General features: G+C 73.7%; 36 protein-coding genes (1 of these 36 running past the window's edge). 23 read left to right on the forward strand and 13 right to left on the reverse strand.

Translation table 11 applies throughout. The features are described from left to right. Positions 1–12: 12 nt before the first annotated feature. From ACIBIW_RS36020 to ACIBIW_RS36060, 9 genes are all read left to right on the forward strand, one after another. Positions 13–7,815 (forward strand): amino acid adenylation domain-containing protein, encoded by a 7,803-nt coding sequence (locus tag ACIBIW_RS36020; RefSeq protein ID WP_399342640.1) that lies wholly within the window; start codon positions 13–15, stop codon positions 7,813–7,815. Between the two features lie 101 nt (positions 7,816–7,916). Further along, positions 7,917–9,245: an alpha/beta hydrolase-fold protein gene (locus ACIBIW_RS36025; protein ID WP_399342642.1), complete on the forward strand. Its 1,329-nt coding sequence runs from the start codon at positions 7,917–7,919 to the stop codon at positions 9,243–9,245. 87 nt (positions 9,246–9,332) lie between these two features. Next, positions 9,333–10,451 (forward strand): 3-isopropylmalate dehydrogenase, encoded by a 1,119-nt coding sequence (gene leuB / locus ACIBIW_RS36030; protein ID WP_399342643.1) that lies wholly within the window; start codon positions 9,333–9,335, stop codon positions 10,449–10,451. 108 nt (positions 10,452–10,559) lie between these two features. Next, positions 10,560–12,104 (forward strand): pyridoxal phosphate-dependent aminotransferase, encoded by a 1,545-nt coding sequence (locus ACIBIW_RS36035; protein ID WP_399342645.1) that lies wholly within the window; start codon positions 10,560–10,562, stop codon positions 12,102–12,104. Then, positions 12,052–13,407: a hypothetical protein gene (locus ACIBIW_RS36040; RefSeq protein WP_399342647.1), complete on the forward strand. Its 1,356-nt coding sequence runs from the start codon at positions 12,052–12,054 to the stop codon at positions 13,405–13,407. Before ACIBIW_RS36035 ends, ACIBIW_RS36040 begins: the two co-directional genes overlap by 53 nt. 53 nt (positions 13,408–13,460) lie before the next feature. Continuing rightward, positions 13,461–14,855: a 3-isopropylmalate dehydratase large subunit gene (gene leuC, locus ACIBIW_RS36045; protein ID WP_399342648.1), complete on the forward strand. Its 1,395-nt coding sequence runs from the start codon at positions 13,461–13,463 to the stop codon at positions 14,853–14,855. A 73-nt stretch (positions 14,856–14,928) separates the two neighbouring features. Further along, positions 14,929–15,552, forward strand: a complete 624-nt coding sequence (gene leuD, locus ACIBIW_RS36050) for a 3-isopropylmalate dehydratase small subunit (RefSeq protein ID WP_399342650.1) — start codon at positions 14,929–14,931, stop codon at positions 15,550–15,552. Between the two features lie 65 nt (positions 15,553–15,617). Beyond that, a complete protein-coding gene (locus ACIBIW_RS36055; RefSeq protein WP_399342715.1) occupies positions 15,618–15,803 on the forward strand; it encodes an MbtH family protein in 186 nt (61 codons plus the stop codon). Positions 15,804–15,862: 59 nt separating this feature from the next. Then, the gene (locus ACIBIW_RS36060) at positions 15,863–16,204 is read left to right on the forward strand and encodes a hypothetical protein (protein ID WP_399342651.1); all 342 of its coding nucleotides are present in this window, start codon (positions 15,863–15,865) and stop codon (positions 16,202–16,204) included. 67 nt (positions 16,205–16,271) lie between these two features. Here the strand turns inward: ACIBIW_RS36060 and ACIBIW_RS36065 are convergent, their stop codons facing one another. Genes ACIBIW_RS36065 through ACIBIW_RS36075 form a run of 3 tightly spaced genes read right to left on the reverse strand, consistent with a single transcriptional unit; the run spans position 16,272 to position 28,180 of the window. Next, positions 16,272–17,594 (reverse strand): MFS transporter, encoded by a 1,323-nt coding sequence (locus ACIBIW_RS36065; protein WP_399342653.1) that lies wholly within the window; start codon positions 17,592–17,594, stop codon positions 16,272–16,274. 1 nt (position 17,595) lies between these two features. Continuing rightward, on the reverse strand, positions 17,596–25,395 hold the full coding sequence (locus ACIBIW_RS36070; RefSeq protein ID WP_399342654.1) for an amino acid adenylation domain-containing protein: 7,800 nt from the start codon (positions 25,393–25,395) through the stop codon (positions 17,596–17,598). After that, positions 25,376–28,180, reverse strand: coding sequence for an amino acid adenylation domain-containing protein (locus tag ACIBIW_RS36075; protein ID WP_399342656.1), 2,805 nt, complete (start codon positions 28,178–28,180; stop codon positions 25,376–25,378). The genes ACIBIW_RS36070 and ACIBIW_RS36075 overlap by 20 nt, the downstream gene beginning before the upstream one ends. Positions 28,181–28,440: 260 nt before the next feature. On the opposite strand from ACIBIW_RS36075, the gene ACIBIW_RS36080 reads away from it, so the two are divergent. From ACIBIW_RS36080 to ACIBIW_RS36100, 5 genes are all read left to right on the forward strand, one after another. Next, positions 28,441–30,273: an amino acid adenylation domain-containing protein gene (locus tag ACIBIW_RS36080; RefSeq protein WP_399342658.1), complete on the forward strand. Its 1,833-nt coding sequence runs from the start codon at positions 28,441–28,443 to the stop codon at positions 30,271–30,273. A gap of 75 nt (positions 30,274–30,348) precedes the next feature. Beyond that, the gene (locus tag ACIBIW_RS36085) at positions 30,349–33,519 is read left to right on the forward strand and encodes an amino acid adenylation domain-containing protein (protein WP_399342660.1); all 3,171 of its coding nucleotides are present in this window, start codon (positions 30,349–30,351) and stop codon (positions 33,517–33,519) included. Further along, a complete protein-coding gene (locus ACIBIW_RS36090; protein ID WP_399342662.1) occupies positions 33,516–34,331 on the forward strand; it encodes a thioesterase II family protein in 816 nt (271 codons plus the stop codon). The genes ACIBIW_RS36085 and ACIBIW_RS36090 overlap by 4 nt, the downstream gene beginning before the upstream one ends. Then, on the forward strand, positions 34,328–35,563 hold the full coding sequence (locus ACIBIW_RS36095; RefSeq protein ID WP_399342664.1) for a cytochrome P450: 1,236 nt from the start codon (positions 34,328–34,330) through the stop codon (positions 35,561–35,563). The genes ACIBIW_RS36090 and ACIBIW_RS36095 overlap by 4 nt, the downstream gene beginning before the upstream one ends. A gap of 58 nt (positions 35,564–35,621) precedes the next feature. Further along, positions 35,622–37,079, forward strand: a complete 1,458-nt coding sequence (locus ACIBIW_RS36100; protein ID WP_399342666.1) for a condensation domain-containing protein — start codon at positions 35,622–35,624, stop codon at positions 37,077–37,079. Here ACIBIW_RS36100 and ACIBIW_RS36105 read toward each other — a convergent pair. Beyond that, positions 36,973–38,445: an MFS transporter gene (locus ACIBIW_RS36105; protein ID WP_399342668.1), complete on the reverse strand. Its 1,473-nt coding sequence runs from the start codon at positions 38,443–38,445 to the stop codon at positions 36,973–36,975. The genes ACIBIW_RS36100 and ACIBIW_RS36105 overlap by 107 nt on opposite strands. Positions 38,446–38,456: 11 nt before the next feature. Beyond that, positions 38,457–39,296: an SDR family oxidoreductase gene (locus ACIBIW_RS36110; RefSeq protein ID WP_399342669.1), complete on the reverse strand. Its 840-nt coding sequence runs from the start codon at positions 39,294–39,296 to the stop codon at positions 38,457–38,459. Between the two features lie 63 nt (positions 39,297–39,359). Between ACIBIW_RS36110 and ACIBIW_RS36115 the strand changes: the two genes are divergently transcribed. Beyond that, positions 39,360–39,758, forward strand: a complete 399-nt coding sequence (locus ACIBIW_RS36115) for a MerR family transcriptional regulator (RefSeq protein ID WP_399342671.1) — start codon at positions 39,360–39,362, stop codon at positions 39,756–39,758. 34 nt (positions 39,759–39,792) lie between these two features. On the opposite strand, the gene ACIBIW_RS36120 is transcribed toward ACIBIW_RS36115, so the two are convergent. From ACIBIW_RS36120 to ACIBIW_RS36140, 5 genes are all read right to left on the reverse strand, one after another. Continuing rightward, positions 39,793–42,930 (reverse strand): AfsR/SARP family transcriptional regulator, encoded by a 3,138-nt coding sequence (locus tag ACIBIW_RS36120; RefSeq protein ID WP_399342673.1) that lies wholly within the window; start codon positions 42,928–42,930, stop codon positions 39,793–39,795. Positions 42,931–42,941: 11 nt separating this feature from the next. Then, the gene (locus ACIBIW_RS36125) at positions 42,942–43,670 is read right to left on the reverse strand and encodes an aspartate/glutamate racemase family protein (protein WP_399342674.1); all 729 of its coding nucleotides are present in this window, start codon (positions 43,668–43,670) and stop codon (positions 42,942–42,944) included. 73 nt (positions 43,671–43,743) lie between these two features. Further along, positions 43,744–44,484 (reverse strand): PAS domain-containing protein, encoded by a 741-nt coding sequence (locus ACIBIW_RS36130; protein WP_399342676.1) that lies wholly within the window; start codon positions 44,482–44,484, stop codon positions 43,744–43,746. A gap of 617 nt (positions 44,485–45,101) precedes the next feature. Next, entirely contained in the window at positions 45,102–46,280 is a 1,179-nt protein-coding gene (locus ACIBIW_RS36135) for an amidohydrolase family protein (RefSeq protein WP_399342677.1), read from the reverse strand. Positions 46,281–46,360: 80 nt separating this feature from the next. Continuing rightward, a complete protein-coding gene (locus ACIBIW_RS36140) occupies positions 46,361–47,131 on the reverse strand; it encodes an SAM-dependent methyltransferase (RefSeq protein WP_399342679.1) in 771 nt (256 codons plus the stop codon). 272 nt (positions 47,132–47,403) lie between these two features. Between ACIBIW_RS36140 and ACIBIW_RS36145 the strand changes: the two genes are divergently transcribed. Next, positions 47,404–48,156, forward strand: a complete 753-nt coding sequence (locus tag ACIBIW_RS36145) for an NUDIX domain-containing protein (RefSeq protein ID WP_399342681.1) — start codon at positions 47,404–47,406, stop codon at positions 48,154–48,156. Between the two features lie 293 nt (positions 48,157–48,449). Here ACIBIW_RS36145 and ACIBIW_RS36150 read toward each other — a convergent pair whose 3' ends face one another. Continuing rightward, entirely contained in the window at positions 48,450–49,271 is an 822-nt protein-coding gene (locus tag ACIBIW_RS36150) for a DUF5324 family protein (protein WP_399342683.1), read from the reverse strand. A 277-nt stretch (positions 49,272–49,548) separates the two neighbouring features. Here ACIBIW_RS36150 and ACIBIW_RS36155 point away from each other — a divergent pair, with 277 nt between their 5' ends. Together ACIBIW_RS36155 and ACIBIW_RS36160 are read left to right on the forward strand one after the other, a co-directional pair. Next, complete coding sequence (locus ACIBIW_RS36155) at positions 49,549–50,076, forward strand: peptidylprolyl isomerase (RefSeq protein WP_399342684.1); 528 nt, start codon at positions 49,549–49,551, stop codon at positions 50,074–50,076. 157 nt (positions 50,077–50,233) lie between these two features. Then, positions 50,234–51,199, forward strand: coding sequence for a rhomboid family intramembrane serine protease (locus ACIBIW_RS36160; protein WP_399342717.1), 966 nt, complete (start codon positions 50,234–50,236; stop codon positions 51,197–51,199). A 442-nt stretch (positions 51,200–51,641) separates the two neighbouring features. Here the strand turns inward: ACIBIW_RS36160 and crgA are convergent, their stop codons facing one another. After that, positions 51,642–51,896: a cell division protein CrgA gene (gene crgA, locus ACIBIW_RS36165; protein WP_399342687.1), complete on the reverse strand. Its 255-nt coding sequence runs from the start codon at positions 51,894–51,896 to the stop codon at positions 51,642–51,644. 161 nt (positions 51,897–52,057) lie between these two features. On the opposite strand from crgA, the gene ACIBIW_RS36170 reads away from it, so the two are divergent. The 5 genes from ACIBIW_RS36170 to ACIBIW_RS36190 all read left to right on the forward strand — a co-directional run bounded on the left by ACIBIW_RS36170 (position 52,058) and on the right by ACIBIW_RS36190 (position 56,538). Continuing rightward, positions 52,058–52,852, forward strand: coding sequence for a DUF881 domain-containing protein (locus tag ACIBIW_RS36170; protein ID WP_399342689.1), 795 nt, complete (start codon positions 52,058–52,060; stop codon positions 52,850–52,852). Positions 52,853–52,967: 115 nt separating this feature from the next. Further along, on the forward strand, positions 52,968–53,165 hold the full coding sequence (locus ACIBIW_RS36175) for a hypothetical protein (RefSeq protein WP_399342691.1): 198 nt from the start codon (positions 52,968–52,970) through the stop codon (positions 53,163–53,165). After that, the gene (locus ACIBIW_RS36180; RefSeq protein WP_399342693.1) at positions 53,162–53,851 is read left to right on the forward strand and encodes an aminodeoxychorismate/anthranilate synthase component II; all 690 of its coding nucleotides are present in this window, start codon (positions 53,162–53,164) and stop codon (positions 53,849–53,851) included. Before ACIBIW_RS36175 ends, ACIBIW_RS36180 begins: the two co-directional genes overlap by 4 nt. Further along, the gene (locus ACIBIW_RS36185; protein WP_399342694.1) at positions 53,848–55,545 is read left to right on the forward strand and encodes a class E sortase; all 1,698 of its coding nucleotides are present in this window, start codon (positions 53,848–53,850) and stop codon (positions 55,543–55,545) included. Before ACIBIW_RS36180 ends, ACIBIW_RS36185 begins: the two co-directional genes overlap by 4 nt. 192 nt (positions 55,546–55,737) lie before the next feature. Then, positions 55,738–56,538 (forward strand): class E sortase, encoded by an 801-nt coding sequence (locus tag ACIBIW_RS36190; protein WP_399342719.1) that lies wholly within the window; start codon positions 55,738–55,740, stop codon positions 56,536–56,538. A 164-nt stretch (positions 56,539–56,702) separates the two neighbouring features. On the opposite strand, the gene pknB is transcribed toward ACIBIW_RS36190, so the two are convergent. After that, a protein-coding gene (gene pknB, locus ACIBIW_RS36195) for a Stk1 family PASTA domain-containing Ser/Thr kinase (RefSeq protein ID WP_399342696.1) crosses the window boundary here: on the reverse strand, positions 56,703–57,671 show its end. 1,038 nt of this gene lie beyond the right edge of the window; 969 of the gene's 2,007 nt are visible here — the last part of the coding sequence; the start codon falls outside the window, past its right edge; the stop codon is at positions 56,703–56,705.

Here is a 57,671-nt window from a genome sequence, read left to right on the forward strand (position 1 = left end):
GTCATGGGTCCGGTGGAGCTGACGCCTGTTCAGCGGTGGTTCTTCGCGCAGGACTTCGCGGTCCCCCAGCACTTCAACCAGTCGGTACTCGTGGAAGTCGACTCCGGTCTGGGAGACAGGGGATGGCAGCGGGTCATGGGGCGGGTGCTGGAGCAGCACGACGGATTGCGCGCCCGCTTTGTTCAGGGCGCCGATGGTGCCTGGTCCTCGGAACTCCTGGGTGTTCCGGAGGTGCTTCCGTGGGAGGTGTGCGACCTCTCCGAGTGCCCGGCGGATGAGCGTGAGGGGCGTTTGTCCGAGGTTGCGGGGCGGGTGCAGGCGGGGCTGAATCTCGCGAATGGTCTGGTGTTCCGTGGGGTGTTGTTCACGGGGTGGGGTGACGGGCGCGACCGGTTGTTGTTGGTGGCGCACCATCTGGTGGTCGATGTGGTGTCGTGGCGGGTTTTGCTGGAGGACGTCGAGACGCTGACGGGTCAGGTGCGGCGCGGTGAGGAACTGGCGCTGCCCGCGAAATCCAGCGCCTGGCAGGAATGGGCGCGGCGGCTGGCCGATGAGGCGTCGAGCGAGGAGACCACCGCCGAGGAGCCTTACTGGACGGAGCAGACCGAGGCCACCGCGCTGCTTCCGGTGGACGAGTCCGCCGACGCGGAAGGGACCCGTTTCCACGAGGCGGTGCTGGGGGTCACGGAAACGCGGCGGTTGTTGCGTGATGTGCCCGCGGTTTTCAACACCCGGGTGAACGACGTGCTGTTGACGGGTGTGGCACGTGCCCTGGGGGTGTGGTCCGGTTCCGCATTCGTGCGGGTGGATGTCGAGGGGCACGGCCGCGAGGACTTGTTCGGCGATGTCGATGTGGCGCGCACGACGGGGTGGTTCACCACGATCTCACCGTTGCGGCTGCCGGTTGCGAACGCGGACGGCCTTGGCGAGGGGTTGAAGCGGGTCAAGGAGGTGCTGCGGGGGCGGCCCAGGCAGGGGATCGGTTACGGGCTGCTGGCGCATGGTCCCGTCGAGACGTCCCTGAGCGGCGCCGCGCCCGCGCAGGTCAGCTTCAACTACCTCGGCCAGTTCGACGACAGCTTCGCCGGAGGCTTCGCGGGCTCGTCCGACCTCGCGGGGCCCGATACCGACCCCGGCAACGCGCGCCCGTACCTCCTCGACATCGTGTGCCATGTCCGGGACGGCGAACTGCACATGCGGTGGACCTACGACGGCGCGGTCCACGCGGAGGAAACCGTCCGGGGTGTCGCCACCGACGCCCTCGACGCGCTGCGGGGCATCGGCGCGCAGGCGGCGCGGCCTGGCGCGGTGGGCTACAGCCCCTCCGACTTCCCCCTCGCGGGACTGTCGCAGCGGCAGCTCAACACCCTCGTCGACGCCCTGCGCACGCACCCCGCGTGGGACGCGGGCACCTCGCCCCGCCCCCTGGAGGACTGCTACCCGCAGACCCCCACCCAGCAGGGCATGTGGTTCCAGAGCCAGTACGCCCGCGGCGAGGGCTTCTACCACGTACAGAACGTGCTGCGGATCGACCAGGAACTCGACGTGGACGCCTTCCGCCGGGGCTGGTCCGAGGTCATGCGGCGGCACCCGATCCTGCGCACCGGCTTCTGGACCACCCACGAGGACCAGGCCCTCCAACTGGTCTGGTCGGCGCCGCCGGTGCCGCTGGACGTCGTCGACTGGCGTGCGGAGGACGCCGAGGCGCGGCAGGGGCTGCTGGACACGTATCTCGCACAGGACCGGGCACGCGGGTTCGAGCCCCATGAGGCCCCGCAGTGGCGGATGCTGCTCGCCCGTACCGCCGACGACTCGTACCAGCTCGTGTGGAGCGCCCACCACTCCATCCTGGACGGCTGGAGCATCAGCCTGATCCTGGGAGAAGCCGCCGCGCAGTACGGCGCGCTCGTCCAGGGCCGTCCCCTCGACCGGACGCCTGGCCGCCCCTACCGCGACTACGTCTCCTGGCTCCAGCGGCAGGATCTCGCGCAGGCCGAGGAGTACTGGCGCGACACCCTCCAGGGCGTCGAGGAGGCCGCGGCGCCGAACCTGGCGTCGGGCAAGGACGCCGCGCACGGCGGACCCGCGACATACGACTGGACCGAGGCGTTCCTCGACGCGGACGAGACCGCGGGGCTGAAGCGGTTCGCACAGCGCCACAGGCTCACCCTCAACACCGTGATGCAGGGCTGCTGGGCGCTGCTGCTCGGCCGCTACACCCGCACCGACGACGTCGTCTTCGGCACCGTCGTGTCGGGCCGGCCCCCCGAGGTCGAGGGCGTCGAGCGCATGGTCGGCCTCTTCATCAACACACTCCCGATCCGCGTCGGGCTGCCCGACGACAGCAGCGCCCTGGACTGGCTCACCGACCTCCAGGAGCGGAACCTGCGGATGCGGCAGTACGAGCACACCCCGCTCGGCGACATCCAGCGCTGGGTCGGACTGCCCGCGGGCACCCCCCTCTTCGAGAGCCTCTTCGTCTTCGAGAACTACCCCGATAACGAGGGCGACGAGGGCGACGAGGGCGAGGAGGGCGCGCTGCGGCTGACGGAACTCGGGTCCAAGGAACAGACCCACTACCCCCTCAACGCCGTGATCACGGTCGGCGAGCGCATCGGGGTGAACATCCTCTGGGACAGGCGGCGCTTCGAGGCGCACGCCGTCGAGGCGATGCTCGCCCACCTGCGGCACATCCTCCACGAACTCGTGACCGCGCCGGAGCGCCCCCTCGGCCGGGTCACCGTACTCGACGACGCCGAACGCGCCAGGGCGCTCGACGAGTGGAGCACCGACACCACGGCGCCCGTCGAGCCCGTCCTCTGCCACGACCTCGTCGAGCGGCAGGCCCTCGCCACCCCCGACTCGGTCGCCGTGGTCCACGAGGAGGGACACCTCACCTACGAGCAGTTGAACAGCCGGGCCGACCAGCTCGCCCACTGGCTGCGCGGGCACGGCGTCGGACCCGAGGTCCTGGTCGGCCTCTGCCTCGACCGGTCGCTCGAAGGCATCGTCGGACTGCTCGGCATCCTCAAGGCGGGCGGGGCGTACGTCCCGATCGACCCCCGCTACCCCCTCGACCGCATGGCCTACGTCGTCGAGGACGCGCGCATCGACCTCATGCTCACCCAGTCGCACCTGCTGCCGAGGCTGCCAGAGGGCCTGAGCACCCTCTGCCTCGACACCCAGTGGCAGGACGTCGCCGCCGGGCCCGCCACCGCGCCCGAGACGGCCGTCACCCCCCGGAACCTGGCGTACATCATCTACACCTCGGGCTCCACCGGGCGGCCCAAGGGCGTCATGGTCGCCCACCGCTGCCTCCAGCACATCCTGCCGTGGATACGCCTCAACCCCTGCTTCGACCGGCGGCAGAACGTCCTCCAGGTCGCCTCCACCAGCTTCGACTTCTCCGTCTGGGAGATCCTGCTGCCGCTCGTCACCGGCGGCACCCTGCACATCCCGGGCGCCGACACCCGCATGGTCGGCACCGACCTCCAGCACATACTGGCCGAACGGGCCATCGCCAGCCTCAACTTCACCCCCGGCGCGCTGGCCACCCTGCCCACCGACGACCCGCTGCCGCACCTGAGGACCCTCGTCGTCGGCGGCGAGGCGTACTCGGCCGACCTCATCAGGACCTGGGCGCCAGGACGCACCTTCTTCAACGTCTACGGGCCGACCGAGAGCACCATCTTCGCCACCGGGACGCACACCGACGAGAACCTGGACGTCATCCACATCGGACGCCCCCTCACCAACGTCAGGCTGTACGTCCTCGACCCGCACCTCCAGCCCGTGCCCCCCGGGGTGCCAGGCGAGCTGTACATCGGCGGCGTCGGCGTCACCCGCGGCTACATGAACAGGCCCGGCCTCACCGCCGAGTACTTCGTCGCCGACCCCTTCGGCGAGCCGGGCGGCCGCCTCTACCGCAGCGGCGACCTCGTCCGCCATCTCCCCGACGGCAACGTCGAGTTCATCGAGCGCATCGACGGACAGGTGAAGATCCGCGGCTTCAGGATCGAACTCGGCGAGATCGAGTCGGTGCTCGAAGCACACCCGCGGGTACGCGGCTGCGCTGTCCTCGCCCAGCCGGACGGCACCGGCAAGCGCCTCGTCGGCTACGTGGTCCTCGACGGCGCGGGCGACGACCCCACCGAGGAGCTGCGGGCCCATCTGAAGCGGCAACTGCCCTCCTACATGGTGCCCTCGGCCTTCGTCCGCCTCGAAGAACTGCCCCTCAACGGCAACGGCAAGCTCAACCGCAGGGCGCTCCCGCTGCCCGACGAGGCCGCCCCCGCCCCCGCGCTCTCCGCGGGCGCGCTGCCCAGGACGGCCACCGAGGCACGCCTCGCCGACATCTGGGAAGAGGTCATCGGGCACGGACCCGTCGGCGTCCACGACGACTTCACCGCACTCGGCGGGCACTCCCTGCTCGCGGTGAAGGTGGCCGCGCGCATCCAGCACACCTTCGGCGCCGAACTGCCCGTACGCGTCCTCTTCGAGCAGCCCTCGCTCGCCCAGGTCGCCGCGGAACTCGACGACATCCTGCGGCGGCGGCAGCCGCACCCCCCGCTGCCCCTGGTCCCGGCCGGGCGCGACGAGCCCATCCCCGCCACCTTCGACCAGCAGCGGCTCTGGTACATGGACCGGCTGCACCCCGACAGCCCCCTCTACACCGTCGGCTGGCTGCTGCACAGGCCCACCGCCGTGGCACCCGGGCCGCTGCGCCGCGCCCTCGGCGCCCTCATCGCACGCCACGAGGTGCTGCGGACCACGTTCCGCGAGCACCAGGGGCGCCTCTGGCAGGAGATCGCCCCCACCGGCACCGTCGTACTCACCGAGGCCGACCTGTCGGCGACCGACCACGAGGCGCTGCCGGAAGCGGTCCGTGCGGCCACGGGCGAGCTGTGGAGACTGCCCTTCGACCTCGCCGCGGGCCCCCTGCTGCGCACCCTGCTGATCCACCTGCCGGGCGGCGAGTCACTGCTCGCGTTCAGCGCCCACCACGCCGTCTTCGACGGCTACTCGATCGGCCTGCTCGGCGACGAACTCACCCGGACCTACGAGATCCTGGTCCGCGACGGGCAGGACGAGTCCGCGCTGCCGCCGCCGCCCGCCGTCCAGTACGCCGACTACGCGGTGTGGCAGCAGCAGTGGCTCGACGAGGAACGGCTCAGGCCCCACCTGGACTACTGGCGCGAGCACCTGGCGGGCGCGCCCGCGCTGATCTCGCTGCCGACCGACCACCCGCGGCCCGCCGTGCAGACCTTCGAGGGCGCCAACCTCACCCGCACCCTGCCGCCCGGCCTCGTCAGCCGCCTCACCCGGGTCGGCGAGGAGCACCGCACCACACGCTTCGTGACTCTGCTGAGCGCGTTCGCGGTGCTGCTCTCCCGGTACAGCGGGCAGGACAAGGTGGTCATCGGGGTCCCCGTCGCGGGCCGCGCCCGCGTCGAGACCGAGCCGATGATCGGCTTCCTCGTCAACACGGTCGCCCTCTGCGTCGACCTGGAGGGCGGCCCCGACTTCGCGGCCGTCGTCGACCAGGTCCGCTGGAAGCTCCTTGAGGCGCAGAGCCACCAGGAGGTGCCGTTCGACCGGATCGTCGAGGAGCTGAAGCCCGAGCGCAGCCTCAGCTACAGCCCCGTCTTCCAGGTCATGTTCTCCGGCCTGGACAAGCTCTTCGAGGAGTTCCCCGAGCAGCAGCCCGCCTGGATGCACGACGTCACCGACGAGGGCGTCGGCGTCGCCAAGTTCGACCTCGGACTGAGCGTGCAGGGACGCGACGGCGGCCTCCAGTGCACCTTCGAGTACAGCACCGGCCTCTTCGAGCGCGACACCGTCGCCGCCATGGGCGCGCACCTGCTCACCCTCCTCGACGCCGCCCTCGACGAGCCGCGCACCCCCGTGACACGGCTCCCGCTGCTGACGGACACCGAGCGCGCCCGCATCCTCGACGACCGCAACGCCACCCGCGACGAGCGCCTGTCGGGCCCGCCCTGCCTGCACCGGCTCGTCGAGGAGCAGGCCCGGCTGACACCCGACCGCATCGCCCTCTCCTTCGAGGAGGAACAGCTCACCTACGCCCAGCTCGACCTGCGCGCGAACCGGCTCGCGCGCACCCTCGCGGCACATGGCGTCGGCCCCGAGTCCCACGTCGGCGTCTGCATGCACCGCTCCCCCGACCTGGTGACGGCGCTGCTCGCCGTCCTCAAGGCGGGCGGCGCCTACGTGCCGCTCGACCCCGACCACCCGCAGGACCGGCTCGCCTTCGTCGCCGGGGACGCCGGGGTACGCGTCGTGCTGACGGAGCCCGCGACCAGCGGCCTCGTCGGCTTCCTCACCGCCGCGGGCGGCCGCGTCGTCGAACTCGGCGGCGCCGACATCTCCTGGCTCACGGCGGACGGCGCACCGCTCGACGTGCCCGTGCACGAGGACAACCTCGCCTACGTGATCTACACCTCCGGCTCCACCGGCCGCCCCAAGGGCGCGATGCTGTCGCACCGCGGCATCCGCAACCGCCTGCTGTGGATGCAGGACGCCTACCGCCTCGGCGAGGACGACCGCGTTTTGCAGAAGACCCCGTACAGCTTCGACGTCTCCGTGTGGGAGTTCTTCTGGCCCCTCATCACCGGCGCGCGGCTGCACCTCGCGCGCCCCGACAGCCACCGCGACCCCGCCCACCTCGCCGACGCGATCGAGCAACACGCCATCGGGGTGCTCCACTTCGTGCCGTCCATGCTGGAGACGTTCCTGCGCAGGCCGGGCGCGGGCGAGCAGTGCCAGAGCGTGCGCCAGGTGATGTGCAGCGGCGAGGCGCTGTCGGTGGAGGTGCAGGACGAGTTCCTGCGCGCCCTCCCGCACGCCCGGCTGCACAACCTGTACGGACCCACCGAGGCATCGGTCGACGTCACCTCCTGGGAGTGCCGCAGCGCCCCCGGGGCGAGCGGCGTCCCGATCGGCCGCCCGGTGGCGAACACCAGGATCTACGTGCTCGACGACGCGATGGAGCCGGTACCCGACGGCGTCATCGGGGAGCTGTACATCGGCGGCGTCCAACTGGCCCGCGGCTACCTGGGGCGCCCCGGACTCACCGCGGAGCGCTTCGTCGCCGACCCCTTCGGGCCAGGACGGCTGTACGCGACCGGGGACCTGGCGCGGTTCAGGGCCGACGGCGTCGTCGAGTACGCGGGGCGCAAGGACCACCAGATCAAGATCCGCGGCTACCGCATCGAGGTCGAGGAGATCGAGGCCGTACTCGCCGAGCACCCCGCGGTGCGCGCCTGCCTCGTCGTGGTGCACGAGGCCACGCCCACCGACAAGCGCCTCACCGCGTTCTTCACGGCGGCAGGCGACGCGGAGCCCGACCGGGACGCCCTGCGGGCACACCTCCTCGAACGGCTCCCCGAGTACATGGTGCCCGCGCACCTCGTGCCGCTCGACGCGTTCCCGCTCACCGCCAACGGCAAGGTGGACAGGGCGGCCCTGCCGACACTGCCCGACGTGGTGCGCAGGGCCCAGGACGGCGAGAGCCACGTCGCGCCCAGGACCGGCACGGAGAAGGCGCTCGCCGCGCTCTGGGCGCGCCTGCTCGACCTGGAACGCGTCGGAATCCGGGACGACTTCTTCAACCTCGGCGGCCACTCGCTGCTCGTCGCCTCCATGGCGGCCGAGGTCCAGGAGCGCTGGGGCACCTCGCTCATGCTCACCACGGTCTTCCAGAACCGCACCGTCGAGGCGCTGGCCCGGTTCATCGACGAGGGCGAGGGCGAGGGCGAGGAGGAGCCGGACGCGGACGAGCTGTTCGACCTGCTCTGAGCCCGGCGGCCCGGCCGGGAGACAGCCGGGCCGCCACCACCGCCGTTCCACCCACCGCCGCCGACCGCACGCCAGGACCACGCCAGGACGAGGAGAGAAGCATGTTCGCCGCGCAGCCACCGCTGACGAGTCCGAGGATCGCCCGACTCGCGGCAGCCGTAGAGGCGGGGGAGCACGACGCCCCCGAGGCGTTCTGGAAGGAGGTCGCCGAGGCCGGCAGCCCCCTGATGGAGCCGTCGGGGGACGACGATTCCCGCACCCTGGTCACCTTCCTGTGGCGGGGCACGGAGACCGCCGAGGGCGCAGGGGCCGCCGAAGGCGCCGGGACCGCAGGGGCCGCCGAGCCCACGGAGAACGCGCTCGTGCTCTTCTGTAGCGCGCCGAGCGGTGACTTCGGCGAGTACCGGCTCGAACGGCTGCCGGGCACCGACGTCTGGTACCGGTCGTATCTGCTGCCGTCCGAGCTGCGCACCACGTACCTGCTCTCCGTCAACGACCCGATGGTGCCGTTCACCTCGTACGCGGAGGTGCTGGCCCGGCTGCCCGAGTACAGGACCGACCCGCTCAACCCCCGCGACTACACGCTCATGGGCAACCCGGCCCAGTTCAAGGTGTCGGTGCTCGAACTGCCCGGCGCCCCGCGCCAGCCCTGGAACATCGCGCGCCGCGGCGTGGCCAGGGGCGCCACCCGCATGCACACCGCCACCAGCTCCATCCTGGGCACCCGGCAGCACGTCACCGTCTACACCCCGCCCGGCTACACCGACACCGGCGACGACTACGACGTCTTCCTGCTCTTCGACGGCTGGTCGTACTACAACTTCGCCGGTATCACCACCGTGCTCGACAACCTCCTGCACACCGGCCGCATCCCCCCGTACGTCCTGGTGATGCACACCAACGAGGACCAGGAGATCCGGGCCCGCGAACTGCCGTGCCACGAGCCGTTCAGCGACTACCTGAACCAGGAGCTGATGCCCTGGGTCCACGAGAACTACCACATCACCCGCGACGGCTCCCGCACCGTCGTCGGCGGCTCCTGCTTCGGCGGACTCGGCGCGTCCTACGCGGCGTTCAAGTCGCCCGAGCGATTCGGGAACGTCATTTCCCAGTCCGGTTCCTACTGGTGGCCGGGAAAGGGCGACCAGGAAAGGGAAGAGGAGTGGCTGACCGAGCAGTTCAGGAATGCACCGAGGCTGCCCATCCGGTTCTCCATGGACATCGGGAGCCTTGAACGCGCCATCGTCGACTACGACCCGATGACGACGCACCAGAACATGCACCTGGTCCTGCGGGAAAAGGGCTACGAGGTCGACTACGACGAATACACCGGCGGCCACGACATGATCTGCTGGCGCGGCACGATCGTCGACCGGCTGCTCTCCTTCCACCCCAGGCAGAAAGACGCAAAGGCGCCGCGGAAGAAGTGAATTCCGGGCCGCACGCGCAGGCCCCCGGCGCCCGCCGCCACCACACCGCACACACGAACTTCGCCATGTTCCTCGAAAGGTGAGCCGATGAGCAACGCCACGATCACTGTGCTTCCGGGAGACGGGGTCGGTCCCGAGGTGACGGCACAGGCACTCGACGTGCTGCGCGCCGTGGAGGAGAAGTACGGCCACACCTTCACCGTCCACAGACGCCGGGTCGGACTCGACGCCATCACGGCCGAGGGGGTCGCGATATCGGACCGCACCTTCGACATCTGCGCCGCGAGCGACGCCATTCTCTTCGGCGCCATCGGAAGCCTTCCCGGCGGCCACACCGGCGGCGGGCCCCGGCCGGAACAGGCGCTCTTCAGGCTCCGCAAGGAGTTCGGCTTCTTCGCCAACCTGCGCCCGGTACGCCCGCCCGAGGCCCTGCACGGGGCGTCGTCCCTGAAGCCCGAGTACCTCAAGGGCGCCGACCTCGTCTTCGTGCGGGAGCTGTCGGCCGGCCTCTACTACGGGCGCCTTGAGACCGTGCCAGGCAAGCCGAGCGAGATCCGCCGCACCCCCGGGGCCACGGAGGCCGTCGACACACTGCTCTACACCGAGGCGGAGATCGAGCGGGTGGTGCGGGCCGCGTTCGACATCGCCGTCGGCCGCACCGGGAAGGTCACCTCCGTCGACAAGGCCAACGTCCTCAGCTCCTCGGTGCTGTGGCGGGAGGTCGTGGAGCGGGTGGCGGGCGACTACCCCGCGGTGACATACGAGCACATGCTCGTCGACGCCTGCGCGATGCGGCTCATCAGGACCCCCGCGGACTTCGACGTGATCGTCACCGAGAACCTCTTCGGCGACATCCTCACCGACGAGGCGTCCATGCTGACCGGCTCCATCGGCATGCTGCCCTCCGCCAGCCTCGGCACCCGCCGCACCGCGGGTGGCACCTTCGGCCTCTACGAGCCCATCCACGGCTCGGCCCCCGACATCGCGGGCCAGGAGAAGGCCAACCCGCTCGGCGCCATCCTCTCCGCCGCGCTGCTGCTGCGGCACTCCCTCGGCCTCGAACGGGAGGCCGCCGCCGTCGAGAAGGCCGTGGACACCGTCATCGCCGACGGCCACAGGACCGCGGACCTGGAGGAGCCGGGACGCACCCCCGTGGGGACCGCCGAGATGGGGCGGCACGTGGTGGAAGCGCTGCGGCACCCCTGAACCGGCCCGCCCCGCCCGCACACCCCACCGGCACACCACGTGCCCGCCGGCCGGTCACCGCGCCCCACGCGCGCCGTACGGAGAACCGACAACGGAGGCCCCCACCCCATGACGCCAGAGAGTTCCGCACCAGGGACGCCGACCCGCCTCGACGACCAGCGCCGGCTGGTCCGCGAGGCACGCGCGGCGCTGGTGCGGCGCCGCAGAGCCGGGTCGACCGACAGCGCGGAGCCGCCCATCAGGGTCATGGCGCGCATCGTCGGCGAACTGGAGCAGGACTGCGCGGCCCGCGAGTTCGACCCGGACGCCACCCGTCTTGAGATCGTGAACCGGACCATCGGCGACATCAACGTACGGCGGATCACCGAGTGCGAGGGCGAGGAAGGCGGCCCGGGGGACTACCGGACGCTCGCCGACGACCTCGGCGTCGCGCTGCCGGGCGAGGACATCGGCGGGCGCACCGCCTCCGGCCACGGCTACCGCTGGCTCAGGGACCGGATGGCCGACGAGGAGCGCGCCCTGCTCGCCGCCGGCCACGACCCGCGCGTCTACGACATCCAGGGCGTCGGCAACCCCGTCCTGCGGGCCAGGCTCGCCGCCGACATGGCGGAGTGGGGCATGACGGCCACCGGGGACCAGGTGGCACTCGGCCTCGGCGCCACCGACTGCATCGACAAGACGTTGCGCGGCCTCGCGCTGCTGGCGAGGCACCTTTCCCGGCCGCCGGGCGCGCTGCTCTTCGCCGCCCCCGGCTTCAACATGCCGGAACTCCAGGCCGTGGCCTACGGATACCGGCTGCACCGGGTGCGCACCAGGGCCGAGGAGCGGTTCAAGCTGACCGCGGAGCTGCTCGCCGGGGAACTGGAGGAGCACCAGGACATCACCGTCGTCTATCTGACGGTGACGAACAACCCGACCACCTTCGCCTACGAGCCGTCAGAACTGGCCGCGCTCATGGAGGTCGTCAGGCGCTTCGCGGACCGGGGCCGCCGCGTCCACGTCCTCGCGGACCTCGCGTACGTCGGCACCGGGACGCCCGCCGCGGACGAGGCCCGCATGCGCGCGCTGACCGGCGCGCCCGGCGTGGCCGAGCTGCTGATCCACGTCAACAGCATGTCCAAGACCCACACGCTGACCGGGGAGCGCTTCGGCTGGGCGGTGTTCGGGGACGCCGCGCTCGCCGTCGACATCAGGGCGAGCTGGGTCAGCAGCATCAGCTCGCTGCCCGGCGAATGGCAACTGCGCTTCATGGCCTACCACACGCTCTTCCGGCGCGATCCCCGGCTGATGGAGAAGATCCGCGGCCTCTACCGGCTGCGCCGCGCACGGCTGCGGAGACAACTGGAGCTGTTCGACGAGGAGCACCACCTCTTCGAACGCGTCTATCTCGACGACGACGCGACCATCTACAACTGGAGCCGGCTCAGGCCGGGCGAGGACTGCTTCTCGGTTCTGGAGAAGACCGGTGTCGCCGGCATTCCCGGTTCCGCGTTCGGCTACTCCGACGACTACGTCCGCTTCTCGGTCGGCATGCTGCCGGTCGAACTGAGCGATGTCCGTGGCGCCGCCGGGCCGGCGAACCATCCGACAAGGAGAGACCATGCAGGGCATCAGAAACCTCGAAATTCCGGTGAACTTCAACTGGAACAGTGACGAGAGTCCGCTGTCGCCGCTTCCGCAGCACATTCCGGTCGAGCCGGTCGCCGAGCAGGTCGCCCGCGCGCAGATTCTCTCGGAATGCCTGCGGGACGGTCTCCAGGGCATAGTCGGCTATCCGTCGCTCGACGACATGATGCAGTACCTGCATCTCCTCGACGACTTCGGAGTCAGGTGCGCCACCGTCGGCATCTACCCGGGCAACGCCGACCGTCTCGACCGGATGATGAAGGCGCTGCTCGGCCGGATGCGCGAGGAACTGCCCGGCATCGTGCCCTCCGTGCTCTCCATGTGTACGGAAGAGGCCCTGAAGTGGACCGTCGAGTGCAAGGAGATACACCCCGCGCTGGAGTCCGTCGTCTTCATGGGCAGCGCGCCGTCCCGGCGCCTCGTGCAGGGCTGGGACCTCGACTTCGTCCTCAACCGGATGGAGACGTTCATCAAGAAGACCGTGGAGATGGGCATCCCCGTCATCGCGGGCACCGAGCACACCACGCAGACCTCGCCCGAGGACCTTCGGGCGATCACCCGCACCCAGGTGGAGAGCGGCGCGTACGCCGTCGCGCTCGCCGACACCATCGGCGTCATCCGCCCGCTCGGCACCCACCGTCTCGTCCGCTTCGTCCGCGACGAGCTGGACGCGCTCGGCGTGCCCGACCTGCTGGTCGACTGGCACGGCCACCGGGACACCGGCAACGCCCTCGGCAACGCGATGGCGGCGGTCGCGGCGGGCGCCGACCGCGTCCACGTCGTCTCGCGCGGCGTCGGGGAGCGCTCGGGGAACGCCTCTCTCGAGGAGGTCGTCCTCAACCTCGCCGCCATCCAGGCGGAGAACGCCCTGCCGGTCTCCTGGGACATGCCGAAGCTGCTGCGGCTGATCACCTTCTACCAGGGGATGGTCGACGTCGAGACCCCGGAGCACGGGGTGCTCGGCAAGCGCTACAGCCACACCTCGTCCGGCATCCACTCCGACGCCATCCTCAAGGCCCGCCACCTCGCCGACCTGGCGCGGGCGGCCAAGGACGCGGAACGCGAGGCCAGGCTCCTGGAGATGTCGCGCACCGTGTACTCCGCCGTCGACCCCGCGTCCGTCGGCGGGACGCCGTCCGTCGCCGTCAGCCCCTGGAGCGGGCAGAGCTCCGTGAAGCTCGCCTACATGCTCGCCGGGCACGACCCCGCCGAGCTGACCCCCGAGACCGTCGAGGGCCTGCTGACCCGCGCGAACGAGCTGGGCCGTGAACTGACCCCGCAGGAGCTGGAAGAGGGCTTCGCGAGGGCGCACGCGCCGCACGGAGCCTGAGCGCTCCCGCCGAGACACCCACAGGGACGACGACCCACAGGAGTGACCGAACGATGCCGCAGACGATGTTCGACAAGATCTGGGACGCGCACGTGGTGCGCGACGAGGCAGGAGAGGTGCCGATGCTCTACATCGACCGGCACCTGACCCACGAGGCGACCTCGCCCCAGGCGTTCGCCGGGCTGCGCGAGCGCGGTCTTCCGGTGCACCGCCCCGAGACCGTGGTCGCCGTCATCGACCACAACGTGCCCACGGTGCCCGGGCGGCGGCTCGTCGACGTCGTCGACAGCCAGAGCGTCATGTGCATCGAGACGATGGAGGACAACGCCAGGGACTTCGGCGTCCGGCTGCTCGGCATGAACGACGCGGACCAGGGCATCGTGCACGTCGTCGGCCCCGAACTGGGCCTCTCGCTGCCCGGCATGACGGTGGTCTGCGGCGACTCCCACACCTCCACGCACGGCGCCCTCGGCATCTTCGCCATGGGCATCGGCACCAGCGAGGTGGAGATCGTGCTCGCCACCCAGTGCCTGCTCCAGTCGAAGCCGAAGACGATGAACATCCGTATCGACGGGGAGCTGCGGCCCGGTGTGACCGCGAAGGACATCGCCCTCGCGATGATCCGCAGGCTCGGCACCGACGTCGGCACCAACCACGTCGTCGAGTTCAGCGGCTCCGCCGTGCGCTCCCTCACCATCGAGGGCCGTATGACGCTGTGCAACATGGCGATCGAGGCCGGGGCGCGTGCGGGCATGGTCGCCCCCGACGACGTCACCGTCGAGTATGTGCGGGGCCGCAGGTTCGCGCCCGCCGGGGAGCTGTTCGAGCTGGCAGCGGAGAAGTGGAAGGAGCTGGCGAGCGACCCGGGCGCCCGCTTCGACGCGGAGCACCGCCTCAGCGTCGACGACCTCGTACCGCAGGTCACCTGGGGCACCAACCCCGGCATGGTCGCCGACATCACGGGCACGGTCCCCGACCCGGCGGGCGAAGACGACCCCGCGGTGCGCGCGTCCATGGAGCAGGCCCTCGCCTACATGGGCCTCGAACCGGGGCAGCGCGTCGAGGACATCGCCGTCGACACCGTCTTCATCGGGTCGTGCACCAACTCCCGCATGGAGGACCTGCGGCTGGCCGCCGGGTACGTCGCGGGCAGGAAGGTCGCCGACGGGGTGCGCGCCATCGTCGTGCCCGGCTCGATGAGCGTGCACCGCCAGGCCGAGGAGGAGGGCCTCGCCGACGTGTTCCGGGAGGCCGGCTTCGAGTGGCGCGAGTCCGGTTGCAGCATGTGCATCGCCATGAACGGGGACCGGCTCTCCGCGGGCGAGCGCTGCGCCTCGACGAGCAACCGCAACTTCGAGGGGCGCCAGGGCAAGGGCGGGCGCACCCATCTGGTCAGCCCCGTCACGGCCGCGGCCACCGCCGTCGCGGGCCGCTTCGCGTACGCGTAGGACACCGCGGCCGGCCGCCGCGGGACCCCGGCGGCCGGCCCGCCATCAACGCACCCACAACGTAAGGACCTCCGTGGAGAAATTCATCACGCACGAGGGCACCGCGGTGCCGCTCATGCGGTCCAACGTGAACACGGACGACATCATCCCCGCCCGGTTCCTGAAGTCGGTGAGCAGGACGGGCTTCGGCCGCCACCTCTTCGCGAACTGGCGCTACCTGGAGGACGGCAGCACCCCCGACCCCGGCTTCCCGCTCAACGAGCCGCGGTACGCGGACGCGAGCGTGCTGGTGGCGGGCGAGAACTTCGGCTGCGGCTCCTCGCGCGAGCACGCGCCCTGGTCACTGCGGGAGTTCGGCTTCCGCTGCGTCGTCGCGCCCAGCTTCGCCGACATCTTCCACAACAACTGCTTCAACAGCAGCATCCTGCCCGTCACGCTGCCGGCCGAGGACGTCGAGGCCGTCGCACGGACGCTCGCGGAGGGCGCGTCGCCGACCCTCCGTGTCGACCTGGCGGCGCAGTCCCTGACCACGGCCGACGGCCGGGTCCACCGCTTCGAGATCGACCCGTTCAAGAAGAACTCCCTGATGGAGGGCCTGGACAGCATCGGCTGGGCCCTCTCGCACAAGGACCGGGTCCTCTCCTACGAGGCACGGCGCAGGCGGGAGGCGCCCTGGCTCTTCCCCGAGACCGCCTGACCGACGACCCCGCACACCCACCGGAACCGACAGCAGACCAGGAGACCGCAGTGGAAGCCCAGCAGATGAAGGTGCTCGTCAACGACGAGGAGCAGTACTCCCTGTGGCCGTCGTACCTCGACGTCCCCGCGGGCTGGAAGGAGACCGGCACCGAGGGCACCAGGGAGAAGTGCCTGGAGTACGTGAACGAGGTGTGGGTCGACATGCGGCCCCGCAGCCTGCGCGAGCAGATGGAGCGGACCGCCCCCTGACCCGGCGGCCCCGAGGAAGTACCTGACCAGGCCCGCAACAGCCAAGAAGAGGAGCACCCATGGACGCACTCGTCGGACGGCTCTGCGCCGAGGGGCAGAAGGTCGCGGTCGGCGGCCCCTCGCCCTCGGTGGCGGAGCTACAGCGCCGTCTCACCAAGATGGGGTACGTCTTCATCAAGTTCACCGAGTCCCGCGGCGGTACCGACCTCGGCGTGCGCGTCGACACCGGCGCCACCGACGTGTCGGGCGCCGACTTCGCGGGCGGCAGGGGCGTCGCGCACATCGAGGGCACCCTGACGCTCAACACCGTGAAGGTGCGCTGTGTCGCCGACATCGAACTGTCGACGCTCAGCGGCACCGGGCACCTGATCGCGCTCAACGAGGGCGCCTTCGCCGGGTGACGCCCGCGCGGACAGGCCCGGCGGCGGCGCCACCGCCGCCGGGCCGCAGCCGTGCCGCAGCCCTGCCTCAGGGCGCGGGCGCCGCGGGCACCGGCTCCGCGACCGGCTGCTCGGCGTCCGGCAGGTCCCGCTCCATCCGCCGCACCGCGCGCGGTACGCATGTGACCGCGACCACCAGCGCGAGCAGCAGCCCGGACAGCACGAACACCATGGCGACCGCGCCGCCCGTGCCGGTGCCCGTGAGCCGCCCCGCGCTGTCCGTGAGCGGCCCCTCGGCGAGCGGCCTGCCCACGTACTCCGTGACCGGGCCCGCGACGGCGAACGCGATCGGGTCGGCCGACCAGGCGATCATGCGGCGCACCGAGAAGACCCGGCCCTGCACGCTCGCCGGGGTCTTGCGCTGCCAGAGCGTCGCCGTGACGGCGTTGGTCACCGCGTAGCCGCCCAGCACCCCGAACATGCCGACCGTCAGCAGCACCGGGGCGCCATGGCTGCCGCCCATCGCCAGCAGCAGGCCGCTGTGCAGCACCGCGACCAGCAGGACGGCCCGCACCAGGCGTCTGGGCTGCCGGGTGACGCTCATGACACCGCTGACGCCGATCATGCCGACCGCGCCCACGGCGTTGATGACGCCGAGCGTCGACGGCGGGTGCGAGCTGAGCACCAGCGGGGTGACGAGGACGAGCGCCATCGCCATGGTCAGGTTGTAGAAGGCGAAGAAGACCAGCAGCCCGAGGAGCCCGCCGCGCTGTCTGATGAACCGCCAGCCCTCGGCCATCTCGGCGTGCACGGGGCGGCGTTCCGCGTCCTTCGGGCGGGCCGCGGGGATGATCGGCAGCAGCCGGTAGGACAGCAGCGTGGTGCACACGGCGAGGCAGAAGCTGGTCAGGTCGACCAGCAGCAGCCCGCCGAGCCCGACGACCGCGTACAGCGTGCCGCCGAGCAGGTCGCCGAGGACGATGCCGCCGGCCTCGGCGACGCCGACGCGGCCGTTGGCCCTGCTGAGGTCGTCCTTGGCCACGATCTGCGTGATGAGGCTGGAGAAGGCGGGCCACTGGAACGCCTGGAAGACCGCGCCGACCGCCACCATCGCGTACAGGTGCCAGGGCCGCAGCAGGCCCGCCGCGTTCAGCGCGAGCAGCGCCAGGGGCGTGGCGGCGGTGCCGATGTCGCTCAGCAGCATGATCCGGCGCCGGTCGAAGCGGTCGGTGAGCACCCCGGCCAGCGGCAGGGTGAGCAGGCCGGGCAGCGAGCCCGCCAGGATGAGGGTGGCGAACGCGGTCGTGGAACCGGTCCGCGCGAAGACCCACACCCCGATGCCGAAGGTGGTCATACGGCTGCCGATGAGCGAGGCCGCCTGCCCCGCCCAGACCAGGTTGAAGACGCGCACGTCAGGACCCTCCGAGGGGGCGGTCGGGAGCGGCCACCGCGTCGCCGAGCAGCGTCAGGAAGCCGCGCAGCCGCTCGCGCACCGCCGCCTCGTCGAAAAGGGCGGTGCTGTACTCCAGCCAGCCGGAGAGCCCTTCCGGCGTCTCGTGGCAGCGCATGTGCAGCTCGTAGCGGCAGGTGCCGCGGTCGAGCGTGAGGGGCGTGGTGTCGAGGCCGCCGAGGGCGCCGTACGGGGACGGCAGGTTCTGGACGGCGAACATCGCCTGGCAGAGCGGCGGGCGGCGCCCGTCGTCCTGGTCGTGCGCGGCGGCCAGCGTCTCGTACGGCACGCCCCGGTGCTCCCAGACGTCGAGGAAGGTCTCCCGGGTCCTGGCCACGAGCTGGCGGAACGTGGGGCTGCCGCGGAGGTCGGCCGGGACCGGGACGATATCGGCGAAGGGGCCCGCGACCTGCTCGGACTCCGGGTCGGGGCGGTTCGCGACCGGTACCGCGACGAGCAGCCGCCCGGCGCCGGAGAGCCGGTGCAGCCAGTGCCCGAAGGCCGCGAGCAGCACCATGAAGACGGTCGCCCCCGCCTCGTCCGCGAGGCGGCGCACCCCGGCGGCGGCACCCGGGTCGATGTCGAAGGGCGCCACCGCCCCGGCGAGTGACCAGTGTGCGGGCCGCGGCCGGTCGGCGGGCAGCGCCAGCGGCAGCGGTACGCCGCGCAGCCGCTCCCGCCAGAAGGCGGCGTCCGCGGCGGCCCCTGGCCCTTCGAGCCGGGCGAGCAGTCCGGCGGCGTAGCGGTCGAAGCCCGGCACCGGCGGCAGCTCCGGCAGCCGGCCCGCGGCGAACTCGGCGTAGAGCGCGGTCAGGTCGCGCCCCAGCACCGACAGCGTCCAGCCGTCGGCGACGATGTGGTGCACCGTCAGGCCGAGCAGGCTTTCGTCCGGCCCCGAGCGGACCAGGACGGCGCGTACGGGCGGCCCCGCGGCCAGGTCGAAGGGCGCCCGCAGCTCCGCGGTGGCGAGCCCGATCGCCTCCCGCCACGGGTCGGCGGCGCCGCGGGTGTCGTGCCTGGCCAGCGGGGTCAGCACTCGCGGTGCCACGACGGCGGCAGGTCCCCCGCCGGTGTCGGGGAAGCGGGTGCGCAGCGCCGGGTGCCGGTCGGCGAGCGCGTCCAGGGCGCGGGCGAGGGCGACCTCGTCGACCTGCCCCGCGACCCGCACACAGAAGCCGATGTTGTACGCGGCGGTGTCGGGCCGGTCCCTCCAGTGCCGCCAGACGGACTCCTGGCCCGGGGTGAGGGCGGCGGGCCCCGCGGGCGCGGCCCCCGGTTCCGCTGTCGGCGGCGGCGCCGTGTCCTGCGCCGGGGCGGCGGAGTCGAGCCAGTGCGCCAGGGCGGCGACCGTGCGCAGGTCGAGGACCCGGCGCAGCGGCACCTCGCGCCCGGTGGCGCGGCGCAGCCTGGCGGCGAGCTGGGCCGCGAGCAGCGAGTGGCCGCCGCGGGCGAAGAACTCGTCCTGCCGCCCGACGGGCCGGTCGCCGATCCGCTCGTCGCCCAGCACCTCGGCGAACACGGCGGCGACGGTGCGTTCGGTGCCGGTGCGCGGCGGGTCCGCCGCCTCCGCGGGCTCGTCGAACGCGGCCAGTACCCGCCGGTCCACCTTGTTGTTGGGGGTGCGCGGCAGCGCGGGCAGCACCCGGATGACGGACGGCACCTGGGGCTCGGGCAGCAGCGCGCGCAGCGCGGCGCGGAGCGCGCCGGGGTCGAGCGCGGCGGGGGCGACACAGGCGACGAGCCGGATGCCGCCCCGCGGCGCGGCGCCCCGCACGGCGACGACCGCCGCCTCCTCGACGCCCGGCAGGGTGCGCAGCACGCTCTCCACGCCCGCGGGCTCCACCCGCTGTCCGCGGATCTTCACCTGGTCGTCGCCGCGGCCGAGGAACGTCAGCGTGCCGTCCTCCTCCCACCGCGCCAGGTCGCCGGTGCGGTAGGCGCGCGCCCCCGGGGTGCCGGAGAACGGGTCGGCCACGAAGCGTTCCGCGGTGAGCCCGGGGCGGCCGTGGTAGCCGTCGGCGAGCCGCCCGCCGCCGATCCACACCTCGCCCGGCACCCCGACGGGGCAGCGGCAGCCGTGCCGGTCGACGACCCACAGCCGGGCGCCCGCCACCGGCGCGCCCAGCGGTGCGGGGCCGCGGGCCCCCGGGTCCGCCTGGACCGTGGCGCTCGTCGTGGTCATGGTGGCCTCGGTCGGCCCGTACTGGTTGACCACCGTGGGCCGCCCGGCGAACGCGGCGCGGGCGCGGGCGCAGTCGGCCAGGTCGAGGGGTTCGCCCGCGGTCAGCAGCAGCCGCAGCCGGGCGCCCGGCGCCGGGCGCAGCTCCTCCGCGGCCCCGAGCAGCGCCCGCAGCAGTGTCGGCACCACGCTCGGCAGACAGCTCACCTCGTGCCGCTCGACGGCGGCGACGACGGCCCTCGGGTCGGTGGCGCGCTCGTCGTCGAGGAGGACGACGCGGGCGCCCGTCGTGAGCGGTCCGAGCAGGTCGCGCACGGAGGCGTCGAAGGCGAGTCCGGCGAGCTGGAGCACGGTGTCACCGGGGCCGAGGCCGAAGCCCGCCAGGTAGTCGCGGAGATAGGCGGCCGCCGCGGCGTGCGGGGTGCGCACCCCCTTGGGCGCGCCGGTGGAGCCCGAGGTGTAGACGAGGTACGCGAGCGCCGCGGGGTCGGTCGCGGCGGCGCTCGCGGGCACGGCCGGGTCCCGGGCGGCGATGGCGTCCGCCTCGTCGCCGAGTACCACGGTGGGCAGCCCGCCGCCCGCGCACACGCCCGCCCACGGCCGGTCCGTGACGAGGAGCGAGGCGCCGCTGTCGGCGAGCACGGCGCGCACGCGCGCGGGCGGGTGCCCGGGGTCGACGGCGACGTACGCGGCCCCGGCCAGCAGCACGGCGAGCACCGCGACCGGCTGCTCGGGCCCCCGGCCGAGTACGAGCCCCGCCAGCCCGCCGGGGCGCAGCCCGCGTGCCGTCAGATGCCGGGCGAGGCGCGCGGCCCGCTCGCCGAGCGCGCGGTAGGTCCACTCGCCGTCGTCCGTGACCAGCGCGACGGCCTCCGGGTCGGCGGCGACGCGGTCGAGGACCAGGGTGTGCAGACAGGTGGGCGCGGGGGCGGGGGCCGGGGGCCCGCCGGGGGCGGGGGCGGCGTGTGCTGCGGGCGCCGGTACGGGGAGGTGGGCGAGCGGTGTCCCGGGGGCGCGTACCGCCGTGTCGAGCACGGCCAGCAGATGGTCGGCCATGCGCCGGATGCGGGCCTCGCGGAACAGCGGCGTGCGGTACATGATCCAGCCGCCGAGCCCCCCGCCGCCGCTCCCGTCGGCCCCGTCGCCGCCGTCCTCGAACAGCGCGTTCAGGTCGGCCTTGGAGTGGGCGGGGGAGAACGGCCCGGGTTCGAGGACCACGCCGTCGCCGAACGCCAGGCCGCCCGCACGGACCGGGTCCATCGACACGGCGTAGCGCCCGAGCGCAGGGCCGTCGAGCCCGAGCGCGTCGACCACCTGGTCGAAGGGGAGCAGCCGGTGCTCCTGGGCTTCGAGCACGGCGGTGCGGGCCGCGCCGAGCAGCCCGCGGAAGCTCTGCTCAGGGCGCACCGGAATCCGCAGCACCGCGGTGTCGAGGAGCAGTCCGACGATGCCGTCGAGGTCGGCGCGCCCGCGGTCGGCGACCGGGACGGTCAGCACCACCTCGTCGGCGGCGCAGTGCCGGGCGAGCACGGCGGCGTACGCGGCGAGCAGCACCATGAACGGCGTACAGCCCTCGGCGCGCGCAAGATCCCGCGTGCCCGCCTCGGTCGCGGGCGGCACGGTCAGGCGCAGCGCGGCGCCCGCCGAGCCTTCGGCGCCGTCCCGCGGCGCGTCGGCGGGCAGTTCCAGCGGCGGCGGGCCGCCCGCCAGCCGCTCGCGCCAGTGCGCCAGCTCCGCCGCCCGTACCGCGTCGGTGATCCGGCGCTCGCGCCAGTGCGCGTAGTCGCCCGCGCCGAGCCGCGCGGGCAGGGCGGCGGGGCGGCCCGCGCGGGCGGCGAGGTAGCCGGTGCGCAGGTCGTCGAGGAGCACCCGGATCGACCAGCCGTCCGCGACGATGTGGTGCAGGGTGAGCGCCAGCACGGCCTCGCCGCCGCCGAGCGGCACGACGGCGGCCCGCACCGGCGGCCCCGCGGCCAGGTCGAAGCGGGTCCCGGTCTCCTCGGCGAGCAGGGCCGTGAGCGCGGCGTCGCGCTCCCGCTCCCCGAGGCCGCTCAGGTCCACGACGCGCGCGGCGAGTTCCGCGGCCCCGGCCACGGCGCGCACCGGACGCCCTTCGGCCGAGGGGAAGGAGGTGCGCAGCGCCTCGTGCGCCGCGGGCAGCGCGGCGACCGCCGCGAGCAGCGCGGGCACGTCGACGCCGCCGCGCAGCCGGCACACCACGGGCATGTTGTACGCGGGGTCGCCGGGGTCGAGCTGGTCGGCGAACCAGATCCGGGCCTCCGCGGCCGAGACGCACGCGCCGCCGCCGGGTACCGGCCGCACCGCCGCGGGACCCGCGCCCGCCGGGTCCTCGGGGGCCGCGGGCAGCGCGGCGACCCCGGCGGCGAAGGCGGCGAGCGTGGGCGCCTCGAAGAACAGCCGCAGCGGGACGTGCCTGCCCAGCTCCTCCCGGATCGCGAGCAGCGCCTCCATGGCGAGCAGCGAGTGCCCGCCGCGGGCGAAGAAGCCGTGGTTCCTGCCGACGCGCCCGACGCCGAGGCAGCGGGCCCAGATCGCGGCGAGGGCCTGCTCAAGCGCTCCCTCGGGCGGCTCGTACCCGCCAGCGGGCTCGTCCTCGGGTTCAGGCTCCGGCAGGCTCCTGCGGTCGACCTTGCCGCTGGAGAGCAGCGGGAACCCGGTCAGCACGGCGAAGGCGGCCGGGACCATGTGCGCGGGCAGCCGTGCGGCCAGCCAGCCGCGCAGCTCCTCGCCGTCCGGCCGGGCGTCGCCCGCGGGCAGCAGGTACGCCACGAGCCGGGGGCCGCCGGGCCGGTCGTTCCTGGCCGCGACCACCGCGCGGCCGACCGCGGGGTGCTCGGCGAGCACCGCCTCGATCTCGCCAGGCTCGATTCGCATCCCGCGGATCTTGACCTGGCCGTCGGCGCGGCCGAGGTAGTCGAGGCTCCCGTCGGGCAGCCGCCGCACCAGGTCGCCGGTGCGGTACAGCCGCCCGCCCGGCGGCCCGAACGGGTCGGCCACGAACTGCTCCGCTGTCGTGCCAGGACGCCCCAGATAGCCGCGGGCGAGCTGCACCCCGCCGACGTGGAGCACGCCGGGCACGCCGACCGGCTGCGGTGCGAGCGAGGCGTCGAGCACATGGCAGCGCACGTTGTCGACGGGGGTGCCGATCGGCACCGTGTCGGCGCCGGGCGTACAGCGCCCCGCGCTGACGTTCACGGCCGTCTCGGTGGGCCCGTACGCGTTGTACAGCTCGGCCCCGAACGTGTCGAGGCAGCGTGCGGCAAGCTCGGGCGGCAGCGGCTCGCCCGCGCTCTTGAGCACCCGCAGCGCGGGCAGCGGGGTGTCCCCGCCGTGGTCGAGCAGCGCGGCCAGCATGGTCGGCACGAACCGCGCGTACGTCACCCGCTCACGGGCCAGCAGCGCGCGCAGATAGCCGGGGTCGCGGTGGCCGCCGGGGGCCGCGACGACCAGCCGTGCCCCGGCGGTGAGCGCGGCGAACACCTCCACCACCGAGTCGTCGAAGGTGACGTTGGTCTTCAGCAGCACCGTCTCGCCGGGGCCGAGGCCGAAGCGGTCGATCTGCCAGCGGATCTGGTTGTGCGCGGCCCGGTGCGTCACCATCACGCCCTTGGGGCGTCCTGTGGAGCCCGACGTGTAGAACACATAGGCCAACTGGTCGGGCAGCGCGGCCGGTTCCTCCCAGGTGCCGGGCCGCGCGGCGATCGCCGCGGCGTGCGCGTCGAGGAGCACGGGCTCGCGGCCCGCCGCCTCGATCGGGCCCGCGTGGCAGGCGAGGCCGACGACGAGCCGCGCGCCGGCGTCCTCCAGCACGGCGGCGGTACGCCGCTGCGGGTGCTCGGGGTCGAGCGGCAGATAGGGGGCGCCCGCCCTGACGACCGCGACGATCGCCACCGGCAGCGCGAGGGAGCGCTCAAGCAGTACGCCGACGGGCTCGTCGGGCGCGGCGCCCAGCGCCCGCAGGTGGTGCGCGAGCCGGTTGGCCCGCCGGTCGAACTCCCGGTACGTCAGCTCCTCGCCGTCCAGTACCAGCGCGACGGCGTCCGGGTCGAGGGCCGCGCCCCCCGCCACCATGGCGGCCAGGTCGGCGGGGCCCGGGTGGGCGCGCTTCGGGCCCGCAGCGTGCCGGGCGGCGAGCGCGCGCCCCTCTGCGTCGAGCAGCGGCAGCGTCCCGACCGGCGCCCCGGGGTCGGCGACGGCGGCCGCGGTGAGGGCGGTGAGGTGGTCGAGCATCCGGGCGGCGGTGGGCTCGTCCCACAGCTCGCGGTCGTATTCGAGGGCGAGTTCGTAGCCGCCGCCCTCGTCGGTGATCTCCAGGGTCAGGTCGAACTTGGCGGTGACCGCGGCGTCGCAGGGCACGTACGCGGCCTTGGCGTCGCCGAGGGCCGACGCGCTCTGGTCGGCGCCGTTCCAGACCAGCATCACCTGGAAGAGCGGCGTTCCCGCGAGGTCGCGCGACACCGGCAGGGCCTCCACCACCCGCTCGAACGGCGCCTCCTGGTGGGCGAAGGCGGCGGCGGTCTCACCGCGCGCCTGTTCGAGCAGCTCGCGGAAGGCGAGCCAGGGGCGGCAGTCGGCGCGCAGCACCACGGTGTTGACGAACAGGCCGATCAGCCCCGTGGTGTCCGGCCGGGTGCGGCCCCCCACCGGGACGCCGACGAGCAGGTCGCCCTGGCCTGACAGCCGGTACAGCAGGGTCTGGAAGCAGGCGAGCAGCACCATGAAAGGCGTCGCCGCCGTGTCGCGCGCCAGCGCCCGTACGCCGTCGGCGGCCCCGGCGTCGAGATGGCCGCGCACGATGCCGCCCGGCCTGGTGCGGTGGGCCGGCGGGCGCCGGTCGGCGGGCAGTTCGAGCGCGGGCGGCGGGTCGGCCAGCCGCTGCCTCCAGTACCCGAGCTGTTCGTCGTGGCCGCCCCGCGCACCGTGGCGGCGCTCCCGGGCGGCGTGGTCGGCGTAGCGGATCGCGGGCGCCTCGGGGGCCGGGCCCCGGCCGAGTTCGGCCGCGTACCCGCTGGTGAGTTCGCGCCGCAGGATGTCGAACGACCAGCCGTCGACCGCGATGTGATGCGCCGTCAGCACCAGGTGGTGGAGGGTGTCGTGGGTGCGGGCGAGCAGCCCCCGCCACACCGGGCCGCGGCGCAGGTCGAAGGTGCGGGCGAGTTCCCGCGCCTGCAACTCGGCGACCGCGTCCGGCCCTTCGGGCAGCGGGGTGTGCCGCAGGGTGAACGACGGGGCGCGCGGCACCAGGGTCTCGGTGCCGTCGCGCCGCTCGTAGACGGAGCGCAGCACCTCGTGGCGCTCCTCGATGCCGCGCAGCGCGCGTTCGAGCGCGGCGCCGTCGAGCGGTCCCTCGATGCGCAGCGTGAGGATGAGGTGGTAGGCGGAGGTGCCGGGCTCCAGTTCTTCAAGGAAGAGCATCCGCTCCTGCGCGGGGGCTGCGGGTCCCGGGCCGCTGCCGCGTTCGGCGGCCGCGCCGGGGCCGCGCCGCTCGCGGGCCGCGCGCAGCCGCCGGTCGAGCAGGTCGCGGAGCCGGTCCGCGCGGTCGTCAGACCCGTCCTTCGCCACCGTGGCACCCCGTCCCGTTCGCCTCGCCTGCCGCCTTGCCCGCCGCTTCCCCGCCGCCCGCGGCGCCGCCGTCCACCGCCGTGGCGGCCGCGTCCGTGCCGCTGCCCTCCGCGTCGATCTCGTCGAGGAGCGCCCGTTCGACCAGGGCGGAGAGTCCGGCGACGGTCGGGTGGTTGAGCATGTCGAGCGGGGGCACGCCGACCCCCAGATCGCTCTTCAGCCGCGCCACGACCATGGCCATCAGCATCGAGTGGCCGCCGAGGTCGAAGAAGTTGTCGTGGACGCCGATGGGCCCGGTCCCGAGCGCGTCGGCCCAGACCGCGGCCACGGCCTCCTCGACCGGGGTGCGCGGCGCCACGTGCGGGGCGCGCGGCCCCTGCGCGGGGTCGGGGGCCGGCAGCGCGGCCCGGTCGAGCTTGCCGTTGGCGGTGGCGGGCAGCGCGTCGAGCACGGTCACCTGCGCGGGCACCATGTACGGCGGCAGCCGGTCGGCGAGAGCGTCGCGCAGCCCGGCCGGGTCGAGCGCGGCCCCGGGGTGCGGCACGGCGTACGCGGCGAGCAGCAGCGCGGGCGCGGTGCCGTGCACGGCGGCCACCGCGGAGGCCACCCCGGGCAGCGCCGCGAGGCACGCCTCGACCTCCCCCAGCTCGACCCGGTAGCCGCGGATCTTCACCTGGTGGTCCTGGCGGCCGAGGAACTCGATGGTGCCGTCGGCCCAGAAGCGCGCCCGGTCGCCGGTCCTGTAGAGCCGCGCCCCCGGCACCCGGCCGAACGGGTCGGGGATGAACTTGTCGGCGGTCAGGGCGGGGTCGGCGTGGTAGCCGGTGGCCAGGCAGTCGCCGCCGATGCACAGGTCCCCGGGGGCGCCCACGGGCGCCGGGTGCAGTGCGGCGTCGAGCACGTAGTAGCGGGCGTTGGCGATCGGGCGGCCGTACGGGATGCTCGTCCAGTCGGGGGCGACCTTGCCGACGGGGAAGTGGTTGGACCATATCGCCGCCTCGGTGGCGCCGCCGAGCGCGACGACCTCGGGCTCGGCGAAGGCGGCCCGCACGGTGTCGGGCAGCGTCAGCGGTACCCAGTCGCCGCTCAGGAACACCAGCCGCAGCGAGTGCCGGGCGCGCGGCTCGCGCTGTGCGAGGAACGGTTCGAGCTGCTGGAGCGCGGCGGGCGCCGAGTCCCAGAAGGTGACGGGCTCGCCGTCGAGCAGGGCGAGCAGCCGCTCGGGGTCGCGCACCTCGCGCTCGTCCGCCACCCGGATGCTGCCGCCCGCGGCGAGCAGTCCGAACACGTCGTACACCGACAGGTCGAAGCTCAGGGAGGCCACGAACAGGACCTGGTCCCCGGGGCCGACGCGGTAGGTGTCGTTGACCCAGCGGACCAGGTTGACCACGGGGGCGTGGGTGAGCGTCACGCCCTTGGGGGTGCCGGTGGAGCCCGAGGTGAAGATCGTGTACGCGGGGTCGCGGGGGCGGGCGCGGTGGGGCGCCGGGGCCCCTGGCCCCGGCTCGGCGAGCGCGTGCGCCACCGTGACCGCGGGCGGCCGCGGGCCCTCGGCGTCCTCGGCGTCCTCGGCGGGGACGCCGGGCGCGCCGTCGCCCACCCAGAGCACGTGGCGCAGTTCCGGCAGCCCCTGGCAGCGCCGCAGCACCTCGGGTACGGCGTCCGCGTCGGTGAGGACGACCGGCGCCGCCACCGCCGCGACCAGCTCCCGTACCCGCTCGGCGGGCAGCCCGGGATCGACGGGCGCGTAGGCGGCGCCCGCCCTGACCACCCCGAGCAGCGCGACCACGGCGTGCACGGTGCGGCGCAGGCTCAGCGCCACCGTGTCGCCGCGGCCGACCCCGGCGGCGGCGAGCCGGGCGGCAAGACGCCCGGAGGCCGCGTCGAGTTCGGCGTACGTGTACCGGCTTTGGCCCTGGACGACGGCGAGTGCGTCCGGGGTGCGGGCGGCCTGCCGCTCGAACAGCTCGTGCAGACAGCAGGGTTCGCCGAGGTCGCGGCCGGTGTCGTTCCACTCCCCCACGATCCGTGCGCGCTCCCGCGCGGGCAGGGTGGCGAGCCCGCCGACCGGGGCGGCGGCGGGGGCTTCCGCGAGCGCCGAGAGGGTCAGGTCGAGGTGGTCGAGCAGCCGCAGCGCGTCGGCGTCGGTGAGGCTGTCCGCGACACGGTCGAGGTGGAGCCCGGGCTCCGCGCCCAGCGCGACGCCGATCTCGATACGGTGCTCGGCTGTCTCGATACGGTGCTCGGCCGTCTCCGTGCGCCGCGCGGCGGCCGTCGGGCCTCCGGCCCCGTGGGTGCAGCGCAGCGCCGTCCCGAACAGCGCCTCGACGGGTTCCGCGCCCTCGGCGGGTTCCGCGCCCTCCGCGAGTTCGGCGCACGACGCGAGCTCCGCCGGGGTCAGCACCGCGTGCGCCGCCCCGCGCTCGTGGTCGTCGCGCACACCGCGGAGGAAGGCGCCGACGCCGAGCGACGGGTCCACGCGCACCCGCAACGGCCGTGCCGGGCCGCCCGGTTCGCCGGGGACCACGCCGAAGACCACGTCGCGCTCGCCCGAGTGGGCGGCGAACACCAGCGCCCACGCGGCGCACACCAGATGCTCCGCCCGTACGCCCGCGGCCGCCGCGGCCCGTTCGAGACCGGCGGCCCGTGTCGTCGGCCACGTCAGGCGCGAGCGCTCGCGCCGCCCCCCGCCCGTGGCCCAGGACCGCTCCACGCCGAGACGGGTGGGCTGGACGAAGCCGGCGAGCAGCGTCCTCCAATACCGTAGCGCCTGCTCTGTTTCCACCCGGTACTCCTTAGTTCCGTGGATGACAAGGCCGGTGAAACGGTCGGCATTCAGCAGGTTCGAGCCCCGAATTCGGGAAGTCAATGGCCCGACTCCCGTATATGGCCGATGAATAGCGGACCGATAACCGCCGCCTTCGGAGCGAATAGGGGCCGGATAGCGGGGGTCTTTACACTGCCGGAAAATCCGGAGGTGAAGGGTCGGCGTACGCACCGGCTTCCTCAGCGGAACCGGGAAATCCGGGCGGGAACGGAGAGCTGATGGAGAGCGGTTCTGCCACATTGACCCACGAGGTGTTCGCGGGGTGGGTGGGGGTGTGTCCTGGTGCGGTGGCGGTGGTGGGGGGTGGGTGTTCGTTGTCGTATGGGGAGGTGGATGTGTGGGCGGGGCGTCTTGCGGGGGTGTTGCGTGGGTGTGGGGTGGGGCCTGAGGTGGTGGTGGGGGTGTGTGTGCCGCGGTCGGTTGTGTGGCCTGTGGTGGTGTTGGCGGTGTTGCGGGCGGGGGGTGTGTTTGTGCCGTTGGACCCGGAGTATCCGGGGGAGCGGTTGGAGTTCATGGTGCGTGACTGTGGTGCGGCGGTGGTGGTGGGCAGTGGTGGGGTTGCTGAGCAGGTGGCGGGTGCGTGTGGGGTGCCGTTGGTGGCGCCGGAGGTGTCTGACGAGGGTGATGGTGTGGGTGTGGTGGGGGATGTCGGTCTGGTGCCGGGGAATCTGGCGTATGTGATCTATACGTCGGGTTCGACGGGGCGGCCCAAGGGCGTCCAGATCACCCACGGCTCGCTGAGCAACCTCCTGACGGCGATGGGGCCCGCGCTGGAGGCGGGGCCAGGACGCACCACCCTCCAGTGCGTCTCCTTCGGCTTCGACATCTCCGTCGCCGACACCCTGACCACCCTCACGCACGGCGGCACCCTCGCCATCGCCGCCAAGGAGGAGGTCGCCTCGCCTGACTTGCTGTCCTCCCGGCTGCTGGCCGACCGGGTCCACACGGTGGTGCTGCCGCCCTCCGTCCTCGCGACGGTGGACGGCAGGACCTTCCCCGACCTGCGGGTGGTGATCTCGGGCGGCGAGGCGTGCCCGCCCAAGCTCGCGGCCTCGTTCGCCGCCCGCTTCCGCTTCCTCAACGGCTACGGACCGACCGAGACCGCGGTCGCCGCCTCGCTCTTCGAGGTGCCGCCCGGCTTCGGGGAGCGGGCCGCCGTCCCCATCGGGACCGCGGTGGACGGCGCCTCGCTGTACGTGGTGGACGGCGCGGGGGCCCCGGCGGCGCCCGGCGCCACGGGCGAGATCTGCGTCGGCGGCACCGGCGTCGCCCGCGGCTATCTGCGCCGCCCCGGCCTGACCGCCGCCGCCTTCGTCGCCGACCCGTTCTCCGGTGTGCCCGGCGCCCGTATGTACCGCACGGGGGACCTCGGCGCCCTGCTGCCCGACGGCACCCTGGAGTTCCGCGGCCGCGCCGACCACCAGGTCAAGATCCGCGGCCACCGTGTCGAACTCGACGAGATCGAGAAGACCCTCGAACGCCACCCGTGGGTGGGCCAGGCCGCGGTGGTCGTCACCGAGTCCGGCTTCGTCGGCCCCCAGCTCCGCGCGTTCGTGGTGCCCGCGCGCACCGGGGCCGCGGCGCCGCCCGCCCCGACCGGCGCCGAGCTGCGGCGCCACCTGGCCGCGGAGCTGCCCGACTACATGCTCCCCAACTCCACCACGCCGCTCGCGGAGTTCCCCCTCACCGCGAACCACAAGATCGACCGCGCCGCCCTTGCCGCCAGGGGCGCGGCCGCGCGGCGGCGCGGTGCGGCACCCGTCGCGCCCCGCACCCCGCTGGAGAGCGACCTCGTACGGATGTGGCGGGAAGCACTCGAAGAGCCGGAGATCGGGGTCCGCGACGACTTCTTCGAACTGGGCGGCCACTCCCTGCTCGCGGCGCAGTTGGTCGCCAGGATCGAGAAGAGCCACGGAGTGCGCCTGTCGCTGGAGACCCTGCTCGCGCACGGCAGAACCGTCGAGGACCTGGCCAGGGCGGTCGCGGGCGCGGCGCCAGAACGGGCCGCGCCCCGCAGGCCCATCACCCGTATCCGGCGCCCCGGGCGCTGAGCGGCGCCGGGCCGGGGGCGCCGCCTCCGGCAGGCGCCGCGGCCCGCGGCGCCCATCCGATGTGAAGGAGTGGGCATGGAGCTGACCGAGGAGTTCGCCGTACCGGCGTCGTACTCCCAGCGCAGGCTGTGGTTCCTCGAACAGATGGAGGAGGGCGGCGCCGCCTGGAACATCCAGATGGTGCTGCGGCTGCGCGGCCCCCTCGGCACGGGGCTGCTGAACTCGGCGCTCAACGCGGTCGTGCGGCGCCACGAGGCGCTGCGCACCACGTTCACCGCGCGGGACGGCGAACCGACGCAGGTGGTGCGGCCCTGGTCGGACGTCGGGTGGGAGGACGTGCCGTGCGACCGGGGCGGCGGCGACCCCGCGGCGGTCGCGGACGAATGGCTCTCCCACGCCTGGCAACGGCCCTTCGACATCGAGGCGGGGCCGCTGTGGCGGGCCGCGCTGCTGCGGCTCGGGGAGCGGGAGCACCGGCTGGCGCTGTGCCTGCACCATCTCGTCGCCGACGGCTGGTCGCTCCAGGTGCTCTACCGGGAGCTGACCGAGAACTACCGGCGGCTGCGGGCCGGGGAGCCGCCGCTCGGCGACGACCTGGAGATCCAGTACCCGGACTTCGCCGTCTGGGAGCGGGAGAACCTCACCCCCCGCACCCTCGAAGGGTCCATGGACGTGTGGCGGCGGCGGCTCAAGGGCGCCGAGGACCCCACGGAGCTGCCCGCCGACAGACGCCGCACCGCCGGCACCGCGGCCCGCGGCGACATGCGGCTCACCGTGCTGCCCCAGGACCTCGTCGACGACATCCGCGCCTTCGCGGCGGGCCGGGGCGCCACCGTCTTCATGGTGCTGCTCGCGGCGTTCGACACGCTGCTGCACCGCTACTCGGGGCGTACCGACGTGATGGTCGGCGTCCCCGTCGCGGGCCGCGCCCAGCCCGGGCTCGACGAGCTGATCGGCTGCTTCGTCAACACCCTCGTCCTCCGTGCCGACCTGGACGGCGATCCGACGTTCGACGAACTGCTCTCCCGTGTGCGCGACGTCTCCCTCGAAGCGATCAGGCACCAGGAAGTGCCGCTCGAATGGCTGGTGGAGGAGCTGCGCCCCGACCGGGACCGGGACCGGCAGCCGTTCTTCCAGGCCGTGCTCCACCTCGCCGAGGTCTCCCTGCGCTCCGACGACGTCGAAGGGCTCACCGTCGACGTGATGCGGATGGACACCCAGGCCCCCGGCGTCGACCTGGCGTTGACCCTCGTCCCCTCCGACTCGGGGCTCGCCGCGGCCTGGGAGTTCGACGCCGCGCTCTTCGACCCCGGGACCGTCGAGCGGATGCAGACCCACTTCCGCACGCTCCTCGAAGCGGCCGTGGCCGAACCGGGGCTGCGCCTCTCGCGGCTGCCGATGCTGGGCGCCAGGGAGCACGACGCGCTGGTCGCCCCCGGCCCCGCGGCCGCGGAAGGCCCCCTGCTGCACGAGGTGTTCGCGGGGTGGGTGGGGGTGTGTCCTGGTGCGGTGGCGGTGGTGGGGGGTGGGTGTTCGTTGTCGTATGGGGAGGTGGATGTGTGGGCGGGGCGTCTTGCGGGGGTGTTGCGTGGGTGTGGGGTGGGGCCTGAGGTGGTGGTGGGGGTGTGTGTGCCGCGGTCGGTTGTGTGGCCTGTGGTGGTGTTGGCGGTGTTGCGGGCGGGGGGTGTGTTTGTGCCGTTGGACCCGGAGTATCCGGGGGAGCGGTTGGAGTTCATGGTGCGTGACTGTGGTGCGGCGGTGGTGGTGGGCAGTGGTGGGGTTGCTGAGGGGGTGGCGGGTGCGTGTGGGGTGCCGTTGGTGGCGCCGGAGGTGTCTGACGAGGGTGCTGGTGATGGTGTGGGTGTGGTGGGGGATGTCGGTCTGGTGCCGGGGAATCTGGCGTATGTGATCTATACGTCGGGTTCGACGGGGCGGCCGAAGGGCGTCCAGATCACCCACGGCTCGCTCGCCTCGGTGCTGGCCGCGCAGCGCGAACTGCTGCCGCTCGGACCCGACGACACCGTGTTGCAGTTCTGCTCGCCGAGCTTCGACGCGTCGGTCTTCGAGACCGGGCTCGCCTTCGGCGCGGGAGCGCGCCTGGTGCTCGGCACCCGGGACGAACTGGCCCCGGGCGAGCCGCTGGCGGAGCTGATGCGCAGGCACCGGGTCACCTGCTGGACGGCGCCGCCGTCCGCCATCGCCGCCCTCGGCGCCGCCGACGTACCGAGCCTGCGGGTCCTGATCGGGGCGGGCGAGGTGCTGACCGCCGAGACCGTACGGCACTGGAGCGGCCGGGCGCGGTGCTTCAACCTCTACGGCCCCACCGAGGCCACCATCTGGGCCACAGGACACGAGACACGGCCGTCCGACACCGCGGGGCCGCTGCCGATCGGCACCGCGATACCCGGATACCGCGCGCTGGTCCTCGACGCCCATCTGCGCCCGGTGCCCGCCAATGTCGTCGGCGAGCTGTACCTCGGCGGCACCGGCACGGCACGCGGCTACCTCGGCAGGCCGGACCTCACCGCGGAGCGCTTCGTCGCCGACCCGTACTCCCGGGAGCCCGGCGGCCGCCTCTACCGGACCGGAGACCTCGTGCGCCGACGCTCCGACGGGGATCTTGAGTTCGCGGGCCGCGCCGACGGCCAGATCAAGATCCGCGGCTTCCGTGTCGAACCGGGCGAGATCGAGTCCGCGCTCACCGCGCACCCCGCGGTGCGCGAGTGCGCGGTGGTGGCCCGCGCCGACGCGCTCGGTACCGTGGCCCTGACGGCCTGTGTGGTACGGGAGCCGGGCGGGCCCGAGGTGACGGCGCCCGAGCTGCGCGGCCATCTGGAGGCGCGGCTCCCCGCCCACTGCGCGCCCGCGGGCTATCTCTTCCTGGAGAGCCTGCCGTTCACCGGCAACGGCAAGACCGACCTCGCGGCCCTGCGGGCGCTGCTCGACGAGGCGCCCGAGCAGGGCGGGCCGCGCGCCGGGTACGAGGCACCGCGCTCCCCGCTCGAAGAGGTGCTGGCCGGGATCTGGCAGGAAGTGCTCGACATCCCCCGGGTCGGCGTCCACGACGACTTCTTCGAGGCGGGCGGGCACTCCCTGCTCGCGGCCCAGGTCATCGCCCGGATCAGGGCGGCGACCGGGGTGTCGGTACCGGTGCGGATGCTTTTCGAGCACCGGGTGCTCGCCGACCTCGCCGAGGCGGTCATGGAGCGCGCTCTCGAAGAGGAGCGCGGGGCGGGCGGGCGATGAGCACGCCGTGGCTGATGGAGTGGCTGGCCGCCGCCCGGCCCGAGCGGCTGCTGGTGTGCTGCCACCACGCGGGCGGCGGCGCCGGGCAGTTCCGCCGCTGGCGTGAGCGGCTCGCGCCCGGCACCACGGTGCTCGCGCTGCAACTCCCCGGCCGCCAGAGCCGCTGGGACGAGCCGGTACCGCGCTCCATGGAGGAGGCGGTCACGGGCGCGTTCGAGGCCCTGCGGCACCGGATCGACCGCCCCTACACGGTCTTCGGGCACAGCATGGGCGCCCTCGTCGGCTACGAGACGGCCCGCAGGCTCGGCGCGGAGGCCGGTCTGTGGCCCGAGCGGCTGATCGCCTCCGCGTCCCTGCCGCCGCACCGGCCGCAGGGCGTCCCCGAGCTGCGCGGCCTCGACGACGCCGGGCTGATCGGGTACTTCGTCGGGAACGGCACCCTGCCCGGCTGGGTCGCGGACGACCCCGACCTCCAGCGGCTGCTGCTCGCGCCGCTGCGCGGGGACATCGCGCTGTGCGACGGCTACCGGCACCGTCCCGGGCCGCCGCTGCCCTGCCCGATCACCGTGTGCGGCGGCCTTGACGACACCGGTCTCGACGCGCGCGACCTGGACGGATGGCGGGCGTACGGCTCCGCGGGCTGCGAGCGGCGGATGTTCCGCGGCGGCCATCTCTTCCACCTGGAACCCGACTCGGGCCTGCTTCCCTTCCTCGCCTCCCTCGCCGCCCCCGTACCCTCTGCCACCCCCGCTTCCCTTCCCGCGCCCGCCACCGGGCCCGGCCCCGTACACCTCCAGGAGGAGCCGCGATGACCACGACGGATCTGGGGGACCCGGCGTCCGTGGACGTCGCGGACCCCGAACTGCACGGCGCCGACGCACTGCACCCGGTGTGGCGCTGGCTGCGCCGCAACGACCCGGTGCGCTGGAGCGTGCGCGCGGACGGGACGGCGTACTGGTCCGTCACCACCCACGCCGAGGCGGTACGGGTGCTGCGCGACAGCGGGACCTTCTCCTCGGAGCGCGGCATGCGGCTGGGCGGGGACGCCAGGGCGGCGGCCGCCGCCTCCCGCAGGATGCTCATCGTCACGGACCCGCCGCGGCACGCCGCGATCCGCCGCATCATCGGCTCCGCCTTCACCGCGCGCACCGTGCACCGGCTTGAGCAGAACATGCGCACCACCGTCACCGCGGCCCTCGACCGCGCACTCGGCCAGGACACCTGCGACTTCGTCGACACGGCCGCCCTGCTCCCGGTGTCCGTCATCTGCGACCTGCTCGGCGTGCCCCGCGAGGACTGGGGCTTCATGCGGGAGCGCACCACCGTGGCCTTCAGCGCCGTCGACGAGCACGGCGCCCCCACGGACGCCGCGGTCGAGGCGCACGCCGAGATCCTGCTGTACTACGCGGAATTGGCCGAGCGGCGCAGGCGCAGCCCGGGCGACGACGTCGTCACCGCGCTCGTACGGGGCGAGGTCGACGGCAGGCCGCTCAGCGACGAGGAGATCTTCCTCAACTGCGACGGCCTGATCTCGGGGGGCAACGAGACCACCCGGCACGCCGCGGTGGGCGGACTGCTGGCCCTCGCGGCGCGGCCCGAGGCATGGCAGGCGCTCTGCGACGACCCCGGCCTCGTACCGACCGCCGTCGACGAGATCCTGCGCTGGACCTCCCCCGGCGCGCACACCCTGCGCACCGCGACCCGGGACACGGAACTCGGCGGCCGTACGGTCGGCGCCGGGGAGTCCGTCGTCGTCTGGGGGCCCTCGGCCAACCGCGACGAGGCGGTCTTCGACGAGCCCGACGCCTTCGTGATCGACAGGAAGCCCAACCGGCACCTGACCTTCGGTCACGGCGCCCACTACTGCCTCGGCGGCGCCCTGGCGGTGAGCGAACTGCGGGTCCTCTTCGGCGAACTGCGGCAGCGGGTGGCGGGGGTCGAGGTGGCGGGCCCGGTGCGCAGGGTGCGGTCCAACCACATCGCGGGCTTCGAGGAGGCCGTGGTGGCCCTGCGCCCCGCCGCGGCGCCCCGCACCACGCCCTGACCACCGGCGGGCGCACACCACGACGGCCGCCCCGCGGCGGCGAGAGGGAGCAGGGAGCATGACCGACTCCGGTACGTCCAGGGCCTTCGACGAGCGGATCGCCTTCGAGCGGAGGCTGCTGGCGCGGGCCGCGGCGGGCAGGAAGGCCGCGCGCGAGCGCCCCGACACCATCCCCGCCAGCTTCGGGCAGGAGCGCATGTGGCTGTCGGACTGGCTCGACCCGTCGGCGTCCACGGAGACCACGGTCTTCGTCATCGGGCTGCGCGGCGCCCTCGACGTCGCGGCGCTCAGGGGCGCCGTCACCGACCTGACGCACCGGCACGAGGTGCTGCGCACCGTCGTGGAACCCGCGGGCGGCCGGCTCGTGCAGCGGGTGCTGCCCCCGGCGGACGTACCGCTGCCCGCGCTCGACCTGCCGCCGGGCGCCGACGCCCTGGACGCCTTCGCGCGCGGGCAACTGCTGCGCAAGTTCGACCTCGCCGCCGAGCCACCGGTGTCCTGGTCGCTGCTGCGCCGCGCCGCCGACGACCACCACCTGGTGCTGCGGATGCACCACATCGCCGCCGACGGCTGGTCGGAGGGCGTACTGAACCGCGACCTCTCGCTGCTCTACCGGGCCAGGGCCACCGGGAGCCGGGCCCCGCTGCCCGACATGCCCATCCAGTACGCGGACTTCGCGATCGGCCAGCACGAGCGGCAGTCGGGCGCGGCGCTCGAACGCGGCCTGTCCTACTGGCGGCGGCGCCTCGCGGGCGCGCCCGCGACCGTGGCCCTGCCGTTCGACCGGGAGCCGGGGGAGCACAGCTCCCTGGAGTCGGGCACCTCGCGCGCCGTGCTCCCGGGCGCCGCCGTCGACGCCCTGGAGGCGGTGGCCGCCGCCGAGGGCGCCTCCCGGTACATGGCGCTGCTCGCGGCCTTCGCGGTGACACTGTGGCGCGGCTCGGGCCAGCGGGACCTGGTGATCGGCTCCCCGGTGGCCGGGCGTGAGCTGCCCGAGACCGAGCAGCTTGTCGGCGTCCTGACCAACACCCTCCCGATGCTGGTACGTGTCGTCCCCGAGGAGTCCTTCAGGCACCTGCTGCGCCGGGTGCGGGAGCACACCCTCGACGACCTCGAACACGGCGAGGTCCCCTTCCAGCGCCTGGTCGACGCCGTCCGTCCGGCCAGGGTCACCGGCCGTCAGCCGCTGGTGCAGGTGATCCTGCAACTGGACAACACCGACTTCGCCGAGCCCGTCTTCGACGGCGTCGAGGTCTCCTACGAGCAGTTGTTCGCCGAGCGTGCGGCGCTCGACCTGACCGTGAGCCTCGGACGGCGCGGCGCCGACCACATCGCGGTCTGGAAGTACCGCTCCGCCCTCCTCGACGCGGCCACGGTGCACCGGCTCCAGACCCGCTACCTCGACGTCGTCACCAGCGTCGCCGAAAGCCCCGACGCCCCCCTGGGCCCCGGCCTCTTCCCCGGGGTCCCGCAGGACGCGACGGAGCCGGCCTCCCGGGGCCCGGGTACATCGTGAAGGCGCAGCAGGCGAGGAGGAAGACCGTGACCGCCGTGGCGCGGAGCGCACCCGTGTAGCCGTTCACCTCCGACGCGACGGACGGTCCACCGCCGCCCGAGATCCCGACGGCGATCGTGTTGACGGCCGCGGTGCCCATCGCGCCTCCGACCTGCTGGACCGTGTTCACCAGCGAAGCCCCGACACCGGCGGTCGAACCGTCGAGCCGCTGTGTCGCGAGGTTGATCGCGCTGCCCAGGGCGATCCCGATCCCCGCACCCGCCACGACCATGACGGGGAGAATCCTGGTGACATAGCCCGTCGTCCGGTCGAAGGCCCCCAGCCCGACCGCTGCCGCCAGGAGCACGAGACCGGCGGGCGCCGTGACCCGCGGTCCGAGACGCGGCAGCAGCACCGAGCCCGCCACTATCGACGACGTGACGATCGCGGCCACCATCGGCAGGAACGCCGCACCCGTCAGCAGCGGGCCGCTCCCGCGTGTCCGCTGGAAGTAGTAGGTGAGCACGAAGCTCAGCACGAACGAGCCCACGCCCCCCGCGAAGATGACCAGCAGCGAGGCGGCCCGTGTCCGGTCGCGGACGACCGTGACCGGAAGCAGCGGCTGTGGCGCCCGCCGCATGTGCAGGGCGAGCCACGCCAGGATGAGTGCGCCGGCTACGAGCGCGGCCAGGGTGACCGGCGCGTTCCACCCCTGCTCGGCGGCGTGGGAGAGGCCGAAGACGAGTCCGAAGAGACCGGCACAGACCAGTGCGGCGCCGGGCCAGTCGAGACGCGTCCTCCGGACCGTCGTACGGCCCGGCAGCCAACGGAGCGCCCCGGCCAGCGCGATGGCGGCGAAGACGACGTTGACGTACATGCACCACCGCCACCCCCAGGTGGCGGTCAGGACCCCGCCGAGCAGCAGACCCGCCGCGCCGCCCGCCCCGCCGACGGCGCCGAAGACGCCGAACGCCCGTCCCCTGTCGGCGGTTTCGTTGAACGACAGCGCCAGCAGCGCCAACGCGGACGGCGCCAGCAGTGCCGCGCACACGCCCTGTCCCGCCCTGGCGGCCACGAGCACGCCGAAGCCGGGTGCGGCGCCCCCGACGGCCGACGCGACCGCGAACCCGGCCACCCCCGTGACGAACACGCGCTTCGCGCCCAGCAGGTCGATCAGACGCCCGCCCAGCAGGAGCAGCGAGCCGAACGCGAGCGCGTAGGCCGTCACCACCCAGGGCCGCGCGGCATCGCCGAAGCCGAGGTCCCGCTGCGCCGACGGCAGGGCGATCGCCACGATCGAGTCGTCGACGATCGCCATCAGTTGGGCGATCGAGACGACGGCCAGCACCCGCCACCTGGCCCGCGTCGGCACTGCACCGACGCTCACGTCCGACCCGCTCATCGGAACAGACCGGCGTTGTCGCGGGCCCAGTCGGCGAAGCTCAGGGCGGGCCGCCCGGTGAGCCGCCGCACCTCGTCGGTGACCGGCTCGGGACGGGCGGTGAACCCCTCCCACGCGTCGAGCATCAGGTCCGGGATGCCGTACTCGGACCCCGCCCGGGCGCGGTCCAGCTCCTCCCACCGAAGGGGCCTGCCGATCGCCGCACCGATGATGTCCACTTGGGCCCGCTGGGTGACGCGTTCGGGTCCGCTGATCACGTAGTGGCGCCCCTGGTGGCCGTCGTGCAGCAGCGCCTCGACGGCCACGGCGGCGATGTCGGCCTCATGGATCAGCGGCCTGGCGAGCCGTCCGAAGGGCCACCGCACGACGCCGTCCCGCCTGATCTGCGGTGCCCACTGGCGGGCGTTCGCCGCGAAGCCGGTGGGCCGCAGCACCGTCCACTCCCGGACGTGCCCGGCCACCGCGTCCTCGACGACGGCCCAGAAGGTGTGCCTGTCGTTCTCCACGCCCTGTGAGGAGAGGCAGACGACGCGGCGCGCGTGCGCCCCGAGCCGGGCCGCGACCGGTGCGACCTTGCGGCGTGCCTCCTGCGCACTGTCGAAGAACGGCCACATCAGGAAGACCGCGTCCACGCCCTCCAGCGCCGGTGTCAGCGTCGCGGGCTCGGCCAGATCCACCGCCCGCGTCTCGACCGTCCTGCTGGACGGAAGCGCTCCGGGGCGGCGGGTCGCCGCCCGCACGCTCGCCCCCGCCAGCTCCAGTTGACGGCAGACCTGCCCGCCGACCCGGCCGGAAGCCCCGGTCACCAACACCTTCGGTCGCTCACGTGTGCTCATGCCGCCATCCCTATGCCTTCAACCATGGTTGAAGGCAAGTGCCACCGCCGCTAAGATGATCATGTGGATTGGCATGAGAGCGGACTCACGGTCGGCGAACTGGCCGAGCGCATGCAGGTGGCCCCCTCGGCGGTGCGCTGGTACGACGACCACGGCCTCCTCTCCAGCGAGCGGACCAGCGCGAACCACCGCCGCTTCTTCGCGGACGCCTGCTGCCGCATCGCCATGATCCGCGCCGCTCAGCGCGTCGGCCTCACCGTCGCCGAGATCCGTACGGCACTGGAGGCCCTGCCTCCCGGCAAGGTGCCCACCCAGCGCGACTGGAGCCGGCTCGCGGAGCATCTGCGGTCCGTCGTCGGCCGACGCATCGACGACCTGTTCCGGCTGATGGAGGAGCTGACACCCGCCGAGGAGCCCCGCAGCGGACAGCCCGCCCCTTCACCGGGAAGCACGCCGAGCTGACCCGCCGCCGCCACCCTGATCCGAACGAAAGACCCTAGACGCCCCCCGTACCCGCCCCGCCGCGGTACGCGGGTGCGGGCGCACGGTCCTCCGCGAGGCCGAGCTGCCGCAGCAGCGCGCGGGCCTCCTCTTCGCACATCGCCGCGGCCGCCTCCTCGCCACCGGCCTCGTGCAGGGCGCCGAGGGCCAGCAGCGACCTGGCCCGCAGCGCCTGGTTGCCGACCGACTCGGCCAGCGCGATCCCCGAGTGCAGCAGCCCGGCCGCCTCCGCCGCCCTGCCCTGGCCCTGCCGCAGCACGCCCATCCCGTACGCGATACGCGCCTCGCCCCCCAGGTCGCGGCGGCGGCGCACGATCTCCAGGGCTCGTTCGAGCGCCCGCTCGGCGTCCTCGTACTCCCCCTGGTCCAGCAGGACCATGCCCCGGCACAGCAGCGCCCGGGACACGAAGCGCCGCGCGCCCGCGTCCGCGCAGACCGCGAGCGCGCCGTCGAGGAGCGCGCCCGCGTCCTCCGGCCGCCCCTCCGCGCGCGCCGCCCTGGCCATGCCGATCATGACGTGCGCCTCGGCGGCCCGGTCGCCGACCGCCCGGCACTCCGCCAGCGCCTCCCGGTACAGCTCACGCGCCGCGTCCCGGTCACCGCCCGCCGCCCTGACGACGGCGGTGGCGCGCAGCGCGAGGGCCCGGCCGTGCCGCTCCCCGAGCGCCTCGAAGCCGCTCAGCGCCCGCTGGAGCAGCGACCCGGCCTCCGCGTAGTGCTGCGTGGCGATGTTGAGCGCCCCGAGGGAGTACAGCAGGGCGGCCTCGCCGCGCCGGTTGCCGACCCGGCGCACGGCGCCCAGCGCCTCGGTGTGCGTGATCAGCCACTCGTCGTAGTAGCAGCGGCTCTCGAACAGCGTCACCGCGGTCACCGCCAGGTCCCAGGCGACCTCGTCGGCCCCGGTGCGGGCCGCCTCCCGTACCGCCCACACGACGTTGGCGCGCTCGCCGTCGAGCCAGCGCAGCGGCTCGCGCTCCAGCAGCGCGGGGACCAGCGGCGGTTCGCGGCGGCGGGCCGCGGCGCCGTGCAGCAGCGCGTGGTCGCCGCCGTGGTCGGCGCGGTGGCAGCGCGCCGCGAGGGCGAGGAACACCTCAAGCAGCTCGTGCCTGGCCCGGCAGACCTCGTCGGCAGGCTCCTCGGCACCGGCCCGCTCCCTGGCGAACGCCCGCACCAGGTCGGGCACGCGGTAGCGGCGGGAGTCGTGCCCGGTGCCGGGGGCCGCCTCCACGAGATGGGCGTCCGCCAGCTCGTCGAGCGCCGCCTCCCAGCCCCCTGCGCCCCGCCCGAGCAGCGCGGGCGCCACCCAGGGGGCGAACGCCGGGATGTCGACGGCGCCGAGGCGGCGCAGCAGCCGCCGCGCGCCGGGGGAGAGCCCGCGGTAGGCCACGGCCAGTGTGGTGCGCACCGCGGCGCCGCCGTGGGCCAGCTCGGAGAGCCGCCGCCGCTCGTCGCCCAGCCTGCGCACCATCTCCTCAAGCCGCAGGCCGGGGTGGGTCGCGAGCCGCAGTCCGACGGCCCTGAGGGCGAGCGGCAGCCCGTCGCAGAGCTGCGCGATCAGGTGCGCGGCCCGCCACTCGGCCGCGACCCTGGACTGTCCGACGATCCTGCCCAGCAGCTCCACCGACGCCTCGCTGTCGAAGCGGCCGACCTCAAGCAGGGCCGTCCCCGGCGAGCCGCGCCCCGAGCGCCTGGTGAGCAGGACCGCGCAGCGCCCGCTGCGGGGCAGGACGTCCTGTGGCGAGACGCCGGGGGGCACGTTGTCGACGACGATGAGCACACGCCGCCGCGCCACGAGGCCGCGCAGCAGCTCCACCCGCCCGTCCAGGGACTCCGGGATGTCGGCCGTGTCGACGCGCAGGTCACGCAGCAGGCGCCGGAGCAGCCCGCGCGGCGTCATCGGCCTGAGCGCCTGCTCCTGCATGTCCGCGTAGAGCAGCCCGTGGGGATACGACGGCCTCAGCAGATGGGCGGCGTGGACGGCCAGGGCGCTCTTCCCCGAGCCGCCCTGCCCGTGCAGGACCACCACGGGCACCTCGCCGTCCGCGGGGCGGCGGCCGGGGCCGAGCCGCCGCCCGAGCTGTTCGAGCAGCCCCGCCCGCCCCACGAAGTCCGTGACCGGCTCGGGGAACGCGCCCTGCGGTGCGGTCGGGGCGGGCTCCGGGGGTACGTCCTGCCCCGCGCCGGGCTCCCCGGTGACGGGCTTCTCCGGATCGGGTTCCCATACGTCGGGTTCCCGTGCCGCTACGTCGGGTTCCCGTGCCGCGGCTTCGGGCGCGTCGGGCTCCCCGGCGGCGGGGGCGGGCGGCGCCCAGTCCCCGGTGTCGCCGCACAGGATGTCGTACTCCAGCTTGCGCAGGGGGGCGCCAGGCTCCACCCCGAGTTCCCCGATGAGGCGGCGCCTGGTCGCCCGGTACACCGCCAGCGCCTCGGCCTGCCGCTGCGACAGGTAGAGCGCCTGCATCAGCAGCCCCTGGAGGGCTTCGCGCAGCGGGTGCGCCCTGGCCGCCTCCATCAGCTCGCCGACGACCTCGGCGTGCCGCCCACGCCGTATCTCCAGGCGCAGGCAGAGTTCGTGCGCGGCCAGCCTGGCCTCACGGAGCGAACCGGCCCAGCAGTCGAGCGCCGAGCTGCCCTCGATCCCGGCGAGCGCACCGCCGCGCCACATGGCGAGCCCGTCGCGCAGCCTGGCCACCGCGGGGCCGAGCGCGCCCCGCGCGGCGAGTTCCCGCGCCGCGGCCACCCGCTCCTGGAAGGCCGCGCTGTCCAGCCGCCCCGGCGGGATCTCAAGGCGGTACCCGGACGGCTCGGTGAAGATCGCGCCCGCGTCCTGCTGGGTCCCGAGGGCCTTGCGCAGCCGGGAGATGACGATCTGGATCTGGCACAGCGCCGTGGACGGCGGCTTCTGCCAGGTCGCCTCGATCAGCCGCGCGGTGGAGACCACGTGCCCTGCCTCCATGAGCAGCACGGCGAGCACCCGCCGCTGTCTGACCCCGCCCAGCGGGACGGCCCGCTCCCCGTGGAAGCACTCCACGGGGCCGAGCACCTGGTAGCGCGTGCCGTGCGGCCCGTCCCCCGCAGGGCCCGGCGCCGTGTGCCCCGCGCGCCCGCCGGGCCGCGCCGCGTCCGCATCCACCGGGTACTCCTCTATTCGGCGAGCAGGGTCTTGAGCTGTGCGGCCAGGGTGCACAGGGGGTCGACGGCCCGCACGGCGCCGCCCCGCGCCCGCAGCCTGCGGGTCAGCAGATGGATCTCGGTGCAGCCGACGACGAACCCGGTGCAGCCCTCCTCCTCGACCGCCCGCAGCAGCCGGGAGAGGAGCGCGTCGGTCGCGGGCTCCCGCTTCAGGCGGTAGATCAGCTCGTGGAGTTCCCGCTGCCGCCCGGGCCCCGGCAGCACCACCCGGTCGGCCACCTCGGGCCAGCGGCCTGCCCGTTCGAAGATGCGGGCGTTCCTGGTGCCGAGGGTGGCGACGAGCAGCAGTCGCTCGTCGCCGCCCGCCGTCGCCAGGTCGTCGAGGGCCAGGTCGACCAGCGACACCAGCCGGGCACGGGTCGCGGCAGGCAGCCGGGCGAGGAAGTGGTGGGCGGTGACGCAGGTGACGACGACCCGGGTGGCGCCGAGGCCGACGAGCCCGTCGAGCCGCAGCCGCAGCCGCCGCGCGAACTCCTCCTCACGACCGGCGAGTATCGCCTCGGTGCGGTCGGGGAAGCCGGGATCGGAGTCGATCAGGAAGCGCGGCAGATCCTGCTCGGCGAAAGGACCCGTGCGCTCGGCGGCGACCTCGTAGAGGGTGTTCAGGAAGCCGGTCGAGGCGAGCGGACCCATCCCGCCCAGTATGCCCAGCACGCCGTCGGCGCCCCCCGTAGTCGTCATGCAGCACAGTAAAGCCATGCACGGCTAGGGTTATTGCTAGTCGGATATGCCCTGACTGCTCCCCCGGCGTCCCTCAGGACTGCCACTCGGCCCGGGCTTCCGCGGCGGCCTCGTCGCGGGCGCGGCCGGCCGGCTGGCAGTCGGGGCGTATGTAGTCGGGAAGGACCCTCGGCGGCCAACTGCCGATGCTGAACATGCCCATCGAGTACGCCTTCGCCGCGAGGGCCGTGCGGTTGGGCACCTTGAACGACCGCAGCAGATAGCTCACGTGGTACTCGACGCCCTGGCGGCTGAGGAAGAGCTTCGCGGCGAGCCGTACGGTCGGGTCGCCCGCCGCCACGCCCTCAAGCACCTTCGCGGTGATGGGCGCCAGCTTCCACTGCGGCCCGACGAGCCCCTGGTGGCCCTCGGCCGCCTGCCCCGGTGTGAACTGCACCAGGACCATCTCGATCTCGCCGTTGTCGCCCTCCACCGGAACCGCCGTCAACTGGCCGAAGACCGTGCTGTCGTGGAACCACATGGCGACGGACCGGCTCGCCAGCCGCGTCTCGTGCCCGTCGAGCAGCCGGTCGAACTGGCGCAGTACGTACTGGCGCACGCTGGGGTGCAGAAACTCGGCGAAGTCGCGTTCGCAGATGTCGTCGTGCCGGCGGCCGCACTGGTCGCGGAAGGCGCTGTTGACGGACCGTACCCGCAGCGCCGGGTCGAGAGTCGCGAGGCCGATGTCCGAGCACTCGAAGAGCGAGAGCAGGACGTCGCCGTAATCATCCCCGCGAATTCGGGAATCGGAGAACGGCACATCGGTGTCACGCATTTCTTTTATGCTCGGAATGATGAATTTTCCCCCGGTCTGCTGTCGCACCTTGCCCCCCGTGTCGAATTCCGTATGGATCATAAAATCCACACCTTGTATCTTCGTGGCACTTATCGGCAGACGGTCGGCAGCATATGCAGAGGAAACCTCGCGGTGCAATGTTCCCGTTACATTCGCGCGGCAAGACTGTGGTCGCCGCCGCGGTGGTTCGGAGCGTGGCCCGCCACGCCGCCCGCGGGGCGCGCTGCGTGGCGCACTGGTGCACCGCCCGTGACCCGCGGGCCTCGGGGGGCGTAGGAGAATGCCTGGTCAGGGCCGCGCCGGTGAAGCTACTGGCGCGTAACCCGTTCGGGCGCCCCCATCGGGCACCGAAGCGAGGCGGCCCGCCCGCGCCCCCGCGCGGCGGCGCGCGGCAGGACCGTAAATGGCGCTCGCGCCGCCGCCGAGGTCGATCTTCCGCTCCCCGGTCGCCGCGCACGATCGCCGGTCGGCGGTTTGCGGCGCCTTTTCCATCGCTGGAATACCGGCGTCCCCTTCCCCCGGCCGCCGTAATCCCGGATAACGCCTCGTTTCCCGGTGTGCACGCCGCGGCCGGGTGCCGCTTTCCCCTGCGGCCGTTACGCGGCCGGGTCCCGGCGCCGCCCTGCCGCGAACACCGTGTGGACCCTGCCCAGGTCGGCCAGGTCCGCGAGGGGGTCGCCCGCCACCAGGAGCAGGTCGGCGCGGAGCCCGGGGGCGATACGGCCGGTCTCGCGGGCGATGTTCAGGGCCGCGGCGGCGTGCGTGGTGGCCATGTCGAGGACCGCGGCGTGGGACATGCCGAGTTCCGCGTAGAACGGCAGGGCGCCCGCGAGGCCGTCGAAGCCGGTGCGCTGGACGCCCGCGTCGGTGCCCGCGATCAGCCTGACCCCGGCCTCCGCCATCGTGCGGACGTTGGCGGTCATGGCGGCGGCCCGCTCCTCGCCGAAGACCTGCGGCAGCATCCGCCAGTGCGGGCTGACGGTGGGGCACACCGCGATGCCGCGCTCGACGATGCGGGCCAGCACATCGGGTCTGACGTCGAAGCCGCCCGCGGTCATCCACGTGCAGTGCTCCAGGGTGTCCACGCCCGCGTCGACGGCCGCCGCGATGCCCTCGGTGCCGTGCGCGTGCGCCGCCACCGGCACCCCGGCGCCGTGCGCCTCCGCCACCAGGACCGCCAGCTCCTCCGCGCTGAACTGGCTCTGCCAGGTCCGCGGGCCGTCCTTCGTGAGGCCGCCGCCGGTCGCCATCACCTTGATCACCTCGGCGCCCGCGGCGAGGTTGCGGTGCACGAGCGCCCTGGCCTCGCCCGGACCGCTTATCTCACCGCCGAGGAAGTGGCAGTGCCCCCCGGGCACCGTCGCGGGGACGCCCGCGGCGACGATACGGGGCCCGGACGTGGCGCCCGCCGCGGTCTCCCTGGCCAGCCGCAGCGCCAGCCTGCCCCGGTCGCCGAGGTCGCGCGCGGTGGTCACCCCGCTGTCGAGCAGCCGCCCCGCGCGCTCGCGCATCGCCGTGAACAGCGCGGTGTCGTCGGTGGCGCGCAGCGTGCCCAGCGGGTCGGGGCCGCCGTGGAAGACCAGGTGCACATGCGCGTCGATGAGGCCGGGCAGCACCGTCCCCGCGAAGTCGAGCCGGGGCGCGCCCCCGGGCACCCGCCGCTCGACCTCGTCCCGGGGCCCGACCGCGGCGATCGAGGCGCCCTCGACCAGGACCGCGCCGTCCCGCAGATAGACACCGGAGTCGACCAGCACACGGTCGGCGGTGATCAGCATGTTGCCCTCCTAGGGCCTGGTCCTTCATTCCCCCGTCAGCGCCCTTTGCATCCCCGGCGGGCGTTACCGGTACGCACCTTTTACCGGGGAACGCGCGCCACTGCCGCGTAGATCCCGGATACCTCCTGTTCCGGCGCGGGGGTGTCGCGATACCAGCGCGGCGCGGGCACGAGCCCGGGCGCGACGAGTTCGAGGCCGGTGAAGAAGCGCATGACCTCGTCGGCGCCCCGCATCTGGGAGTGGATGCGGGAGGTGTAGTCGTCGGCGGGCCCGTGGAAGTCGAAGGTGCCGTGCGAGAACACCAGGTAGCTGCCCGGCGGCAGCGCCCCGACCAGGGTGGCGGTCAGGCCGTACGGGTCCTGGTCGTCCGTCAGGAAGTGCATCAGCGCGATGAGCGACAGCGCGACCGGGCGGGTGAAGTCGAGCACGTCGCGGGCCCGGTCGAGGATGGTCGCGGGCTCGCGCACATCGGCCTCGAAGTAGTCCGTCGTCCCGCCCGGCCTGCTGACCAGGAGGGACTCCGCGTGCCGCAGCACGATCGGGTCGTTGTCCGTGTACACGACGCGCGCGGTCGGCACGATGTGCTGCACGATCCGGTGCAGGTTCGGCTCGGTCGGGATGCCGGAGCCTATGTCGAGGTACTGGTCGATCCCGTGGGACGCGAGCCAGGTCACGGCGCGCTGCATGAAGGCGCGGTTGTGCCGGGCGCCCTGGGCCACCTCGGGGGGCAGCCGCTGCGCCGTCTCCCTGTCGACGGGGTAGTGGTCCTTGCCGCCGAGCAGGTAGTCGTACACGCGGGCCGGGTGCGGGTGCCCGGTGTCGAGCCTGGAGTGCGGGCCTTGGGGGGTCATGTGCGGCTCCGATGCGGTAGCGGCGTGTGCTGGTCAGGCACGTGCGCAGCGGCGGGCCGCGGCGGCCGGGCCGGGGCGCGGGGGCCGCGCGCCCGGCTCATCTCACCACATCGCATGGCCCGTTGGTGCCGTCTCAGGACATAGTCACACCCTGCGGGGTGAGCTTTCGTACGCGCTTCGCGTCGCACCGGCCGGGTACGGGTCGCACCGGCGGGTGACCGGAGGAAACCGCTCCTGGAGTGGCCCGTACGCCCGCCAGGAAGACTCTGGGCATGGGATGGACACGGACGGCGAGTGAGGTACTGCACCGGGGGCGCTTCCTGAACCTGCGCCAGGACTCCGTACGGCTGCCGGACGGCAGCCCGGGCACCTACGAGCATGTCGACGTCGCCGACAACGTCCGCGTGGTGGCGCTCGACGGCGCCGGGCGCGTGCTGCTCGTCGAGGACGACTTCTACCTCCAGGGCCGCAGGGTGCCGCACCTGCCGGGCGGGGGCGGCGAGGGCCAGCCGCCCGCGGTGGCCGCCGCCCGCGAGCTGGAGGAGGAGACCGGGCTCGTCCCCGGCGAGCTGCGGCAGATCGGGGTGATCGACCCGCTGCCCGCCACCACGGCCGCCCGCACCTTCCTCTTCCTCGCCACCGGGCTGCGTACCGGGGTGATGTGCAGGGACGCCGCCGAGTGCGGCATGACGATGCGCTGGCTGCCGCTGTCCGCGGCGGTGGCGGAGGTACGGGCGGGACGGATCACGGAGGGCGGCAGCGTGGCGGCACTGCTCCTCGTCGGCACCGCAGCCCCTGCGGGGGCCGCCGGGATGACGGCACCGGGCGGGTCTTCCTGCACCGCGGCACCCGCGGCACCCGCGGCACCCGCGGGCCCGGCCGCGCCGGGGGAGTCCTGCGGCCCGCCGCCCGCGCGGCCCCCGGGCCCCGGCGACCCGGGCCCGCCACCGCTGTACGCCCCGGCCGCCGCGCCCGTCGCCACCACCGCCCCCTTCACGACCGCGCCTGCGGCCGACACGGGCTGAGCCGACCTCGCGCGCTCAACGGGGGCGGCGCGCTCCACGCGCGCGGGGGGTGCGTGCTCCACGCACGCGAGCGGCGCTATGCGACGGGGGCACCCGCGGCACCCCGGTGTGCGCCCGCTTCCACGCGCGTGCGGCACTTCGAGGCGTACGCGCGCGTGCAGCCCCGCCCGCGCACCGCGCGCAAACGCGCCGCGGCCCCCACGCGCGCGTACCCCCGCTCCAGGGAGAGAAGGAGCGGGCGGGATACGGGGCGGGGGGCCGGCGGCGTGCGGGGTGCGGGCGCCGGGGCGGGGTCAGGCGGCCCCGTCCTCCTTGTGGCCGCCGTGGCCGTGGCCCTTGTGCTCCTTGTCGGCCGGGGCGGCATCGGACTTGTCGGCCTTGTGGGCCCTGCCGGTCTTATGCGCCTTGTCGCTCTTCTCGTCCTGCTCGCTCTCGTCCTGCTTGGCCTTGACCTCGGGGTCGAGCGGCGACTTCGCGCCCGCGCTGCCGTCGACCGCGGTCAGCCTGGCGTCGTCGGGGACCTCCGTGGCGGCGGGGGGCTCGACGAGCCATTCGGGATTGGCCTGCTTGTCCCACCACTTCCAGGCCGCGAAGACGCCGCCCGCGAGCAGCCCCGCGAACAGCACGCCGCGGGCGACGCGTCCGGCGCGCGCCCGCCGCTCCTGGCGGCGCACCAGGGCCTCGATGTCCTTCGCGGTGACCCCGCCGCGCAGGGCCGCGATGGCCGCCGCGCCGCGCGTCGAGACCTCGCTGCGCGCGGGCTCCGTGGCGGCCACCGCCCGCTCGATGTGCGGGCGCGAGTAGTCGGCGGCACGCTCGGCCGCCTTGCGGGTGCGCAGCGCGACGTCGTGCGCCTGCTGCGCGGCCTCGTCCACCTTCGGTGGTACGTGCGAGCGCGCCTGGTCGAGCCTGGGCGCCACATGGGCGCCGTACTGGACGCGCGCCTGGTCGGCGGCGAGCGAAACCCTGGGCCCGAGTCGGTCCTTGGCCTCGCGGGCGTAGTGCGTCGCCCGCTTGCCGGCCGTGTCGGCGTACGGCGCCACCACTTCCGCGGCGTGCAGCACGCTGTTCTTCGCCGAGTCTGTCGCGGCGCGCACGCTGTCGATGCGGGTCACGGGAATCCTCCTCCTTGGTGGCGTTCGGTATTTCACCTTTCCACCCCTTTTAGGGATCATGCCTACCCGAGCGCCCCGCGGCATGCGAAGACGCGCATCCGGGTCACGCGGGCCCGGATTCCGGTGTCCTCTCCGCTACCCGGTTTCCGCCGCCCGAGTCCCCCGGTCTGCCGCCGGGGTGCGGAAGGCGCCCCGGCGGCTGGCGGGCGCCCCGCGGGTCCGTGCGAGGATCGGACGGTCAACAGACGACGTCAGCGAAGTCAACGGAAGGCAGATCGTGGCCGAGCAGCTTTACGCCACCCTGAAGACCAACCGCGGCGACATCGAGGTGAGGCTCCTGCCGAACCACGCGCCGAAGACGGTCAAGAACTTTGTCGAGCTGGCCACCGGCCAGCGTGAGTGGACCCACCCGCGCACCGGCAAGAAGTCCACGGACCGCCTCTACGACGGCACCGTGTTCCACCGGGTGATCAGCGGTTTCATGATCCAGGGCGGGGACCCGCTGGGCGACGGCACCGGCGGCCCCGGCTACGAGTTCGAGGACGAGTTCCACCCGGACCTGGCCTTCGACAAGCCCTACCTGCTGGCGATGGCCAACGCGGGCCCGGGGACCAACGGCTCCCAGTTCTTCATCACCGTCGCGCCCACCGCGTGGCTGACCCGCAAGCACACCATCTTCGGCGAGGTGGCGGACGCGGCCGGGCGCAAGATCGTCGACGAGATCGCCACGACGGCGACGAACCGGCGCACGGACCGCCCGGTCGACGACGTGGTCATCCAGTCGGTGGTCGTCGAGACCCGCTGAACAGAACCGGGGCGCACCGGCGGCCGCCGGGCCGCGCCCGGGGCCCGGCGGCCCGCCGCGGCCGGCCGGGAACCATTTCGCCCCGCCCGTCCGTACAGGAAGGGCGGGGCGGGTCGTCCCGGCGGCGAGCGAGACGGAAGCGAGGGTGACGGAGCCCATGGACGAGGGGGCCCAGGGGGCCGAGGGAGCCGACGGGACCGAAGGCGCCCGGGGCGACCGGGCGCGCGGCGACGCGCCGGGCCCCGCGGGGGCGTCGGGTCTGCCGGGCTGCTACCGGCACCCGGACCGCGAGACCGGGGTGCGCTGCGTCAGGTGCGAGCGCCCGATCTGCCCGGACTGCATGGTCAGCGCCTCGGTCGGCTTCCAGTGCCCGGAGTGCGTCAGGGGCGGCTCGGGCACGGGCCACTCCCCGTCGGCGAACCAGCCGCGCACCCTCGCGGGCGGCACCGCGCTCGGCGACCCCCGGCTGATCACCAAGCTCCTCATCGTGGCGAACGTGGTCATGTTCGCCGTCATCCAGGCGAGCAGCCATCTCGTCGACGACGTGGTGCTGATCGGCGCCTGGCCGCCGAAGGACGTCTTCCCGCCGGGCTCCTACCACCCCACCCAGGGCGTGGCCGCCGGGGAGTGGTATCGCCTGGTGTCGTCGATGTTCGCCCACCAGCAGGTCTGGCACATCGGGTTCAACATGCTCAGCCTCTGGTGGCTCGGCGGCCCGCTCGAAGTGGCGCTCGGCAGGCTGCGGTTCATCACGCTGTACCTGCTCGCCGGGCTCGCGGGCGGCGCGCTCACCTATGTCGTCGCCTCGCCCTCGGAGGCGTCCCTCGGCGCTTCGGGCGCCGTCTACGGCCTCTTCGGCGCCACCGCGGTGCTGGTGCGCAAGCTCCGCTACGACATGCGTCCTGTCGTCGTGCTGCTGCTGATCAATCTGCTGTTCACGTTCACCATCAGCGGAATCGCCTGGCAGGCGCACATCGGCGGTCTGGTCGCGGGCGTCGCGATCGCCTACGCGATGGTGCACGCGCCCCGTGAGCGACGGCGCCTCGTGCAGTGGGGGACGTCAGGGCTTGTGTTCGCGGTGGTCGTGGCGGCCGTCGTGATCCGCTCCGTGCTGCTGCTCTGAGCGCTTCTGCCCGGCGCGTGACGCCTGCGCCGGGGAGGCGTATGGTCTTCGGACCGGTCCGCCGCGACGGGCGGAGAGAATGTCCGGCGCTGGCCCCCGAGTGATCGCTTCCGATCGTTCGCGACCTGTTCGCAAAGGAAGTTGTCCACAGCGGGTGGCTGCCCCTGTGCATCCTGTGCGCGATGCCGCCCGGTCACACCCGAACGCGGGTTTTCCCAGTAAGGACAAGGGCGAACGCGAGTCCGTATCCCGGTACGGCAGTCATACCGGCGTCAACCTCACAGAGGTTATCCACAGATCTTCAGACCTTTCCCCACGTGTGGACAGGGCTGTGGATAACTCGGCGGATCGTTCCAGGTCGGAAGCCGTACACCGGGGCGCCCCCGGCAGTTTCCCGCCGCTTCCCGGCCGCCCCGCCGCACCCGGGGGACCGGGAGGCGCGCTACTTCCAGCGGGTGGAGACGCCGAACCCCGCGGCGATGAAGCCGAATCCGACCACGATGTTCCAGTTGCCGAAGGCGTCCACCGGCAGATCGCCGTCCGTCACATAGAAGACGACGATCCAGGCGAGGCCCACCAGGAACATCGCGAGCATCACCGGGGCGACCCAGGCGCTGCTCGTCAGCTTGATCGCGGTCGCCTGCCTGGTCGGAGGCGGCGTGTAATCGGCCTTCTTGCGGATACGTGACTTCGGCACGAGAGGTTCTCCTGTCGACGCGCTGCATGGCCGCGCACGGGGACTGGGCGGGGGCTCCGGGCAGCGTACAAGGGGAAGTGCGAGGCGCACCGAGCGCTCCCCAGGGCGTCCGTTAGCGTAGTGCTTCCCAGGCGTTGTAAGGAGTAAGGATACGGCGACGAATGCACAGCAGTTCAGCCGACCTCCCGGGCACGGGCGGCGGCCGCCCCGAGGCACCCGGCCGCCGCAACCGCCGCCGCCGGGCCCTGCGCCTGCTCACCGCCGGTGTCTTCGCCCTCGCCGGACTGATCTTCTTCACCAGCTTCAACACCGCCAAGGGCACCGACATCCGCACCGACGCCTCGCTCCTGAAGCTCTCCGACCTCATCCAGGACCGCAGCCGCAAGAACGGTGAGCTGGAGAACAGCAACGGGGCGCTCCGCGACGGCGTCGAGTCCTTCGCAGGCGACAAGGGCGTCACCGAGGCGGAGAAGGAGCGGCTCGCCGGGCTTGAGGCCGCCGCGGCCACCGCGCCGCTGCGCGGCACCGGGCTCACGGTCACCCTCGACGACGCCCCGCCCGACGCGGGCCCCAAGCTGCCCGGCTACCCGGACCCGCAGCCCAACGACCTGGTCATCCACCAGCAGGACCTCCAGGCCGTCGTCAACGCGCTCTGGCACGGCGGCGCCGACGGCATCAGGGTCATGGACCAGCGCCTCATCTCCACCAGCGCCGTCCGCTGCGTGGGCAACACCCTGATCCTCCAGGGCCGCGTCTACTCGCCGCCGTACCGGATCACCGCCGTGGGCGACGGGGACAAGCTCCGCAAGGCGCTCGACGACTCCCCGCAGATCCAGAACTACCAGTTGTACGTGGCCGTGTACGGGCTCGGCTGGAGCGTCAAGGACGAGGGCAGGACCACTCTCCCGGGGTACTCGGGCGCCGTCGACCTGCACTACGCCAAGCCCACGGAGTGACCCGGGCCGCCTCCGGGGCCCCGGCGGCCCCGGTTTTCCACAGCCTGCCCCCCTGCCCCGTGCGAGTCCGCTTACTCTGGTGCGGCAAGCATCGTCGACGACGAGTAGGGACCGCATGTACGGCTGGATCTGGCGGCACCTGCCGGGCAACGCCTGGGTCAGGGCGCTGATTTCCATCGTTCTCGTGCTGGCAGTGGTCTACGTCCTGTTCCAGTACGTCTTCCCCTGGGCCGAGCCACTGCTGCCGTTCAACGACGTCACCGTCGACCAGGGCATGCCCGCCACACCGCCGTCCTGGGCGGTGACCAGGTGAGCGCACCCGGGGAGACCGCGCCGCACCGCCCCGCGGGCCAGGTCAGGGTACTCGTCGTCGACAATTACGACAGCTTCGTCTTCAACCTCGTCCAGTACCTCTACCAGCTCGGCGCCACCTGCGAGGTCCTGCGCAACGACGCCGTCGGCACCGGGCGCGTGACCGGCGGCCCGGGACGCGAGTTCGACGGGGTGCTGCTCTCCCCGGGGCCCGGCACCCCCGAGCGCGCCGGTGTCTGCGTCGACATGGTGCGCCACTGCGCGGCCGTCGGGGTGCCGCTCTTCGGCGTCTGCCTCGGGATGCAGTCGGTGACGGTGGCGTACGGCGGCGTGGTCGACCGCGCCCCCGAGCTGCTGCATGGCAAGACCTCCCCCGTGGAGCACGACGGCACCGGGGTGTTCGCCGGGCTCCCCTCGCCCTTCACCGCCACCCGCTACCACTCGCTCGCCGCCGAGCCCGCCTCGGTCCCGCCCGCCCTGCGGGTCACGGCCCGCACCCCCGACGGCACGATCATGGGCGTGCGCCACCGCGAGCTGCCCGTCGAGGGCGTCCAGTTCCACCCGGAGTCGGTGCTCACGGAGCACGGACACCTGATGCTCGCCAACTGGCTCGCCCGCTGCGGCGACGAGCGCGCCGTAGGGCGCTCCGCGGGCCTCGCCCCCGTGGTGGGCGGGGCCCCGGCGTGACCGCACTGCGCCCCGAGCGCGAGGAGTCCCCGTACGAGGAGCGGGGGGAGCAGGGGGCCGGGCGGGCCCCGGGGGGCCATCCTCACGGCAACCCGGCCGCGTTCGGCCCCGGCGGCCCCATGCCCTCCGGCGCCTCCATGCCCTCCGGCGGCCACGCCCCCGGCCGCGGCCCCGTGCCCGGCGGCAACCGCACGCCCCTCGGCGGCCCCGCGGCCGACCCCCCCACCGCTCCCCTGCCGGGCCCGCTGCCCGATCCGCTGACCGGCCCGTTCCCCACCGCTCCCGCTGCTCCTACCGCTCCCGCCGCCGACCCGCCGACCGCCCCCCGCGCGGCCCACGCGCAGGACCCGTCGGCCGCGTCCGCGCCCCCCGCCGACCGGCCCTCGGGCCGCCGTCGCCGCCCGCCCGGCGCGCCCGCGCCGCAGGAGGAGCCGGGCGCCGGGTCGTCGGGGCGGCACTCGTCGGCCTGGTTCCGTACGGAGGAGCCCCCCGCGCCGCCCGCCCAGGCCGCCCCTTCGGGCGGCGGCAGGCACGCCGCACCCACGCCGCCCGCGGCCCCGGCGCCCCAGGACCACGCTGCCGCGCCGCAGGGCCACGCCCCCGTACCGCAGGGCCACGCGCCCGCGCCGCACAGCCACGCCCAGGCGCCGTCGCAGGAGCCCCTGGAGGCGCCGCAGGCGCCGTACACGCCCCCGGCGGACGACGAGACCATCGGGCTGCGTACGGCCGACACGCGGCGAATAACGGCCTCGGGCGGCGCCTCCCCCGACGACGGCGACGCGGGCGACCCCGAGGGGCCCGAGGGCGCCCCGGGGGCCGGGGGCGCGCCCCCGGCGGCCGCTCCGGTCACCGGTGGCCGGGCCGAGCGCCGCAGGGCCGCCCGCAGGGGCGGGCGCCGCAGGGCCGCGGGCAGGCCCGACGGCAGGGCGGCGGCAGCGGAGGGCGCGGAGGCGGGGGACGGCGGGCCCGCGAAGCCGCTGACCCGTGTCGAGGCGCGGCGCGCGGCGCGTGCGGCGAAGCCGGGCGCGGGCGTGCTGGTCAGCCGCGGCATCGGGGAGGTGTTCATCACCATCGGCGTGCTGATGCTGCTGTTCGTCACCTACCAGCTCTGGTGGTCGAACATAAGGGCGCACCAGCAGGCCGATGGCGCCGCGCACAGCCTCCAGGACGACTGGGCCAAGGGGAAGGGCAAGCCCGGGGTGTTCCAGCCGGGGCAGGGCTTCGCGATCATGCACATCCCGAAGCTGGACGTCGTGGTGCCGATCGCCGAGGGCATCGACAAGCACACCGTGCTGGACCGCGGGATGGTCGGCCACTACGGCAAGGACAGCATCGACACGCCCATGCCGGACGCCGCCACGGGCAACTTTGGTGTCGCGGGCCACCGCAACACCCATGGCGAGCCGTTCCGTTACATCAACCGCCTGAAGCCGGGCGACCCGATCATCGTGGAGACCCAGGACGACTACTACGTCTACCGGATGACCAGCATCCTGCCGAGCACGTCCCCTTCGAACACGAGCGTGCTCGAACCGGTGCCGCCGCAGTCCGGGTTCACCAAGCCGGGTCGTTACATCACCCTGACCACATGTACACCCGAATTCACCAGTAAGTATCGAATGATCGTCTGGGGCAAGATGGTGGAGGACCGGCCGCGCAGCGAGGGCAAGCCGAAAGAGATGGTCGAGCAGTAGCGCGTCAGGGCGGCCCGGCGGGGTGTGGGCCGTGACCGGTGGGGAAGGACCCTGACCGGTATGTGACTTGTGTCTGGGGACGGACGGGCGGGGCGGTAAGTGGCAGCGACGACGGGCCCCGACGAGGGGCCGGAGGGCGGGGAGCGGGCGAGCGCCCCCGGGCCCGAGGAGGCCGAGAGGACGGGCACGGCCGTGGAGGAGGCGACCACAGGGCAGGACGGGGCCGCCGGGTCCGCCACCGGGCCGCAAGCGGAGCCTGACGGGAGCGTCGGCTCAGGGAAGCGGGCGAAGCCCGCCCGGCGTCCGCGGGGGCCGATAGCGGGCACGGTGAGCTTCATCGGGGAACTCATGATCACCGCGGGTGTGCTCATGGGCCTCTTCGTCGTCTACTCCCTGTGGTGGACGAACGTCGTCGCCGACCGCGAGGCGCACCGCCAGGGCGACAAGGTGCGCGACGGCTGGGCGGGCGGCGGCGAGCACAAGGGCCCGACGGGCCCCGGCGACCTCAACACCAAGGACGGCATCGGCTTCCTGCACGTCCCCGCCATGAAGAACGGCGAGGTGCTGGTGCGCAAGGGCACCTCGACGAGCGTCCTGAACGACGGCGTCGCCGGGTACTACACCCACCCCACCAAGTCGGCGTTCCCGCAGGACGCCAAGGGCAACTTCACCCTGGCCGCGCACCGCGACGGGCACGGCGCCAAGTTCCACAACATCGACAAGGTCAGGGACGGCGACCCGATCGTCTTCGAGTCCAAGGACACCTGGTACGTCTACAAGGTGTACAAGGTCCTCCCCGAGACGTCGAAGTACGACGTGAAGGTGATCGACCAGGTGCCGAAGGAGTCGGGCAGGAAGAAGGCGGGCCGTTACATCACCCTGACGACCTGCACCCCGGTGTACACGTCCCGGTACCGCTACGTGGTCTGGGGCGAGCTGGAGCGCACCGAGAAGGTCGACGCTCGGCGCACCCCGCCCGAAGAACTCCGCTGACCCGGCCGCGAGCCCGGCAGAGCCCGCGGGGCCGCGCGACCGCCCCGCCACCGGTCCCTACGGCCCCCTACGGCCGAGCCGACCGGCCCCGTACGGCCGGGACCCCCGGCGCGATGGGCGCGCCGGGGGTCCGGTGTGCGGCGTGGGGGCGCGGCCCCCGGCGGTCAGTGGTTTCCGAAGAAGCCGCCGCCGTTGCCGCCATGGCCGTTGCCGCCGTTGTTCTGGTTGCCGCCGCCGGGGACCGTGTACACGGTGACCGTGCCGCCCGGCTGGACCTGGGAGCCGCCGCCGGGGTTGGTGGCGATGACGGAGGCGTTCGGGTCGTCGGACGAGCCGGGCGCCACCTGCACCTTGAGGCCCATGCCGGTGAGCGCCTGCTGCACCTCGGAGAGCTTCTTGCCGGTGAGGTCGTTCGGCACCGTGGCGGGCTGCTGGCTCTCGCCCGCCTTGGCGATCTGGAGGTCGACGGTGGAGCCCGGGTCGGCGTTGGACCCGGCCGCGAGGCTCTGGCCGAAGACCGTGCCCGCCTGGGCGTCGTTGTTCTCGACCTCGGTGCAGTTGCCTTCCAGCTTGATGTCGGACAGCGCCTTCTTGGCGTCGTCGCAGGACTTGCCGGTCAGGTCGGGCACCTGGACCTGCTTGCGCTCCTTGGAGACGGTCAGCGTGATGGTGCTGCCCTTCTCGACCTGCTTGCCGCCCGCCGGGTTCTGGTCGAGGACCTGGTCGGACTCGCCCGAGGTCTCCTTGTACTCGACCTTGGAGTCGAGGCCCTTGTCCTCCAGGGTCTTCTTCGCCTCGTCCACGCCCGTGTTGACGACGACGGGCACCGTGACCTTGGGGGCGCCGGTGGACATCACAAGATCGATCGTGCCGTTCTTGTCGATCTCGCCGTCCTTCGGGCTCTGCGCGCAGACATGGCCCTTGGGCTGGGTCTCGCACTCCTTGCTCGCGGAGACGTTCACGGACAGGTCGACGTTGGCGGCCTTCTCCTTCGCGTCCGCGAGGGTCTCCCCGACCAGCGAGGGCACCGGGACCTTGTCGTCGCCCGCGCCATTGTCGCTGACCGCCCACTTGCCGATCCAGATGGCGCCGATCAGCACCAGCACCCCGGCGACGACCAGCAGGATCGTCGA

Source organism: Streptomyces sp. NPDC050560 (assembly GCF_044457285.1).
Lineage (GTDB): Bacteria > Actinomycetota > Actinomycetes > Streptomycetales > Streptomycetaceae > Streptomyces.

Bases quoted from the DNA above. Each gene is read 5' to 3' on its own strand.
- ACIBIW_RS36135 (WP_399342677.1), bottom strand. From the start codon at position 46,280: ATGCTGATCACCGCCGACCGTGTGCTGGTCGACTCCGGTGTCTATCTG.
- ACIBIW_RS36060 (WP_399342651.1), top strand. From the start codon at position 15,863: ATGGACGCACTCGTCGGACGGCTCTGCGCCGAGGGGCAGAAGGTCGCG.
- ACIBIW_RS36130 (WP_399342676.1), bottom strand. From the start codon at position 44,484: ATGCGTGACACCGATGTGCCGTTCTCCGATTCCCGAATTCGCGGGGAT.
- ACIBIW_RS36145 (WP_399342681.1), top strand. From the start codon at position 47,404: ATGGGATGGACACGGACGGCGAGTGAGGTACTGCACCGGGGGCGCTTC.
- ACIBIW_RS36035 (WP_399342645.1), top strand. From the start codon at position 10,560: ATGACGCCAGAGAGTTCCGCACCAGGGACGCCGACCCGCCTCGACGAC.
- leuC (WP_399342648.1), top strand. From the start codon at position 13,461: ATGCCGCAGACGATGTTCGACAAGATCTGGGACGCGCACGTGGTGCGC.
- ACIBIW_RS36110 (WP_399342669.1), bottom strand. From the start codon at position 39,296: ATGAGCACACGTGAGCGACCGAAGGTGTTGGTGACCGGGGCTTCCGGC.
- ACIBIW_RS36055 (WP_399342715.1), top strand. From the start codon at position 15,618: ATGAAGGTGCTCGTCAACGACGAGGAGCAGTACTCCCTGTGGCCGTCG.
- ACIBIW_RS36175 (WP_399342691.1), top strand. From the start codon at position 52,968: ATGTACGGCTGGATCTGGCGGCACCTGCCGGGCAACGCCTGGGTCAGG.
- ACIBIW_RS36100 (WP_399342666.1), top strand. From the start codon at position 35,622: ATGACCGACTCCGGTACGTCCAGGGCCTTCGACGAGCGGATCGCCTTC.
- ACIBIW_RS36025 (WP_399342642.1), top strand. From the start codon at position 7,917: ATGTTCGCCGCGCAGCCACCGCTGACGAGTCCGAGGATCGCCCGACTC.
- ACIBIW_RS36040 (WP_399342647.1), top strand. From the start codon at position 12,052: ATGCAGGGCATCAGAAACCTCGAAATTCCGGTGAACTTCAACTGGAAC.
- ACIBIW_RS36125 (WP_399342674.1), bottom strand. From the start codon at position 43,670: ATGACGACTACGGGGGGCGCCGACGGCGTGCTGGGCATACTGGGCGGG.
- leuB (WP_399342643.1), top strand. From the start codon at position 9,333: ATGAGCAACGCCACGATCACTGTGCTTCCGGGAGACGGGGTCGGTCCC.
- ACIBIW_RS36095 (WP_399342664.1), top strand. From the start codon at position 34,328: ATGACCACGACGGATCTGGGGGACCCGGCGTCCGTGGACGTCGCGGAC.
- ACIBIW_RS36140 (WP_399342679.1), bottom strand. From the start codon at position 47,131: ATGACCCCCCAAGGCCCGCACTCCAGGCTCGACACCGGGCACCCGCAC.
- ACIBIW_RS36080 (WP_399342658.1), top strand. From the start codon at position 28,441: ATGGAGAGCGGTTCTGCCACATTGACCCACGAGGTGTTCGCGGGGTGG.
- ACIBIW_RS36090 (WP_399342662.1), top strand. From the start codon at position 33,516: ATGAGCACGCCGTGGCTGATGGAGTGGCTGGCCGCCGCCCGGCCCGAG.
- ACIBIW_RS36160 (WP_399342717.1), top strand. From the start codon at position 50,234: ATGGACGAGGGGGCCCAGGGGGCCGAGGGAGCCGACGGGACCGAAGGC.
- ACIBIW_RS36085 (WP_399342660.1), top strand. From the start codon at position 30,349: ATGGAGCTGACCGAGGAGTTCGCCGTACCGGCGTCGTACTCCCAGCGC.
- ACIBIW_RS36170 (WP_399342689.1), top strand. From the start codon at position 52,058: ATGCACAGCAGTTCAGCCGACCTCCCGGGCACGGGCGGCGGCCGCCCC.